Here is a 57671-nt window from a genome sequence, read left to right on the forward strand (position 1 = left end):
GTAAAGAGAATATAAAAGTTATGCCCCCTTCTTTTGTGGTCATTTTGTGAAAATTATAGCAGCTTTTTTAAAAGAAAAAAACTACTTTTAGCCATTATAATATAATACCCAAATAGCCATGCGTAAATTTAGTTTTAAATCTTTTTTCATCTTAGTCTTAGCGATATTGCTTTTCAGTTGTTCTAATAAAGATGAATATACCGTTGAGAAAAATAGGGTGGGAGTGCTTACTTCAGAGACTAAGGTAATGGAAATAGAATCTTTATTTGAAAATGATTCCGTTGTAAAAAGGTTGAGTGAAGGAATACTTGGTTATAAGGGAAGGTACGCTCAAGAAGATGATTATTATTTGATATATTCAAAGGAAGGGAAGCATATGTTAACCTTAACACCAAAAGAATCATTAGATTCTTTATCTACCATAAGAACGGTTGATATTCATGATGCAAAATATATTACAAAGCAAGGTGGCGTTGGATTGGGGTCTAAATTTGAAGAGATAAATTTGGCAATGAATGTGTCTAAAATTGAGTCTACTTTTACTAAAGTGGTCTTGTATTTGGATAAAATGAATGCTACTATGACTTTGGATAAGTTGGATTTGGGAATTAATACAATTCAAACGAATGATGTGCAATTAGAACAAATACCTAATTTAGTGAAGCCAAAGACCTTTGTTGTTTGGTTTGATTAAATAATTAATCTAATATTGTTATTTTCATAGGAATGTCTTTTTCGGGCCATTCGTATCTGTCAATGCTTACTTGTGTTATTTTATCAATAACATCTAGTCCTTTTGTAATTTCGCCAAAAACAGTGTGTTCATAATTTAAATGTGACTGATCTTTGGTTGCTTGAATAAAATAAAATTCGAAAGGTGTAGATTCTTTTGTGGGATTGTTTTCCCAATCTCTAGCAGCTGCCATACAGCCTCTTTTATGAACTCTATTTTTTCTAAACTCAGAAGGGATTCTGTAATCATTTAATTGAGTTTTGTACGCTGGAGTTACTAAGTTATCAGAACTTCCTCCTTGTACAATAAAATCAGGAACAATTCTATAAAAGCAAGTTGTATCGTAATAGCCTTTTTCTACTAAATATAGAAAACTGGCTCTGTGTATTGGTGTGTCTTTGTACAAACGAACATAAATATCTCCTAATCGTGTAGTTATTTTTAATTTTGTTTGTGGATGAGATTTTCCGTATTCAGTAAAAAAAGCAACCGCATTTTCAGTACTGATAGAATCAAAAATATATTGACGATCTTCAGGTGCTAAAAGTCTTTTTTGAGGCGTTTTTTTTACTTTTATTTCGGTTTGTTTGCTTTCTGCATTAGTTTCTTTTTTAGTAGTTTCAGTTTTACATGAAACGACAATAGTTAACATACAACAAATTAATAACGGAATATATTTCGACATTGATTATGCTTCTAGAACTCCGCTATACAAACTTTTAATAATTCCATCTGAAAGACCAATTTTTGGAACATAGATTTTTTTAGCACCACTCCATTTCATGGCAGATAGATAAATTTTTGTTGCTGGAATTATTACATCTGCTCGGTCAGGGTTAAGTCCAAGTTCAGAAATACGTTCATCATAACTCATTTTCTTTAAAAATTGATAATGCGCATTCATATAAATATAAGAAAGTGGCTTGTCAATTTTTTGGCCAGACATTTTAAAAATCTTATTAATGTTTCCACCAGAACCAATCAACACGATTTTTTTCATGTCTTTGGTGTTGGCTTCAATCCATTTTTTTATTTCTTTCCAAGTTTCTTTTTTGTCCACTTCTTTATTTAGCAAACGGACTGTTCCCATTTTAAAAGATTTTGAAGCAATCAATTTTTGCTTTGAAAAGACGGTAAACTCGGTACTACCACCACCTACATCTACATATAAATAAGATTTATGACCTTCAATTAATTGAGATAAATCTGTAGAAGCAATAATTTGAGCTTCCTTTTTTCCATCAATTATTTCAATCGATATGTCCGATTCTTCTTTGATTCTTTGAATCAGTTCCTTACCATTAGAGGAGTCGCGCATTGCAGAAGTAGCACATGCTTTGTATTTTTCTACACCATGCACTTTCATTAAAAGTTTAAATGCTTTCATTGCATCTATCATTCTAATAGAATTTTCTTCAGAAATAGTTCCAGATATAAAAGCATCTGCCCCTAAACGTATTGGAACACGAATCAAAGCTGATTTTTTAAATTTAGGTTCTTCGTCTTTAACAAGAACAATATTTGATATTAATAAGCGCACAGCATTAGATCCTATATCTATGGCTGCATATTTTTTAATTTCTAACAATGTAATTCGTTTTTATTTGTGGTTTTTAGGAAAATCTTGAAACAAAGTTTTTCCCTTTTTTACACTCTTCCAATGATTGTTTTCAAATTGAATAGCAACAACACCACATGTAGGAACATGTGGAATAAAAGTGTCACCAAATTTATTTACAAAATCATTGATTCCATGATCATGACTAAAAATGATTGCAGAATCAAATTCATCATCAAGTGCTTTTATGGTTTTTACCAAATAGCCATCACTAAAATTATACAAAGATTTTTTTATTTGCAAGTTTGAGAGAGGATAGCTAAAAACATTTGAGAAAATTACCGCTGTTGATAGGGCTCTAGATGCACTACTGGTAATAAAAACATCAGGCTTATCAATTTTTTTAACAAGTGCCGAGGCAACTAAATAAGAGTCTTTTATACCTCTTTTTTTTAAGGGTCTATCAATGTCCTCTATGCCCTTGTACTCCCAAGAAGATTTTGCGTGACGTACAATATATACTGTTTTCATGTATACAAATTAATGGTTCAAAGATACTAAAAATGTTTTATGGGGACTGATTAATTTGCTAATTACTCTTGGTTTATCCCTATTAATAACTGGTTTGTATCATTGTTTTTATGGAGCTAGCCGATCAATTTTCCAGCTGTAATCTTTTTGAAGTTGATATCTGATTCTATCATGCATTCTATTGGGTCTACCTTGCCAAAACTCAATTGACTGAGGTTTAATTATATATCCACCCCAGTGATCGGGTCTTGGGATTTCTTTGTCTTTAAATTGATTTTCAAATTTTTCTAAATTAGAAGTTAATACCTTTTTTGAGGTTACCACTTCACTTTGATTAGAGGCCCATGCTCCAAGTTTACTTCCGTTAGGTCTAGACTCAAAATAACCATCAGATAAATTTTCTGCAATTTTTTCAGCTTTTCCTTTGATAATGATTTGTTGTTCCATTCCTTGCCAAAAAAAGGATAGACAAACATTTGGATTCGCAGCAATTGCCTTCCCTTTTTCACTTGTGTAATTTGTATAAAAGATAAAACCTTCCCAAGTAAACTTTTTTAATAGTACAATTCTACTTTTTGGAAAACCATCTGTTCCAATCGTTGAAATAGTCATAGCATTGGCTTCATCAACTGTATTTGATTGTTCTACATCATGAAACCATTTTTGAAATAATTCCATTGGGTTTTCGGGAACATCTTTTTTTAGGAGTTCTTTTTTTACGTAAACTTTTCTATAGTTACTTAGGTCTTTTTCCATGCTGTAAAAATACTTATATTTTGGAATGAAAACGTTGTTTTTACCCTATTTTATTGGTTTTAATCTTCAAAAAAATGAGGCCAACGTAAGTGATCAATCCATTTAAAATTAACAATTCATAGCCAAATTTATAACCTGAAAACCATGTTTCAGCATAAATATCTAATAACGCAGTGATTAATAGTGAAACAATCGCAACAAAAGGTACTCTTTTTTCTTGAATTTTGTGTTTTGAAAATATTCCAAATGCGAATAGTCCTAACAGTGGTCCATAAGTGTAGCTAGCAACTTTTAAGAGACTGCTAATAACATTGTCTTCTAGTATGTGTTTGAATAATGTGATGACAAAGATTAATAAAATTGAAACACCGATATGTACTTTTTTTCTTGTCTTTTTTTTGTCCAGTTCAGGCAGGTTTTCAATAGAAAGAAAATCATAGCAGAATGAAGTTGTTAAGGATGTAAGAGCACTGTCAGCACTTGAATAGGCTGCTGCGATCAAGCCTAAAATAAAAACAAGTGCGATAGGGACTCCTAAGTTTTGGTTTAAGGCAATCTCTGGAAATAATAAATCTGTTTTTGGATTCCCATCTACCATAGGTATTGAAATTCCATGTTTGTCAGCATAGATGTATAATAGAGCTCCTAGAGATAAAAAAATAAAATTGACAAAAATGAGGACAAAACCAAGAGATAAAATATTCCACTGAGCCTCTTTTGTGCTTTTACAAGTGAGGTTTTTTTGCATCATATCTTGATCTAGTCCAGTCATTGCTATGGCAATAAACATTCCTCCAAAAAATGATTTTACAACATGCTTATTATTGTTTAAATCATCATGGAAAAATATTTTTGAATAATTTTTAAATTCATGAGATTGAAATGCTTCAATGATGGTCCAATTAAAACTATCACAAATTATATAAATAGCAACTATTACAGCGGTTAACATAAAAGTTGTTTGCAGTGTGTCTGTCCAAACAATTGTTTTCATTCCTCCTTTATAGGTGTACATCCAGATTAATAAAATCGAGATTACTACCGTGAGTTCAAACGGAATATTCCAAGCGTCAAAAATAAAATACTGAAAAACAGAAGCTACTAGGAAAAGTCTAAATGATGCACCTAATACCCTAGAAACAAAGAAAAATAAAGCCCCTGTTTTGTGGGTAACATTTCCGAATCTATTTTGTAGGTATTCATAAATAGAAGTAATGTTAGTTCTATAATATATTGGGAGTAAAATATAGGCGATCACTATATATCCAGCTAAGTACCCTAGTACTATTTGCATATAGCTAAATTGACTTGCTTGCACCCAACCAGGAACTGATATAAATGTGACGCCAGACAAAGAAGCACCAATCATACCAAAGGCAACAACATACCAAGGAGATTTTTTTTCGGCTTTAAAAAAGGAATCATTGGAGTCGTTTTTACCAGTGAAATAAGAAATTCCTAACAGTACGAAAAAGTAGGCTAAGACAATAAAAACTATTTGATAGGCTTGCATGAAATAAAGTGTTAAAAAAAGTGAAAATACTAAAGATTTATTAGCAGCGGCTTATTTGAGAAGAATTATTCTGGAATTAATACAAATTGATTAGTTTTTATCGTTTTTTGATTTGATGATGTAGCTATTTACTTGTCTAAATTAGTACATTTGTGATATGAATTTTTCATCAAAATTGTTAGAAAAAGCTGTGAATGAAGTTTCACAGTTACCTGGAATAGGAAAAAGAACTGCGTTAAGACTTGTATTACACCTTTTAAAGCAACCTAAATCTCATACGAATCATTTAGCGAACGCTTTGAATGATTTGGTAGAAGAGGTAAAGTTGTGTAAAAAGTGCCATAATATTTCTGATGTGGAGCTTTGTGAAATTTGCTCAAACCATAATCGTAGTGAGAATATTGTTTGTGTAGTTGAAGATATTAGAGATGTAATGGCTATTGAGAATACGGTTCAATATAAGGGGTTGTACCATGTTTTGGGTGGTAGAATTTCACCAATGGAAGGCATAGGTCCTCATAATTTAACTATAGAAAGTCTGATAGATAAGGTGAAAGAGGGCAGTGTTACTGAAGTTGTATTGGCTCTTAGTTCTACTATGGAAGGGGATACAACGAATTTTTATTTGTATAAACAATTACAAAATTATTCTATTACTATTTCTACCATTGCACGAGGTATTTCCGTGGGAGATGAGCTGCAATATACTGATGAAGTCACTTTAGGTAGAAGTATTGCAAATAGAGTGCCTTTTAGTGATTCATTAAATCAATAAATTTTTTATCTTTCAAAATACAATAACCACTCTGTATTTTCGTTATACAGAAACCAATTTAATTAACTTACTTGACTTCTAAACCTAACATTCAACTCTCCGTTGTTATAGTCAATTATAATGTGTATCATTTTTTAGATTTATGTCTAAGAAGTGTTGAAAAAGCATGTTTGCACTTAAATGCGGAAATTATTGTTGTAGACAATGCTTCTACAGATAATAGCTGCGCTTTAATTTCTAAAAACTTTTCATCTGTAAACCTTATTTGTAATAAAGATAATATTGGTTTTTCTAAGGCGAATAATCAAGGAGTAGCTCTTGCAAGAGGAGAGTACGTTTTAATATTGAATCCCGATACAGTTGTTGGTGAATCAACTTTTTTAGAGTTATTGTCTTTTGCAGTTGAACATGAAAATATGGGAGCCGTGGGGGTGCAATTGGTAGACGGTACTGGTGCATATTTACCAGAAAGTAAACGAGGAATCCCTACCCTAAAAGCATCGTTCAATAGATTTTTAGGGAAAGATAAAAATAAAGGAACTTACTATGCTAACAATGTAGAGCAAGATGGAGAAGGCGAGATTGAGATACTTGTAGGGGCGTTTATGTTTCTTAAAACCAAAGTTTACAAGGAGGTTGGTGGTTTCGATGAGGATTACTTTATGTATGGAGAAGACATTGATCTTAGTTATAAGTTACTGCAGGCAGGTTACAAAAACTATTATTTAGGAAGTTTGAAATGCATTCATTTTAAAGGAGAGTCTACTCGGAAGGATGTGAAATATTTAAAATATTTTCATGGAGCTATGGAAATATTTTACAAAAAACATTTTACTTCCAACTTTTTTCAGGATGCAGGAATGAAGATTTGCATCAAATTGTGGTATTTATTTAAGTATTTTCAGCTTTCAGATCAAACAATTCTTATTGAAGACAGAGAAAATGTATTGTATGTTGGAGATAAAAAAGTAGCGATAGATAAAAATATTCGTAGAAAATTAAGTTTTGTCAAGTTTAATTCTATGAAACAATTACAGCGCTACGCTCAGAAAAATAAAATTGAAGAAGTGTGGTTAGATGAATCCTCTTTAAACTATGAAAAGATAATTGATCTGATTTCTACATTACATTCCGATAAACTAATTTATAAAATCCATTCGCAAGATACCCACTATGTAATCGGTAGTAATTCTTCTGATGGACGAGGAGAAATCATTGATTTACTCTAGAGAATCATCTGGATCCCAGCTTCTCTTTTTTCTAGATTTTTTGTAAAGTTTTACAAGTAGCATTAAAATTATTCCAAAAGAAAATATTCCAACAACACCCCATATCCAATCTATGTTGTTTTGTAATTCTACCAAAAAGACTACCGCAAATAAAACCACTGTTGCCACTTCGTTCCATAACCTTAGTTTAGCTGAGCTATATTTAATAATGTCATCTTGAAGTTGTTTGTAGATGACATGACATCCCCATTGATAAAAATATAATAAAATTACAAACGATAGTTTGATCCACATCCATTGCTGTTTTAAAAGAGTAGGGTTTTCATAAAGTAACCAAAACGCAAAAAAACTAGCCAGTACTGCAGAGGGCCAGGTAATAATATACCAAAGCCTTTTGCTCATAATTTTGTATTGCCTTTGTAAAATCCCTTTGTCAGGTTGTTGCTTTTTGTCTGCTTCTACATGATAAATAAATAACCTAACTATGTAAAATAAACCTGCAAACCAGGTAACGATAAAAATTATATGTAAGGCTTTTATATAGTAATAGTTCATTTGTAATTTATTGTAATGTCTAGTGACAAAGATATCAATTAATCTCTCTTAAGTGTTAATAGCTAGTAAACAACTATAAATTTCTAAGGATAGCTAATGAGATTGTCTTATCAGAGTTTTTGTTGAAATGTTTTGAAGCTGTTTTCTTTTGAAATGTAACAACATTATTTTGGTTTATACCATAAGCAAATACCGTTTTGAGACGTGGTCATTGGTACAAAAACAGAGAAGGGTTAAAGTAAATTTAATCGTCGCATTAATTCACTTCGATTTGATCTACTTACAGGAATTATGTCTTGTTTTATCAGAACACTGTTGTCTTCAATATCAACTATTTTGTTAAAGTTAATAATATAAGATCTGTGTACTTTTATAAAAGTCTGAGAAGGTAATTTGTTTTCTATTTTTTTTAAAGTAGAATGTACAATATAGTTTTTACTCTCTGTTTTGATGTTTATATAGTCGCCTTTGGCTTCGATTAAATAAATATCAGGGATATGTATTTTTACTAATCTTCTATCAATGTTTACATAAAGTTTATCTTCTGTAGTATCCTTGTTTTCTTCTTTTTTCTGTTGAATTGGTGCTCCAAATGAAGATATTTTGTCCATAGATTTTTGAAATCTTTCAAATGTCAAAGGTTTTACAAGATAATCTACTACGCAGTTATATTCGAAGGCGTCTAAAGCAAAATTTCTGTCAGAAGTTACAAGAACAATGCTAGGAGGTGTTTTAAGCGTTTTTATAAAATCAAATCCAGAAAAAGTAGGCATATGAATATCAAGAAAAATGAGATCTACCGTTTGGTCATTTAAAAATTTAATGGCATCAATTGCATTTTCAAAATCTCCAACTACCTCTAAATCTTCTACTTTAGAAATCATTTGTTGGGTTATCAATCTTGCAGTAGCATCATCATCAATTAAGATACACTTTTTCATAAATTATTATTTTTTAATAAATAGCACTACGTTTTAAAAATGGTTTACGCCTTTTGGTTTTGTTATCGGCAGACTTAAAAAGTAGTTTGTTCAGGTAGCTATATAAAAACTAAGATACTTATTTTATGTATTATTCAAATAAAAAAGATAAAATATTTCTATACTTAACATCACAATTCTATTATTCTTGGATGAATTTCTTTTTAGATATTTTGGTTTTCAAAGTAGGTTCTGTTATCATAATATTTTACGCTACATCAAATAGAGTTGTTTCATAAAAAGGAATTAAATAAAAAGCTTAAATTTAATTTCTAATAAATGTTATGATATGAAATATTATTTTTTAGGCTTTGTGTTTTTTCTATCTGTAGGCTTTCAAAGTTTTGCGCAAGATCGATTTTTGACAGTAACTTCAAAAGATTCTATTAATGGGAAACCTTATTTTAAAAGTAGTTTTGGAGCCAATATTAAATTGAACGGTTATTATGATGTTTTTGGTGGACTTCAGGATAGTGAGACGTTTAATATAGGTAAGATTAATGTTTTTGGAACAGATGATTCAGGTAGTTTTAAAATGGACATGTATCAAACGCAACTAAAGTTTGAGTCTACAATTATGACCAAAGAAGGAGAACGCATTTATGCGATTGTTGAGTTTGATTTTTGGGGAGGAAATGGAACCATGCGTTTAAGAAAGGCTTATGTTGAGTTTGATCATTGGCAAATAGGTCAGGGCTGGGCATCCTTTGGAGACGAAGCTTTATGGCCGAATATTTTGGAGTGGGAAGGACCACCTTCAGGGGTTTGGGTTCGTAGTCCACATATTAAATATTTCAATAAAATAGGAAACGATCCCGACTGGAGATATATTATTGCCTTAGATGCACCGATTACTGATTATAATAGGTATGATGAAATTGAACCACTAATTGGGAATGCACATCAAACAACTCCAGATCTTATTTTGGGTGTGAAACATGAAAAAAAATGGGGACATTTGAGAATGTCAACAATGTTTCGAAATATCAATTATGAGTATGATGATGTCAAAAGTTCGTTTTTCGGATATGGTGTTTCTTTTTCAGGACGATTATTGAAAGGTAAAAATAGCTTTCAATTTCAAGGAACAGCCGGAAAAGGGATAACCTCTTATATAACAAGTATTGCAGGGTTTGGGTATGATGGATTTCCTACTGTTAACAATGAGCTTGATGCGACACCTTCCTATGGAGGTTGGATGGCCTATGAACATTTTTGGACAGATAAATTACATACAAATTTAGTAGGTGGTTATACAAGATTTTTTACAAATGATATTTCTAGATTTCTGGTTTCTGAAAATGAGAGTCCAGAGCTTGTTGTTCTAAATGGTGATGTAGATCATATTCATTATTATGGGATTGTAAATATTATGTATGACCATTATAGTAGGATGACCTATGGGGTGGAGTTAGATTATGGAGCAAAGATGTTAGTCATGAATGGTCAGGTTAATGGAGCTGAAATGGATGTCAATAAAGCTAGAGATGCCATGCGAATCAGTTTTGGGTTGATGTTTTACTTTTAATCGAGTTCCGTTTTTTTAAGGATTTATTATAATTTCTTGTCTATAATTTTTAAAAAATTAACTTTTAGTTTTCATTTGTTTCTAAGTATCTTTGTCGCTTATGAAGTTTGAAATAAAATCGAAAGATCCACAAAGTAAAGCCAGAGCAGGTGTAATGACAACTGATCATGGTCCTATAGAAACTCCAATTTTTATGCCCGTAGGAACTATGGGAACCGTAAAAGGAGTGCACCAAAAAGAATTAAAGGAAGAAGTAAATCCAGATATTATTCTTGCGAATACTTATCATTTGTATTTACGTCCAAAAATGGATATTCTTGAAAAAGCAGGTGGGATTCATAAATTCATGAACTGGGATAGGCCTGTTTTGACAGATAGTGGTGGATATCAAGTATACTCTTTGTCTGGTAGAAGAAAAATTAAAGAAGAAGGAGTGAAGTTTAAAAGTCATATTGACGGCTCTTATCATTTCTTTTCTCCAGAAAATGTGATGGAAACACAGCGTACCATTGGTGCTGATATTATCATGGCTTTTGATGAATGTACACCTTATCCATGCGATTATAAATATGCAAAGCGATCTATGCATATGACGCATCGTTGGTTGAATAGGTGTATGACGCATTTAGAAAAACTACCTTTTAAATATGGGTATTCACAAACGTTTTTTCCAATTGTTCAAGGAAGTACTTATAAAGATTTGCGTAAACAATCTGCAGAGTTTATTGCAGGTGTAGGAGCGGAAGGAAATGCCATTGGAGGATTGTCTGTTGGGGAACCAGCTGAAGAAATGTACGCAATGACAGATGTTGTTTGTAGTGTATTGCCAGAGGATAAACCAAGATACTTAATGGGGGTTGGAACACCGATTAATATTTTAGAGAATATAGCTCTTGGAGTAGATATGTTTGATTGTGTTATGCCAACACGTAATGCTAGGAATGGAATGTTGTTTACAGCTTATGGTAGTATTAACATAAAAAACAAAAAATGGGAAGATGATTTCTCTCCAATTGATTCTATGGGAATTACTTATGTAGATACTTTTTATTCAAAGGCTTATTTGCGTCATTTGTTTGCTTCTAATGAAATGTTAGGAAAGCAAATTGCAACTATTCATAATTTAGGATTCTATTTATGGCTAACCCGTGAAGCTAGAAAACATATTTTGGCAGGTGATTTTGCTGAGTGGAAAAATAAAATGGTTCGTCAAATGAATAACCGTTTGTAATTCTTATATATTTACGATTCAATTTTTGAACTTGAGAATATTAGATAAATACATATTAAAAAAGTACTTAGGGTCTTTTTTCTTTACCTTATTTATTTTGATACCCATTGCAATAGCGATTGATGTGTCAGAGAAAATTGATAAATTTTTACGTCATACTAATTTATCAGTAGGAGAGATAATAGAAGATTATTACGTCAATTTTATTATTTATTATGCCAATACGTTTATGCCATTGGCTTTGTTTATATCTGTAATATTCTTTACCTCAAAGCTGTCAAATAATACAGAGATTATTGCCATTAATAGTGCAAGTATCTCCTTTACCAGGTTTTTAAAACCTTATTTTATAGGTGCTACCCTTGTAACGGTTTATGCTTTGTTTATGAATCATTATGTGGTGCCAAATAGTAATGAAACGCTTACAAAATTTGATAAAAAGTATTTAGCAAATAGAAATAATGTTAAAGAAAATTATGTAAAAGAATTTAGTATGCGCCTTGGAAAAGGGAGGTATATTTATATTCAGAATTTTGGTATTAGAACTAATAGAGGGTATGATTTTTCATATGAAGAATATGATGGATTAAAAATGAAGTATCGCTTGACTGCAAACGAAATCACATGGTCTAAAAAAGACAGTACATTTTCCTTAAAGAATTTTACCAAAAGAAAGAGGTTTAATGATATGGATAGTATTGAAGTTGGAAGAAAGTTTGATACTATTTTTGATTTTTCTCCTAAAGATCTTTTGTATGTTGATTACTTGTCTAAAGAGATGACTTCTGCAGAACTAAAGAATTTTATAAAAAAATCACAAGATAGAGGTGTGAAAAATTTGAATGCCTATTATGTGGAGCTTTATAAGAGAACTACATTACCTGTATCTTCTTATATCATGACATTACTAGCTGTTTGTTTGTCTTTCCGTAAAAAACGTGGAGGAATGGGAATCAACATGGCTGTAGGAATTGGGTTGATGTTTATATATGTTTTCTTTATGAAAGTGGCAGAAGTGCTAGGTGCAGTTGCGGGTAGCAATACTGTGTTACTCATCTGGATGCCGAATATAGCATTTGGGTCGTTAGCCTTTTACTTGTATTTAAAATCAAAAAAATAAAAAATATGATTTTGATACTTTCATTAAGTTAGTATCTTTGTCATCTTATAACAATAACAATATGGAATATTTAGACTTTGAATTACCAATTAAGGAACTTGAAGAACAATTGGATAAATGCCAAGTGATCGGAGAGGAAAGTGCTGTTGATGTTTCTGAAACATGTAAGAAATTAACAGAGAAATTAGAGGTAACTAAAAAAGAAATCTATAAAAATTTATCTCCTTGGCAAAGAGTTCAGTTGTCAAGACATCCTAACAGACCGTATACTTTGGATTATGTAAAAGCCTTAGCAGGAGATACTTTTATGGAGTTACACGGAGATAGAAGTGTAAAAGACGATAAAGCTATTATTGGTGGTTTAGGTAAAATAGGAGATCAATCTTTTATGTTTATCGGACAGCAAAAAGGTTACAATACAAAAACACGTCAATATAGAAATTTTGGGATGGCAAATCCTGAGGGGTACAGAAAAGCATTGCGTTTAATGCGTATGGCTGAAAAGTTTGATATCCCTGTACTTACTTTTGTTGATACTCCTGGTGCTTATCCTGGTTTAGAAGCAGAGGAAAGAGGACAAGGGGAAGCAATAGCACGTAATATTTTTGAAATGTGTGTGTTGAAAGTGCCTATTATTACTGTAATTATTGGAGAAGGAGCTTCAGGTGGAGCTTTAGGTATAGGTGTTGGTGATAGAGTAATGATGATGGAGAACTCATGGTATTCTGTTATATCTCCTGAAAACTGTTCTACTATTTTGTGGAGAAGTTGGGATTATAAAATTGAAGCTGCTTCTGCTTTGAAATTGACATCTAAAGATATGTCTAGTCTTAACTTAGTTGATGGAGTGATTAGAGAACCTGTTGGAGGAGCACATTTTAATAGGGAAGAGACTTTTGAAACAGTAAGGAAAACAGTAATGGACGAATTGGCTGCGATCAAAAAGTTATCTGTAGAGAAAATGATTGAATCTCGTATTGCTAAATATGAGAACATGGGAGTTTACAAAGAATAGTAAATTGCTGTAAATATTAAAAACCATCTATTTATAGATGGTTTTTTTATACATAAATATGTCAGAGAAAATACATTCACATTTTATCATTCACAAACCTTTTGGTTATATCTCTCAGTTTGTAAATAATAAAACTAGAAAGAAAAAGTTATTGGGAGATTTACATGATTTTCCAGAGGGAACCATGGCTGTTGGTCGACTTGATGTAAAAACGGAAGGTTTATTGTTATTAACTACTGATGGTAAGTTAAGTCATACTATTTGCAGTACGAAAGTTGAAAAGGAGTATTATGTGCAGGTTGATGGCGTGATGAATGCTGAGGCATTACAGAAATTAAACAAGGGTGTTGAGATTGGAATAAAAGGCGTGAAGTATATTACCAAACCAAGTATTTGTGTGTTGTTAGAAAAGGAACCTGATTTTGCAGACCGATCTACAAAAATCCGTGATGATCGGCATGGACCCACTTCATGGATTTCTGTTCGCATCAAGGAAGGAAAGTTTAGGCAGGTTAGAAAAATGACTTCTTCAGTTGGTTTTCCTACATTAAGATTGGTGCGTGTAAGAATTGGGAATATCCTGTTGGGAAGTTTAGAGCCCGGCAAAGTAATGCCTGTTAAAGAACTTAAATATTAGATGTATTTAAAAAATATAAAAATGATAAAAAATGTTTGGGGAATAATGGTATTTGTACTTTTGTTCTCTTGCGAAAAAGAAAAGAAGGTAAACAAAAACAGTCCTAATGTTTTATTTATTTTGGTAGATGATTTTGGGGTGTATGATACCAGTGGTTCAGGAAGTAAGTTTTACGAAACACCTCATATCGATAGTTTAGCGAATCAAAGCACTGTGTTTACACAGGGGTATGCTAGTTGTAGGGTGTGCAGTCCTTCTCGGGCAAGTATTATGACAGGTCAGTCTACCGCAAGACATGGGGTTACGGATTGGATTGGAGCTAAATCAGGAGAGCAATGGAGAGATTTGAATCGATATGATAAAATGTTGCCAGCTAGTTATAAAAAAGAGTTGCCTGCAAAAAACATTGTTTTAGCAGAAGCTTTCCAAAATCAAGGTTACAAAACTTTTTTTGCTGGAAAGTGGCATTTAGGCGGTGTTGGGTCGTTGCCTGAAGATCATGGTTTTGATATCAATAAAGCTGGTTATCATAAAGGAAGTCCAGCAGGAGGATATTTTTCACCTTTTAAAAATCCGAAATTAAAGGACGAAATAGCTGGAGAGAATCTTTCAATGCGTTTAGCTAATGAAACAGTTGAATTTATGAAAGAGCATAAAGAAGAACCATTTTTTGCATTTCTATCTTTTTATGCCGTACATGGTCCTTTGCAAACAACAAAGGAACTTAGAATGAAATACAGGAATAAGGCCGTAGCATTAGGTTTGTCTGATGAAGGATACCAGTTGGAACGTGTTTTACCTGTACGTGTAAGTCAGGATAACCCTATTTATGCTGGTTTGGTTGAGTCGATGGATTCCGCTGTTGGGAAAGTTTTGAATAGTTTAAAGGAATTTGGTTTAGAAGAACATACGATAGTAGTTTTTACCTCCGATAATGGAGGAGTTGCTTCTGGTGATGCTTTTTCTACTTCAAACTTGCCGTTAAGAGGAGGGAAAGGTTATCAATGGGAAGGAGGAATAAGAGAGCCATATTTTATAAAGGTTCCTTGGTTGAATACTAAGATAAACTCTATAGATACACCTGTAACGGGAACTGACTTGTATCCAACTTTATTAGATTTGTCTGGAATGTCACTTATGCCTTCTGAACATAGAGATGGAATAAGTTTAAAACCTTTATTAGAGGGTAAATCTATTAAAGAAAGGCCTTTGTATTGGCATTACCCTCATTATGGGAATCAAGGGGGAGAGCCTTCCTCTATTATTCGATTAGGGAAATGGAAGTTGATTCATTATTATGAGGATTCAAGAAATGAGCTATACGATCTAGAAAATGATATACATGAGGATAATGATTTGTCTTCAGAGTTAAAAGAACGAACAGGAATCATGCATACCATGTTAAAAGCATATCTTAAGGAAGTAGGAGCGAAATATCCTACTGTTGATAGTACTTATAGCAAAGTTATTGCAGGCAAAATGAGGGCTGCAAAACAACAACAATACAAGGTGATTTTAGAAAAATACCGAAAGAAAATGCTGAAGGAGAATTTTGAACCAAATAAGGATTGGTGGGGTAGTCAGTTAACAAAAGATTAAATCTTGTGAGCTGCTAAAAAAAGCAGGAATTGGTGAAGTAATTTATAATTAAATTAATTATATTTGCGTCGTAAAAATAAAACAAATGAATACAAATAAACTACATCATCATCATTCTAAATCTTGTGATCAAACGAGCTAGGAATGTTATGTAGTTTATAAACATATTTTCAAAAAACCCGTTTGAGTAGCTCAAATGGGTTTTTTTAGTAAAAATCAAATCATTGACAGTTGCTTAAACACAATTAAAAATCAAAATGACAAAATTAAAAATCGCCATTCAGAAATCAGGAAGACTTAACCAAGAATCGTTAGGTTTATTAAAAAATTGTGGAATTTCTATAGATAATGGAAAGGATCAATTGAAGGCTTCAGCACGTAATTTTCCTGTAGAAGTTTTGTATTTAAGAAACGGTGACATTCCTCAATATTTGAGAGATGGAGTTGTTGATGTTGCTATTTTAGGTGAAAATACCTTGGTAGAAAAAGGTGAAGATCTTGCGATAATTGAGCGTTTAGGTTTTTCTAAATGTAGAGTGTCTTTAGCGGTGCCTAAGGAAGTTGAGTTTAATACTTTGCAAGATTTAGATGGTAAAAGAATTGCAACTTCATACCCAAATACAGTAAAGAAATTTTTTGCAAAAAATGGAATCTCAGCTGATTTACATATCATTAACGGATCTGTAGAGATTGCACCGAATATTGGATTAGCGGATGCAATTTGTGATATTGTTTCTAGTGGAAGTACTTTGTTCAAAAATGGATTGAAGGAAGTAGTGAAGATGGATGAAAGCGAAGCTGTTTTAACTGCTGGACCAAATTTATCTGCTGAAAAACAAGAAATATTAGATATAATTCAATTTCGTATTCAATCAGTCTTGAGAGGTCAGAACTCTAAATATATCCTATTAAACGCTCCTAATGATAAAATTGATTCAATTTTAGAGTTATTACCAGGAATGAGAAGCCCAACGGTTTTGCCACTTGCTCAAGAGGGGTGGAGTTCTATTCATACTGTGGTTGAAGGAAAAACTAAATTCTGGGATATCATAGATGAGTTGAAAAAACGTGGTGCTGAAGGAATTTTGGTGGTGCCGATTGAGAAAATGGTATTGTAATTTATTCTTAATTAGAAAAGCAATGAATATTATAGAAAACCCAGCAAGAGAAACTTGGAACTCTTTAACGGAACGTCCGGCTAAAGAAGCGAGTGATCTAGGGAAAATTATATCTGAAGTTTTCGATAAAGTAGAAGCGGAAGGAGATAAGGCTTTGAAAGAATATACGCTAAAGTTTGATAAGGCGAATTTAAGAAGTTTGAAGGTTTCTGAGGAAGAAATCAATCAGGGAGTTTCATTAGTTTCGGAGGAACTTAAGGATGCTATTGCTTTAGCAAAACAAAATATTAAAATCTTTCATGCCTCCCAATTCATATCTAAAAAAGTAGTTAAAACTACAGATGGGGTTGAATGTTGGCAAGAAATGAGACCTATTGAAAAAGTTGGTTTGTATATTCCAGGCGGTACAGCTCCGTTGTTCTCTACGATATTAATGTTAGGGATTCCGGCAAAATTAGCTGGTTGTAAAGAGATTGTTCTTTGTACACCTCCTGATGAAAATGGAAAAATCAATCCTGCTATTTTGTACGCTGCAAAATTAGTAGGGGTCACAGATATTTTTAAACTTGGTGGAGTACAGGCAATTGCAGCCATGACGTTAGGAACGGAATCCGTACCAAATGTTTATAAAATATTTGGACCAGGAAATCAATTTGTTACAGGAGCTAAACAATTCGCTCTAACAAAAGGTGTTGCGATTGATATGCCAGCGGGACCCTCAGAATTGATGGTGGTGGCAGATCAAATGGCTTCTCCTGCCTTTGTAGCTTCTGATTTATTGTCGCAAGCTGAACACGGGCATGATAGTCAGGTTATTTGTGTCTCAAATTCTAAGGAGAGTTTAGAGGCAATTCAAGAGGAAGTTGCTTCTCAATTAGCGGTTTTACCAAGAAAAGAAATGGCACAGAGTGCAATTGATAATTCTCAGTTTGTGTTAATTCCAAGTTTGGTAGATCAAATTGATTTTATAAATGAATATGCTCCAGAGCATCTGATTTTAAATGTTCAGAATGAGGATTTATATTTAGATAGAATCGTAAATTCTGGGTCTGTTTTTATTGGTCCTTATACGCCAGAAAGTGCAGGTGACTATGCTTCTGGTACGAATCATACATTACCAACTAATGCCTATGCTCGTATGTATAGCGGTGTCAATATGGATGCTTTTACCAAAAAGATTACCTTTCAGAAGCTTTCAAAAGAAGGGATTCAAAATATAGGACAAGCTATTGAATTAATGGCTGAAGCAGAGGGGTTACAAGCTCATAAAAATGCGGTAACATTGAGGTTGAAAGCTATAGAGAAGGAGTCATAATTTATCCTTGATAAAGTTTAGAGAAAAGAAATGAAATTTGATTTAAATAAAATAGTAAGAGATAATATTGCAAAGTTAAAAGCTTATTCTTCTGCAAGGGATGAATTTGAAGAGGCGACTGCAAATATGATTTTCTTGGATGCAAACGAAAATCCTTTTCAAAATGGGGTAAATCGTTATCCTGATCCCAAACAGCAGAATGTAAAAGAATTGCTTTCTAGGTTGAAAGGGATTCCAACAGAACAGATATTGTTGGGGAATGGAAGTGATGAAGTATTGGATCTTATATTCAGAGCTTTTTGCGAGCCAAAAGAGGATAATGTCGTGTTTTTACCCCCTACCTATGGAATGTATGGGGTTTTAGCGGCTTTAAATAATATTGAGACAAAAGAGGTATTACTTACGGAAGATTTCGATATCCGAGTAGAAGAAACTTTAGCTAGTGTATCGGAGCATTCCAAAATTATCTTTTTATGTTCTCCTAATAATCCATCAGGGAACGCTTTTTCTGAAGAAAAGATAAAGGCAATTGTTGAAGGATTTAATGGTTTAGTAGTGATCGATGAGGCATATATAGATTTTTCTGGTTCAGAGAGTTGGTTAGAAAAATTAAAATTATATCCAAACTTAATTATAACACAAACCTTATCTAAAGCTTTTGGAATGGCTGGAATTCGTTTAGGGATTTGTTATGCTTCAGAGGAAATTATTGAGGTGCTGAATAGGATTAAACCTCCATATAATGTTAATGAGTTAACACAGCAAAGAGCAAAAGAACGCTTGTTGAAATATGATGAGGTTAAAGAAGAAATAGCTAGAATTTTAGAAAGTAGGGGAGATCTAGAAAAAAGACTAGAGACCATCTCTTATGTTTCTAGAATATATCCATCAGATTCAAACTTTGTTTTGGTAAAAGTGGATGATGCGAACAAACGTTATAATCAGTTGATTGAAAAAGGAATTGTAATTCGTAATAGAACAACTCAAGCTTTATGCGAAAATACGTTACGTTTGACCGTTGGTACTAAGGAAGAGAACAAGAAATTGATTGAAGCTTTAGAAAGTATAGAATAGAAATTAAAAGATAGCAAAATCTAATACATCATAATTGTTTGATAAAATTGTATTTAGCTAAATAAAAGACAGAATGAAGAAAGTATTATTTATCGACAGAGACGGAACTTTATGTATTGAGCCTCCTGTAGATTATCAATTAGATAGTTTAGAAAAACTAGAGTTTTATCCTAAAGTATTCCAATACATGGCAAAAATTGCTGCTGAGTTGGATTATGAATTAGTGATGGTAACCAATCAAGATGGACTTGGTACGGATTCATTTCCTGAAGATACGTTTTGGCCTGCTCAAAATAAGGTTATTCAGGCTTTTGAAAATGAAGGTGTAGTTTTTTCTGACATAGCGATTGATAGAACATTTCCTCATGAAAATGCTCCAACACGTAAACCTCGTACAGGATTGTTGACGAAGTATTTAAATACTGAAGCGTACGATTTAGAAAATTCATTTGTGTTAGGCGATAGAATCACAGATATGGAATTGGCAAAAAATCTTGGAGCTAAAGGTATTTATTTATCTGAGAACCCAGAATTAGGAGCTGATGAAATAGAGTCTGATAAGCAAGAAATAATTGATTGCATCGCACTGACAAGTACTGATTGGAAAGCGATATATGAGTTTTTAAAACTGGAAGATAGATCAGCTGAAATTACAAGAAACACGAATGAAACTAAAATTTATATCAAATTAAATTTAGATGGTTCAGGAAAGAATGATATTTCAACAGGAGTGAAGTTTTTTGATCACATGTTAGATCAGATAGGACGTCATGGAGCTATGGATTTGACTGTAAAAGTTGATGGTGATTTAGAAGTTGATGAACATCATACCATAGAGGATACAATGATTGCTTTAGGGGAGTTGTTTAGTAAAGCCTTGGGGAATAAATTAGGTATTGAAAGATACGGTTTCTGTTTACCAATGGACGATTGTTTGGCACAAGCTGCGGTTGATTTTGGAGGTAGACCTTGGATAGAATGGGATGCAGAATTTAAGCGAGAAATGATAGGTGATATGCCAACGGAAATGTTTTTCCATTTATTTAAATCATTTTCAGATGGTGCAAAATGTAATTTAAATATCAAAGCAGAAGGTGTAAACGAACATCATAAAATAGAAGGAATTTTCAAAGCCTTTGCAAAAGCAATGAAAATGGCGGTGAAAAGAGATGCGAATAAAATGTTTTTACCGAGTACAAAGGGAATGTTATAATTGAGTAGTTAAGAATTTTGAAGTTATGATTATGCTAACTTCCTATTTACTTAACTCCTTAACTACTGAAAATATATGAAAATAGTAATAATAAATTACGGAGCAGGAAATATTCAGTCTATTAAATTTGCAGTGCAACGTTTAGGACATGAAGCTGTTTTAAGTAATGATGCTGAAGAGATAAAGGCTGCGGATAAGGTTATTTTTCCTGGAGTTGGTGAAGCTAGTAGTGCAATGAAAATGTTGCGTGCTACAGGTTTAGATGAAATTATTCCTAATTTAAAACAACCGGTATTAGGTATTTGTTTGGGAATGCAACTGATGTGTCATTCAAGTGAAGAAGGGGATACAAAAGGTTTGAGTATTTTTGATGTAGATGTACATCGATTTTCCAATGATGTAAAAGTGCCTCAAATAGGATGGAATCAGATTGCTGAATTAAAAAGTGACTTATTTTCCGGAATTAAGGAGGATGAGTTTATTTATTTAGTTCATAGTTTTTATGCACCGATTTGTTCTGAAACTATTGCAACTACAAACTATGGATTGAAATATTCAACGGCTTTGCAAAAGAATAATTTCTATGGAACACAATTTCACCCAGAAAAAAGTAGCAAAGCAGGAACACAAATATTAAAGAATTTCTTGAACCTATAGGTTCTGAATCAAGTAACAGCTAGCGAGCATCAAGAATTGATTTCGTAATGTTACTTATTTTATAAATAAAAAAGTATCGAGTACTTGATACCTGATATTAAATACGAGTTGAAAAATGAGATTAATACCCGCAATTGATATAATAGACGGACAATGTGTTCGGTTATCGAAAGGAGATTACAATACGAAAAAAGTATACAATGAAAATCCTTTAGAGATCGCAAAACAATACGAAGCTCATGGAATTGAACATCTGCACTTGGTAGATTTAGATGGTGCGAAAGCAAGTCATATTGTAAATCATAAAGTTTTAGAGAAGATTGCAACTAAAACAAGTTTGAAGATTGATTTTGGAGGCGGTTTAAAAACAGATGATGATCTAAGAATTGCTTTTGAGTCAGGTGCTGGTCAAATTACCGGAGGAAGTATCGCTGTAAAACAGCCAGAAGTATTTAGAAATTGGTTGTCTAAGTTTGGAGCAGACAAGATTATTTTAGGTGCAGACGCCAATAATGAAAAAATAGCCATCAGTGGTTGGTTAGAAGAATCTGATAAAGAGTTGATTCCATTTGTAGAAAGTTATATGAAAGATGGTGTATCTTATGTGATTTGTACGGACATTGCTAAAGACGGGATGTTGCAAGGACCTTCTTTTGATTTATATAAAAAAATGTTAGAGCAACTTCCGGGAGTAAAATTGATTGCAAGTGGTGGAATCTCTACGTTTGAGGAATTACCTAGACTAGCGGAGTTAGGTTGTGAAGGAACGATTATTGGTAAAGCTATTTATGAGAATAAAATAAGCTTGAAACAGTTAGAAAACTATATTGTTTCTGCCAGTTAGTAGTTTAAAAAAAGATTAGTGTAAAAATGTATTTTGCATAAAGCTAAAATGGCGGATGTAAAATACTTAATACTCAATAGAATGTTAACAAAGAGAATAGTTCCATGTCTAGATATCAAGAATGGACGAACTGTAAAAGGAGTAAATTTTGTAGATTTAAGAGATGCTGGAGATCCAGTTGAATTGGCAAAGATTTATGCGGACACAGGAGCGGACGAATTGGTGTTTTTGGATATATCGGCCACAGAAGAAAAAAGAAGAACGCTTTTAGATCTAGTAATGCGTGTGGCTGCAGCGGTGGATATTCCATTTACCGTTGGTGGTGGAATTTCTTCTGTTGAAGATATTGACAATCTTTTGCATGCAGGTGCGGATAAGGTTTCTATTAATTCATCAGCAGTCAAAAATCCACAATTAATAAATGATGCTTCCGCTAAATTTGGTTCTCAGTGCATTACAGTTGCTATTGATGCAAAGCAAATTGAAGGAGAGTGGTATGTGCATTTGGTTGGAGGAAAAGTACCTACAGATATTAACTTATTTGAATGGGCTCAGGAAGTTGAAGCACGTGGAGCTGGTGAAATTTTGTTTACCTCAATGGATCATGATGGAACTAAAGATGGATTTGCTAATGAGGCCTTAGAAATTTTATCTGAAATGTTAAACATACCGATAATTGCTTCTGGTGGGGCGGGGAATATGCAGCATTTTGCAGATACTTTTATCAAAGGTAAATCTGATGCGGCATTGGCTGCAAGTGTTTTTCACTTTAAAGAAATTGATATACAAGACCTAAAAAAGGAATTGAAAAAGCAAGGGATTGCTGTTAGAATATAAGGAATAGTTTCGTAGACTTAGTTTTTTCTAAGTTTTCATAATAAAGAGCCGTTTGACTAGTTTAAGGCTTATAAAAAATAGATAATAATGAAAATAGATTTTTCTAAAGACAACGGTTTGGTACCGGCAATTGTTCAAGATGCCACAACAAAAAATGTGTTGATGTTGGGCTATATGAATCAAGATGCTTTTGATAAAACAATGGAAACTGGAAAAGTAACTTTTTTTAGCCGAAGCAAGGAGCGTTTATGGACAAAAGGAGAGGAAAGTGGTAACTTTTTAGAGCTTGTGAGTATTGCAAATGATTGTGATAACGACTCTTTATTAGTAAAAGTAAACCCTGTTGGGCCAACTTGTCATACCGGTACGGATACATGTTGGAAAGAAGAGAACAAACAAACTTATGGTTTCTTTTCAACCTTAGAGGACGTGATAACAGAAAGAGTAGAAAACAAGGATACTAAAAAATCTTATGTAGCAAGTTTGTTTTCTAAAGGTATCAATAAAGTAGCTCAGAAGGTCGGAGAAGAGGCAGTAGAGACTGTTATTGAAGCAATGGATAACAACGATGAGTTGTTTTTATATGAATCAGCAGATTTATTATTTCACTATTTGATGTTACTTCAAGCAAAAGGATTTACTTTAAAGGATATTGAAAACGAATTGAAAGGAAGGCATAAATAGATTTCTTTTTGTTTATAAAAGTAGAGCAAATAAAAAAGTCCCATTAAATTAATAATGGGACTTTTTTATTTTTAATGGTAATTCTATAAACCTAGTTCATCAAAAATAGATGTTAAATTGGGGTCAGAGGGTCTAGGAGCATTTGCTTCAACTATTTTTCCTTGAGGGTCAATTAAGATAAATCTAGGAATTCCAGATATCTGATAAGAATTGGCGAAAGATTGATCAGTACCTGCAAAAAGTTGAACTCCGCCCATGTCTTTATCAGTAATCATTTGTTTCCAAGCATTTTTCGCATTGGGTTTATCAATTGATATACTAACAAACTCGATATTTTTACCGTGGTATTTTTTCTCTAAAGATTGTAAAAATGGAATCTGTTGTTTACAAGGACCACACCAAGTAGCCCAAACATCAATATAAACGTATTTCCCTTTAAAATCGTCTAATGAGCTGGTTCCTCCTTTAAAGTTCTCGTAGTTCTGGAATTTAGGGGAATCACTACCTTTAGCTGTACTTTTTAACAAATTATGTTGTTCCTCGTAGTTTTCAGTTAAAGTAGTATATAATTGCTCGTTATTATCTTTTTCGGCTTTGGCAAAAGCTGGATCTAGATCATTATATTTTATCAATAATTGGTCAAAAGTTGATTTAGCTTCATTTAATTTTGAGTCAAAATCTTTTTTTTCTAAACTAAAGTACTCAGGAATATTCATGAATTTACTTCCTGTTTCTAGCTTTTCTTTAATATAATTAGTGTTTTGAGCTCCTTTTCCGTCAAATGTAAATTCATCACCGCTAATTGTTAATTTTAAATCAAAACCGTTTTGGATGTAAGAAAATGTTCTATTTTGACCGACTGTTATACCATAAAAATTTTCTTCATAAGAAGCTAATTCTGCAACTTTTTTAAGATGTAAAGTATCTTTAAAGTGTCCATTTTCATCAATGCTAATCTGCTTGTTGTAATTTTGATTTTCAATTATCAAAACTTTTTCAGACGTATCTACAACAGTTCCTGATATAGTCAAATAATCTTTTTTTCCATTAGTACATGAAAATAAAAAGACTGATGCTATAACTAATACTATATTTTTCATTTTAGATTATTTTATTGAGTTTCAAATATACAATTTATAGACGAAGACAAATCTTATATTTTACAGACTTTAACATAATATTAGGCTAGAATAGGAGCCAAAAAAAGCCCTTGTATAATTACAAGGGCTTCAAATATGATTAAGTAGAATCTTAAGCTAACATAGTAACTGGATTCTCAATATATTGCTTTACAGTATTCATAAATGCGGCACCAACAGCACCATCAATCGTTCTATGATCACAAGCTAAAGTTAAATTCATAATATTTCCAACTACAATAGCTCCGTCTTTTACAACAGGCTTTTGTTTAATTCCTCCAACTGATAAAATTGCAGAGTTTGGTTGGTTGATGATTGAAGTAAAATTATCAACACCAAACATACCTAGATTAGAAACAGTAAAAGTTGAACCTGACATCTCTGCAGGAGTCAATTTTTTAGTTTTAGCCTTGATTGCTAAATCTTTTACTTCAGCACCAATTTGAGTTAAGCTCTTAGTATCTGTGAAAGGAATAACAGGCACCACTAGTCCGTCTTCAATCGCTACAGCAACACCAATGCTAATATGGTTATTGTAGATAGTTTGTTCATCAGTCCATTGTGTGTTGATTTGTGGATGTGATTTTAATGCCATAGCACATGCCTTTACAACCAAGTCATTGAAAGAAACTTTTGTATCAGGTAAACTGTTGATCTCTTTACGAGATGCAATAGCATTATCCATATTGATATCCATTCCAATAGTGAAATTCACAGCAGTAGTCTGAGAGTTGTCCAAAGCTCTTACAATTGCTTTACGCATTTGAGAGTTTTTAACTTCTGTTTGACTAACTTCTCCAGCAGGAGCAGCAACAACACTTACAGCAGGAGCTTCAGAAATGACAACATCCGTAAAGTTTTCAATATCTGTTTTAACAATACGTCCACCTTCACCAGTACCAACAACTTTCGCAAGGTTGATTCCTTTTTCAGCAGCTAACGCTTTTGCTAAAGGAGAAGCAACGATTCTTCCATTTTCAGATTTTATGTTGCTTACAGTTCTTGTAGCGCTTGCTGTAGAACCTGTAGCTTGTTTCGGAGCCGCAGGAGCAGCTTTTTTTTCTGTTGCAGCAGGAGCGGGAGTAGCCTCAGCTTTCGGTGCTTCCGCAACTGGCTCGTTTGAACCTCCTCCAATTTGAAAAGAAGAAACAACACCAGAAACATCAGTTCCAGCATCACCAATAACAGCTAACAAGCTATCAACTGGTGCAGTTTGTCCTTCCTCAAGACCAATATATAATAAAGTACCTTCGTTAAAAGATTCAAATTCCATGGTAGCCTTGTCCGTTTCAATCTCCGCAAGTATGTCTCCTTCAGAAACTTCATCACCAACTTTTTTAAGCCAAGTAGCAACAGTTCCATCCGTCATTGTATCACTTAAACGAGGCATGGTAACAACTGTAATCCCTTCAGGAATAGCAGCTGCAGCAGGAGCAGCAGCTTCAGCCTTTGGTTCTTCCGGAGCAGGCGCTTCTGATGCAGGTTCAGCTTCGGCAGCTGGAGCAGCGGCAGCATCACCAGAAAGCAAAGCAGAAAAATCTTCTCCTTCTTCTCCTATAATAGCTAATAAGCTATCAACAGGTGCTGTTTCACCTTCTTGCAGACCAATATGTAATAAAGTACCTTCGTTAAAAGACTCAAACTCCATGGTTGCTTTGTCAGTTTCAATTTCAGCAAGAATATCTCCTTCTTCAATTTTATCACCCACAGCTTTCAACCATTTAGCAACGACTCCTTCAGTCATTGTATCACTCAAACGGGGCATTGTAATAATTTGTGCCATACTATTATTTCGTTATGTTTTTAATATAAGTTGTTAGAACAAGTGGTTTAAACACTTTTGATAAATGGGTAGTCTTCTTGTTCGTAAACTACATCGTATAATTGTTGTACTTCTGGATATGGAGATTCTTCAGCGAATTTCTCACATTCAGATACTTTAGCTTTTACGTCTTTTTCAACTTGCTTGATCTCATAAGCAGATAAATAATCATTTTCTTTAATGATATCTAAAACTTGTGTGATTGGATCAATTTTTTTGTATTCTGCAACTTCGTCTTTTGTTCGATAGTGTTGTGCATCAGACATTGAGTGTCCTCTATATCTGTATGTTTTCATTTCTAAGAATGTTGGTCCATCTCCTCTACGAGCTCTTTCCATAGCTTCGTCCATTGCTTCAGCAACTTTAATTGGATTCATGGCATCAACAGGACCAGAAGGCATTTCGTACCCTAATCCTAGTTTCCAGATATCTTCATGGTTTGCAGTTCTTTCTACAGAAGTTCCCATTGCATATCCATTGTTTTCAACAATAAATACTACTGGTAATTTCCATAACATAGCCATATTGAATGTTTCATGTAACGATCCTTGACGAGCAGCACCATCACCAAAACAACAGATTGTTACAGCACCAGTGTTGTGATATTTATCCCCAAATGCCATTCCAGCACCTAAAGGAATTTGACCACCAACAATACCGTGACCACCGTAAAAACCTTTTTCTTTAGAAAAGATATGCATTGACCCTCCCATACCATGAGAAGTTCCAGTTACTTTTCCATACAATTCAGCCATTACTCTTTTAGGATCAACACCCATTCCAATTGGTTGAACGTGATTTCTATAAGCGGTAATCATTTTATCCTTTGAAAGGTCCATCACGTGTAAAGCTCCAGCTAAGATAGCTTCTTGACCATTGTATAAATGTAAGAAACCTCTTACTTTTTGTTGGATGTAAACTGCAGCTAATTTGTCTTCAAATTTTCTCCAGAATAACATGTCCTTGTACCAATTGATGTATGTTTCTTTTGTAATTTCTTTCATGATGAATTTTAATAATTATTCAAAGTATGACCGCAAAAATAATATATTACTGTATCATATTGAAGTATTCTAAGTACTTTTTTTGTTGCTGAACGTCATAACTTTGAATATGGCAATTTTTGGTAGTTAAAAACAAAAAAGCCAAACATTTTAGTTTGGCTTTTTTGCAAATTTACAATTTGTAAACTGTTTTTTAACAGAATTAAGAATGTGGGTATCGTAATTTTATTCTGTTTTTTGGATGATTTTTATGAATCATCTAACAAAATCTAAAATATGTTATTACATATAGTCTTCAATTGGTGTGCAAGAGCAAATTAAATTACGATCGCCAAAGGCATCATCAACACGTCTTACTGAAGGCCAGAATTTATTATCTGCTATCGAGTCCATTGGAAAAGCAGCTTGTTTTCTAGTGTATGAGAAATTCCAAGCATCACTAGTTAGCATTTGTTGCGTATGTGGTGCATTTTTCAAAATAGACTCTTCACCATGCTTTTCAGAAGCTTCAATTTCTTTTTTGATACTTTTTAAAGCTGCAATAAAATTGTCTAATTCCCCTTTTGATTCACTTTCCGTTGGTTCAATCATTAAGGTTCCAGCAACGGGGAATGAAACAGTAGGAGCATGATAACCATAATCCATTAATCGTTTAGCAATATCTACAACTTCTATTCCTTTTTCTTTGAAGGATCGGAAGTCAACGATCATTTCATGAGCACAAAATCCATTTTCTCCTGTGTACAAAATATCATAAGAATCTTCTAAGTTTTTCTTGATGTAGTTTGCATTTAGTATAGCGTTCTCTGTAGCGGTTTTAAGTCCATTAGCACCAAGCATTTTTATATAACCATAGGATATTAAAAGCACTAAAGCAGACCCCCAAGGAGCTGAAGATACAGAAGTAATCGGAGAATCTCCACCAGTAGGGATGACTGGATTCGAAGGTAAATAGGGTGCTAAATGTTCAACAACACATATAGGTCCTACTCCAGGTCCACCACCACCATGTGGTATCGCAAAGGTTTTGTGTAAGTTAAGATGACAAACATCCGCACCAATAGTTGCCGGGTTTGTTAAACCTACTTGTGCGTTCATATTAGCTCCATCCATATAAACTTGTCCACCATTTTCATGAATTAATTGAGTGATTTCCTTGATTCCACTTTCAAAAACACCATGAGTAGATGGATAGGTTACCATTAGAGCAGAAAGGTTGTCTTTATGTAATAGCGCCTTTTCCCTTAGATCATCAAAATCAATATTACCTTCTGCTGTTGCTTTGGTAACAACGACTTTCATTCCCGCCATTACAGCTGAGGCAGGATTCGTACCGTGAGCAGAAGATGGAATCAAGCATATATTTCTATGATGATCTCCTCTAGCTTCATGGTAAGCTTTGATAACAAGTAATCCTGCATATTCACCTTGTGCACCTGAATTGGGTTGAAGGGAAGTAGCATGAAAACCAGTGATTTCATTTAGATCACTTTCAAGTTGTCTAAAAACCTCTTGGTACCCTGCAGCTTGTTCGATTGGGACAAAAGGGTGGATATTAGCCCAGTTTGCCCAACTTAGTGGAAACATCTCAGAAGCGGCATTCAATTTCATAGTACATGAACCTAAAGAGATCATGGAATGGTTGAGAGATAGATCTTTTCTTTCAAGTTTTTTTATGTAACGCATCATTTCTGTTTCTGAATGATAGCTATTAAAGACAGGATTCTGCATAAATTCAGATGTCCTTGAAAGGTTTTGAGGTATCGTTATTTGTGGGTTTATTGAAGTGACCTCCGTAAATATTTTTCCTTCAGATTTCGCAATGATTTTTACAATTTCATTGATATCCTCTAGGGTAGTAGTTTCGTTAAGGGAAATGCTAACTGTATTTTTGTTCGTGTAATAAAAATTTACATTTAACAATTCAGCATTATCTTTAATTGTTTTGATATCATTCACCTCAATATTAAGGGTATCAAAGAACGTTTTGTTGATTTGTAAGATCCCCAATTTTGTTAGTTCATCGTGCAATGTATAGGCAAGTTGATGAATCGTATTCGCGATATACCTTAATCCTTTAGGACCATGATATACACCATACATACCAGCCATAACAGCTAATAGTACCTGAGCGGTACAGATATTAGATGTTGCTTTTTCTCTTTTGATGTGCTGCTCTCTGGTCTGTAACGCCATACGAAGGGCACGATCTCCATTAGCATCTTTTGTTACACCGATAATTCTACCAGGAATATTACGTTTATAAGCTTGTTTGGTAGCAAAGTATGCAGCATGAGGTCCTCCATATCCCATTGGAATTCCAAATCTTTGAGTAGTTCCGATAACGACATCTGCTCCCCATTCTCCAGGTGGAGTTAGTATTGATAAACTTAGTAGGTCCGCGGCCACGGCAACACGAACTTCTTTTTCGTTCGCTGCTTTCGTAAAGTCTGAGTAGTCTAAAACTTGACCGTTTTTCCCAGGATATTGGATTAAGGCACCAAAATAATTTTCTGTAAAAGTAATTGATTCATAATCTCCAATAATTAATTCGATATCCAGTGGAGTAGCTCTTGTTTTTAAAATGTCTATGGTTTGTGGTAACACATTTTCCGAAACGAAAAATTGCATAGAATTATTCTTTTTCTGACTTCTAGAACGTGTATTGTAAAGCATTATCATTGCCTCACCTGCTGCAGTTCCTTCATCTAGTAAAGAAGCATTTGCAAGTTCCATTCCTGTAAGTTCAGAAACCATTGTTTGATAGTTCAGTAACGCCTCAAGCCTACCCTGAGCTATCTCAGCTTGATAGGGAGTGTAAGCAGTGTACCATCCAGGATTTTCTAATATATTTCTTTGAATTACTCCAGGTGTTATTGTTGGGTGATATCCTAAACCGATGTAATTTTTAAACAATTTATTTTGAATAGATAAGTCATGAACATGGGCTAAATATTCATGTTCACTCATTGCTTTGTCTAAATTCAAGCCTTTCGAAATAAATATATCTGAAGGAATTGTTTTTTTTATCAACTCGTCCATTGAATCAACTCCAATGGTTTTTAGCATTTCTTGAACATTTGTACCTCTTGGACCAACGTGTCTCGCAACAAAAGAATCTGTCTTCATTCGTGTTTAATATGAATTATTGTGTCAAATTTGTGCTGCAAAAATAAATATAAATAAAGCAAGTTATGAATAAAGCATCTTAAATTGTTAACGAAAGGAACAGGGTTATGAACAATATTAATTATGGGGTAGGAATTAACTGATGTTCTTGGTGGAAATAATTATTGTTCTGTGAACATTTGTTATTTTCGCAGTATCAACTTTTCACATCTGCAACTATTTATAGGAATATACGTTGCATAAAAGATTGCTTAATGTCATTGATAGCCAAACTGTTTTTGTTTTATGTGCAAAGTAATATTCATGTGTCAATATCTGCTGCTTTATTGGTGATGATTACAGGAAAGTATTTGAATTTAAATACTTTGTTTCCAGCAGTTTTTGTAGGGTTGTCCACTTTTTTTTCCTACAATCTTATTAGGTTCTTGAAGTCCGACAATAAGTTACTCAAGCAAGAAATAAAAATTTGGTTTGATCAAAATTTAAAGTCATTGTTAGCTTTGAATTTTATGGTGTTTATTTTGTTGCTTTTTTGCGCAATGAAATTAACATTACGTGAAGTGATTTTTATCATTCCTTTTGCTCTTTGTACACTTTTCTATATGTTGCCTTCAGTCGTTATTTTTAAAAGAAGTATTTTTTTAAGAAATGTTCCGGGGCTTAAAATATTTTTAATTGCCTTTTCTTGGGCTGGATTGACAACTTTATACCCTGCTTATCATAATTTTTATGAAATCGGTAGTGATGAATTATTGTTATTTATAAACCGGTTATTATTTGTTATTGTATGGACAATTCCTTTTGATATTAGAGATTTGGACTTTGATTCGCATGATTTAAAAACGATTCCTAGAGTGATTGGGCTGAAATATACAAAGGTGCTTTCTATTGTGATTTTACTAGGTTCTTTGTTAATAACAAGAAATATGAATATTCCGTTTGTTTTTTTTCAAGTTGAAGGAGTCGTAAGTATAGTTTTATTATTATTGGTTCTAAAATCGACAAGAAAACAATCTCAATTTTATGCCTCGTTTTGGGTAGAAGGAATTCCTATTTTATGGTGGAGTTTATTAATAATTGCGGATAGGATATAAAAAAAGGTCTTTCATTTATGAAAGACCTTTTTTTTATTTTGTTCGTTTATTAATTAAAAAAAACTGAAATATCTATCGCTACATCGCTCCAAGTTTTACTAATTCCGTCGGCTCCTTTATGTAGTTCAAAACAAGCTTTGTTTATAGATTCGATAGCAGCTTGCGCTTGCCAGCTATTCGTATCCATAATTGATTTAATTTCTAATGAGTTTTCAGTTGTTGTATAAGAAAAAGGAAGTTTTTCAATAATTCCATTCATAGAAAAGTCTACATAACCAGATTGAGGTGTGTCGATATGAATGGTTCCTGAAAGGATTTCTGCATTTTTCATAACCCCAAAGAAAAGTGTTTTTAACTTGTGATCTCTATCTGCATTATTTGAAAATATACTGCTTACTGGGATTGAAAATTCAGTTCCATTTAAAGCTTCTGCGAATGTTTTTCCTGGAGTACTTTTCTTTATATTAAGTTTGGTAAACTTTCCTTTTACGGGTACCTTTTCTGTAGTTTTAAATGCAGTCCAATTAATTTCCGACTTGTTAGTGTTTATCGAGAATTGTTTTTCCTGTGTTTCAACTTTTTTTTCTTTTCCAGCTTTTTGCTTACAAGAAGTTGAAGACATGGAAATTGCAATAACAGCAACGAAGAGAAGAACTTTTTTCATAATTATTTTGAGTATTTATTAACTAAATCTATATATTTTCTTTTTGCCTCATCCGGACTAATTCCCTTTAGTTGCATCCATGCATTAAATTTAAAAGCATTACGAACATCAAAATTTGCATTGAAAGAAAAGTTATCTCCTGCAGTGGCTTGTTTGTAATATGCATAGAACAATAACATAACGTCTTGTGGAAGTGGAGTTTCCATGGCACTAGCTTTTGCATATGCCTTTTCAAACTCTTCATGTAGTTCTTTATCTACACCCATTAATCTTACATTTTATAGAGTAGCAATAATGTTTTCAGCACCTTTTACTACATCATTTAATTCAACTTTAATATTTGAATTTAAAGGTAAGAATAAATCTACTCTTGAACCAAATTTAATAAATCCAGCGTCAGTTCCTTGAACAACTTGCATATCTTTTTTTGCGTAGTTGACAATTCTTCTTGCTAAGGCTCCAGCAATTTGTCGGTATAAAACTTCTCCAAATACAGGGCTTTCTACTACCACCGTCGTTCTTTCATTTTCTTCTGAAGCTTTAGGGTGCCAAGCTACAAGATATTTACCTGGATGGTATTTGCTAAATTTCACGATTCCACTTAAGGCATATCTGGTAACATGTACGTTGATAGGAGACATGAAAATTGAAACTTGTATTCTTTTATCTTTAAAATATTCAGGTTCATAAACTTCCTCAATAACAACCACTTTTCCGTCTACAGGAGACACTACATGGTTTTCCCCAATCGAAGTTTTTCTACTTGGATTTCTGAAAAATTGAAGATTGATTACTAACAAAAACAGTAATGCAAAATAGATTGTGTATTGTAACCAAGCAATACTGATAAAATGATCTGTTAATAAATAACCTCCAGCTACTACAATAGCAGCAATTGCAATACTTGCATTTCCTTCTTTATGAAACATGTTCCGTAATAAATTTTAAATATAAATAGATAAATGGTGCCGCAAAGATAATACTATCTAGGCGATCTATAACTCCTCCATGACCAGGAATAATTTTCCCTGTGTCTTTTACACCTGTTTGACGTTTAAACATAGATGCAATAAGATCTCCAATCACTCCAAATACACTAACAATGACTCCTAAGATGATCCATTGGTGTGGGAGTAGTATAGTAAATTTTAATGAAATTAAATAAGAAATCAACATGGTTGCTATTACACCACCAACGAATCCTTCAATTGTTTTTTTTGGAGAAATCCTTTCTAGTAATTTAGTTTTCCCGATGGTAACACCAGTTAAATAGGCAAAAGTATCGCTAGACCAAATAAGAACAAAAACTCCTAGGATTAAAATTCCATTATATTCAGTGGGGTTGACAGTATATGGTATTTTAACAATAAAAAGGTAGCTTACACATGAGTATACAACACAGAGCATTAGTTTTCCTAATTGTTCAATTGCATTGCTGTTTTCTTTGAAAAGTACTTTTATAAAAACAAAAAGAATGATAAGAATACTTAGTGTGTCGGTATAAAAGGAATCATAACCCCAAAACGGTAGTATGGTTGAGATAAATAACGAAATACTTATGAGATAAGGTTCGAGTCCTTTAAGCTTAAGCATTTTAGAAAATTCGTTGACGCTTACAAGCATCAGTAGGAGGAACAACCCAAGAAAGGTAATAGGGCTGTATAAGATAGAGAATACAAGAACTGATACAAATACAGCACCTGAAATTGCTCTGGTTAGCATGTTGTTCATAGGTTATAGGTCTTCGAACAAAAGTAAATATAAATTTTTTGAATTGCTATTCGGAGTCGAAAGGAAATTATCTTCGTCTTTTTCAGGAGCAAAATTCTTTATAGCACTAATATTTGTGGGTATAGATTCTTTATAATTGTTTTTAATTCCAGTTAGACTTTGCCCCATATCCTTTACTAGTTGACTCGTGTTGGCAAAAACAATAAAGTTATTAGAAAGTTCGTGGATCTTCTTTTCTTTCAATTGATGTGATGAAAATAATACACTTCCTGAATCCGATATAATATGCTCACATGTGGTAAAAATTGGAGCTGTATTATTAATATCAAAACTGATGTCAATAGACAAAGCGTCTGTAAAATTGGATAAATTATTTTCGTCTAAACAGGTAATGCTTTTCCATTTGTTTTCATCAAGTATACCAACAAGGTTGTCTAATACTTCTTGGTTGCTTGTACAGTATAAAAACTTACCACCTTTATTAATGAAATTATGAACAAATAAGTCGTCTAAAGAAAGATGTACCTCTTGTTTCTGGATATTCTTTTCTTTAGGCGACTCTAATTTATTAGAAAATAATTTTTTAAAAAAATTCATTCTCGGGTCTTTGTATTCTAGTTCGTTTAAAATGTAGTAGAGTTATTCTGCTACTTTTTTATCGTCTTCAACAATTTCTGCAGGGATCTCTACAGTCTCTTCTTTTTTTGAAACCAATTCTTCAGTTTCAAAGGGTCTTTCTCCAAAAATATGAACCAAATCATCTTTAAAAATAACCTCTTTTTCAAGTAGTTTTTCTGCTAAAGTGACTAGTTTATCTTTGTTTTCTGTTAAGATAGTAATCGCTCTTTGGTATTGAGTTTCAATAATTGTAGAAATCTCTTCATCAATTGTTTTAGCAGTCTCTTCACTATAAGGTTTAGAGAAACTATATTCACTTTGACCGGAAGAATCGTAATAAGTAATATTTCCAATTTTTTCGTTCAATCCATAGACACTCACAATTGCTTTTGCTTGACGTGTAACTTTTTCTAAATCATTTAATGCCCCTGTTGAAATTTTATCAAACATCACTTTCTCAGCAGCTCTACCTGCCAATGTTGCGCACATTTCATCTAACATTTGTTCTGTTTGAACAATCATTCTTTCTTCAGGTAAATACCAGGCAGCTCCTAAAGATTGTCCTCTAGGAACAATAGTTACTTTTACTAAAGGTGCAGCATGCTCTAACATCCAACTTGCTGTTGCATGTCCTGCTTCATGGTAAGCGATGGTTTTCTTTTCTTTTACAGAAATGATTTTATTTTTCTTTTCTAATCCACCTACAATTCTGTCTACAGCGTCTAAGAAATCTTGATTATGAATTTCATTGTTGCCTTTACGTGCAGCAATCAAAGCAGCTTCATTACAAAGGTTCGCAATATCTGCTCCGGAGAAACCAGGAGTCTGTTGAGATAAGAAATCAGCATTCACATCTTTCCCTAGCTTAAGAGGTTTCATATGTACTTCAAAAATCGCTTTTCTTTCATTTAAGTCAGGAAGATCTACAAATATTTGTCTATCAAAACGACCTGCACGCATTAAAGCTTTGTCTAAAACATCTGCTCGGTTGGTTGCTGCTAATACAATTACATTTGTATCAGTACCAAAACCATCCATCTCAGTTAACAACTGATTAAGTGTATTTTCGCGTTCGTCATTACCACCTGTCATGTTATTTTTACCACGTGCGCGTCCAATAGCATCAATTTCATCAATAAAAATAATTGATGGAGACTTTTGCTGTGCTTGTTTGAATAAATCTCTAACTCTAGAGGCACCTACACCCACAAACATTTCAACAAAATCAGATCCTGATAAAGAGAAAAAAGGTACGCCAGCTTCTCCGGCTACAGCTTTCGCTAGCAAAGTTTTACCAGTTCCTGGTGAACCTACTAATAAGGCACCTTTCGGTATTTTTCCTCCTAACGAGGTGTATTTTTCAGGTGTTTTCAAGAAATCAACAATTTCTTGCACCTCTTCTTTGGCTCCTTGTAAACCAGCCACATCTTTAAAGGTTACTTTAACTTTTTGATTTTCGTCAAATAATTTTGCTTTAGATTTTCCAATATTAAAGATTTGTCCACCGGCACCACCACCAGCTCCACCACCAGACATTCTTCTCATAAAAAAGATCCACAATCCAATTAAAAAGATAAATGGTAAATAAGAAAGTAAAGAATCAAACAGGTCTGTTTGTTCATCATTTTGCTTATCAAAGTCTAAATCGTTTTCTTTTTTCAGTTCTGCTAACTTTTTTTCAAAATTTTGTAGATCACCAAAATTGTATTCAAACATTGGTGCGTTTTTATTGAAAAGGGGACTACCATTAGACAATTTAGAATACTCATCCTTAGAGAGAGCTTCCTCTTTGATATAAAGCTGTGCAATACTTCTGTTAAGAATTACAATTTTAGAAATGTCATTGCTTTCTAAAATGCTCTCAAACTTATTTTGTGAGATTTCTTTTTGAGTTAAATTCTCACTGTTGAAAAATTGAAATACGACAAATAAAACAAATAAAGCTCCATACACCCAGTAAAAATTAAACTTGGGTTTGAAGTTTGAATCTTTGATTATATTTTTTTTGTCTTTTTTGTTATTTGTAGCCATAGCGTGGTAATTCTTTAAGATTTGAATTATTTAGATGTTGAGATTGTAGTGATTTTAGCATCACCCCACAAACCTTCAATATCATAAAATTCTCTAATTGATTTTTGAAAAACATGAACAACTACGTTTACGTAGTCCATTAAAATCCATTCAGCAACAGATTCACCTTCAACGTGCCATGCTTTTTCTTGACCTTCTTTTCCTACAATTTTTTGTACAGAATTGGATATAGCTTTTACTTGAGTGTTTGAGTTTCCTGAACAAACTACAAAATAATCACATACAGTATTGTCTATATCTCTTAGGTCTAATAGTTGGATATCTTCTCCTTTTACCTCTTCAATTCCTTTAATGATGATAGAAATTAATTCGTCGGTACTTATATTTTTTTTAGACATTAAATTTTATTTAATTTGTGGCAAAGTTATCGTTTTTTCCGTAACAAAACACGAAATAAAACCTTGTTTCCATTATATTTTACAAATGCATATAATCAAACTTGATGCCATTGAATCTACCAGTACTTTTTTGAAAGAATTAGTGACAAAACAGGTTATGGAAAATTATACAATTGTTAGTTCTGAAAGCCAATTTGAAGGTAGAGGACAGATGGGAGCAAAGTGGATTTCAGAACCCGGTAAAAACCTTTTATTCAGCATGTATATTAATGACTTAGAGCTAAGTACAAAGAATTCTGTGTTTCTGAATTATGCTGTTTCAATCGCTTTGTATGAGTCACTAAATGAATATGGAATCCCTAATTTAAGAATAAAATGGCCTAACGACATTTTGGCAGGTAACAAAAAGTTATGTGGCATATTAATAGAGAATTCTCTTAACAATCATGTTGTTAAAAACACAATTATTGGAATCGGTTTAAATGTAAATCAACAAATATTCACAGAAGATCTTAGTAATGCAACTTCGATGAAAAATTGTATTGAAAAAACTATTGATAGAGAGAGTTTGTTGATTTCTGTTGTAAAAAAAATAAAAAAGCAGATAGAGAAATGTAACTCAGGAAACTTCTTGAAATTGAAAGAAACCTATCTTTCTTTGCTGTATAAAATGGAGATTCCCGCAATGTTTAGAAATTCTAGAAAGGGAATTTTTATAGGGAAAATCGTAGGTGTAAATTCTAAAGGAGATTTAGAAATAGAGTTAGAAGATGAGTCTGTGGAAAATTTTGGGCTTAAAGAAATTGAATTTTTACGTTAAGCCCAAATAAATTATAATTTTTCAATATTGTCAATTAGCGTTTCCATGAATTTTGATAAAGGTTTTTTAACCATCATGCTAATCATCGGGTTGAACTCACCGTTAAAAAACATCTGTACATCAGAAGAATCTGGAGTAGTTTCATTAATGTTAACTTCAAGGGTAAATGGCATTTTACTACTTGCAGCCCCTAAAACAATTTTAGAATTTGGTGTTTTTTCTTTTAAAACCAATCTAATTTCTGGCATTCCTTTAAGTCCGAAAATGAATGAGTCGTTGTCTATTTCAAATTTTTCAATACTTTCAGGCATTAATCCTTCATAAGAACTCAATTGTTCTAAAGTAGTAAAAAGATATTCAGATGATTTTGATACAGTAATTTTTCGACTTTCTAATTTCATAGGATGCGGTTTAAATATTTGTTATTGGTTCCAAGTGCTTGGAGATTCTCTCCATTCTGATAAAGTATCTAATTCCTTTTTTGAGATATAGCTATCTTTATGAGCTTGTTTTAACATGTTTTCATAATCACTTAAAGTAGTTAAGTCTACGTTTGCTTTTTTAAAGTTTTCAAGTGCTACTTCAAAACCATAAGTAAATATGGCAATCATACCTTTCACATTTACATTTGCAGCATTTAAAGCATCCACAGCAAGTAAACTACTCATTCCAGTGCTTATTAAATCTTCCACCACTACAACGTTACTTCCGGTTTCCAAGAATCCTTCTATTTGATTCTGACGACCGTGCTTTTTTGCTTCAGGGCGCACATATACAAAAGGAACTCCTAGTTCTTGAGCTACCAATACTCCTATAGCAATTGCCCCTGTGGCAACCCCAGCGATTACATCTGGTTTTCCGTATTTTTCTACAATGGCTTTGGCCATGTTTTCCTTTAAGAAATTACGAATAGGAGGATATGATAATGTGATTCTATTGTCACAATAGATTGGTGATTTCCATCCAGAAGCCCATGTAAATGGCTCTTTAGGTTCTAATTTTATTGCTTTAATTTGTAAAAGCAATTTTGCTGTAGCATTTGCTGTATCTTTGTTCAAAATCATGTTGCAAATGTATAAAGTTTTTATGAATGATAAGCCAATTATCATTGCCGATTCTTCACAGAAATTAAAAAATTGTAAAGTATTTGAGTTTGATGAAATTAAATTCACAGAAGTACAAGCACTTATAAATTCAGAGGATGTTTCATGTGTTTTTTTAAAGTCAAGGGATTTAAATAAAGACTGGATTTCTTTTCAAGAGAACTTTAAAGTAATAGAAGCAGCTGGAGGAAAAGTATTGAATGCTGAAAATGAAATACTGTTTATTTACAGGTTTGATACATGGGATTTACCAAAGGGACATATAGAAGTTGGGGAGGATAGGAGAACCGCCGCAATTAGAGAAGTAGAGGAGGAGTGTGGTATTTCAGGATTGTCTATTTTAAAGTCTTTAGAAACTACCTATCATTCGTTTTATTATAAAGAAGAGCTGCGTTTAAAAGTTACCTATTGGTATTTGATGGAAACTACTGATAAAAATAAATTAGTTCCTCAACTAGAAGAAGGAATTACAAAAGTAGCTTTTAAAAATGGAGAAGATTTAGTAAAGGCTTTAGAGAATACATATCCTAATATTAGATTATTATTTTAATAATTTAATAATCTAAAGATTTCATTTTTTTGATAATTAACCTGCTTAAAATCGGGACTTTTGTTTTTTTAGGTTTCATATTGCCAGTGCAAATAATAGCTGTACTTTTGCAATTCAAAAAAAACACGAGAAATGACTGAATTTATTAGAAAAATTGCTCAAAATCCTAAAGATGATATATTAGCTGGGGTTACAGTTTCTTTGGCAATGATTCCTGAAGTGGTAGCATTTGCATTTGTTGCTCAAATAGATCCATTAGTAGCGCTTTCAGGTGCTTTTATGATTGGTTTGATAACGGCAATTTTCGGAGGTAGACCCGGTTTAATTTCTGGTGCTGCAGGTGCTGTAGCCGTGATTTTTGTAAACATGATTGCTGAAGGTCATTCGAAAGGGATGTTGTTCGATGCGCCAGTTGAGAATATGGGGTACTTTTATCTTTTAGCGGCTGTTGTATTGATGGGAATCATTCAAATAGGAGCAGGAGTTTTGAAGCTAGGAAGATTTGTAAGATTGATTCCGCACCCGGTAATGATGGGGTTTGTGAACGGTTTGGCAATTGTAATCTTTATGGCTCAAGTGAGAATGTTTTCACATAAAGAAATGTCTGTTGCAGCTGATGGAGTAAAACAATATCTCAATATTCCAATGGAGGGAGTTGAGTTGTATACGATGCTAGCTTTGGTTGGGTTAACGATGGGGATCATTTGGCTCTTACCAAAAATAACAACCAAAATCCCAGCGGCCTTAACAGCTATTTTAGTAACAACAGCAGTTGTTGTATTTGGTGGTTTGGATGTAAGTACGGTTGGTTCCTATATTGTTGAAGGTGGAGGAGAAGGGTTAAAAGGAGAGTTTCCTACGCCAAATACGGATCTTTGGAAGAATTTACCAATCAATTTAGATACGTTAAAATTTATATTGCCATATGCCTTCTTGGCGGCGTCTGTTGGTCTGATTGAATCATTGATGACCATGAATTTAGTTGATGATTTGACGGAAACACGAGGAAATGGAAATAGAGAATGTGTGGCTCAAGGTGCTGGAAATATTGTAAGTGGTTTGTTTGGTGGAACTGGTGGTTGCGGAATGATTGGGCAAACAGTTATTAATATCAATGCAGGAGGTAGAGGTCGTTTGTCTGGTATTATGATGGCTCTAACTTTATTGACGTTTATTTTGTTTACAGATAAATATATTGAGCAGGTTCCGATTGCCGCATTAGTTGGAGTGATGTTTATGATGGTTATAGAAACTTTTGCTTGGTCTAGTTTTAGAATTATTAGAAAAATTCCTGTTGCGGATGCTGTGGTGTTAGTCATTGTTTCTGCGGTTACTGTTGTTTTTGATTTAGCAATTGCAGTATTTGTTGGTGTAATTATCTCTGCGCTAGTTTTTGCTTGGGAAAATGCCACTAAAATTAGAGCGAGAAAACGTGTAAAAGAGGATGGAACAAAAATTTATGAAATTTGGGGGCCTTTGTTTTTTGGTTCTGTTTCAGGATTTTTAGAAAAGTTTGATATAAAGAATGATCCGGATCACGTAGAAATTGATTTTGTGGAGTCGCGTGTAAGTGATCACTCTGCGATTGAGGCTATTTCTAATATTGTAGCGAAATACGAAGAAGCGGGGAAAACAATTCGTTTGAAACATTTAAGCGAAGAGTGTAAGATTTTGTTAACAAAAGGAGATGATAAATTTGAGCGTTTGATAATTCAGGATATTGATGACCCTCGTTACCATCTTGCTGCCAATCCAGAAAGATTTACTAAAGGACTTTATTCTAAATAAAAAGCTACGATGCAGCGTTACCTAAATTTATATTATCAATACTTGAATAGATCTGGATTATTTCAGTTTTTAGGTAAAAACTTGTTGAAATTAGGTGCTGTTGTAGCTTTGTTTTTTGCAACGGTATTTTTGTTAGAGAAGTTTGTGATTTCTTTGAAAGAGGTTTTCTCTATTATTGTGGATAACGTTGAAGCTTGGATGGTTTTTGTGATATTTATTGTTTCAGAATCATTCCTTGGGTTGTTGCCTCCTGATTTTTTTATTGTATGGACTAAAGAGTTGGGAGGAGATATTGGTATTAATCCTTGGTTGCTTACATTATTCTTGGCTTGTCTTTCCTATGTAGGAGGGTTGATTTCCTATTTTATTGGAGCCAAATTAATTCATGTACCTAAAATACATGATTGGGCGCTTAAGAAGTATGGGGAACTGTTTAAGAACCTGAAAAAATGGGGAGGTTTTTTTGTTGTTATCTCTGCCTTATTGCCTATTCCGTTTTCTATCGTACTTATGATCTGCGGATTGACAGGATACCCATTTAAATGGGTAGTGTATTTAGGCTTGTTTCGATTTTTGAGGTTTGGTCTGTATGCAATTTTTCTTTTTACACTAGTTTAATTCGTTTCCAAAACACTGTTTGGAACAAGAATACTAGCGTCACCATTATTTCTCATGATGTCTCTAACGATACTTGAACTAATATAAGAAGTTTCTGCACTTGTAAGTAAAAAAACAGTTTCAATCCCAGATAATTTTCGATTGGCAATGGCAATTGCTTTTTCAAACTCAAAATCGGCAGGATTTCTTAAGCCTCTTAAAATAAAATCAGCATCAATAGTTTTGCAATAATCAACGGTTAATCCTTTGTAAGTAGTAACTGTTATTTTGGGTTCGTCTTTAAAGGTCTTTTTGATAAAATTCATGCGTTGTTCAAGGGAGAACATATATTTTTTATCTGCATTGATTCCAATTGCGATAACAATTTCATCAAATAAAGGTAAAGCTCTGTTGATAATGTCATAATGACCTAAAGTGATAGGGTCAAAAGATCCTGGAAAAACTGCTTTTTTCATAATACTAAGTGTAATAATATCAAAGATACTATTTATTGTTTAGAGTTTCTGTGGTGGTTTAGATATCCGCTTGTTTGATAAAGTCTTCGAATTCGTAGAACCAAAGTTCAAAAGCAGACATGTTTTTATTAAAAAACTGAAATGCATTACCCCAGGTATTTTGGTTGTAGATACTGAATTTTTGGTCTAGTTTTACGTAGACCCGAGAGATTTTTTTTCCGGTTTCTTCTAAAATATGCTGTTCATCAAATATAACTTCAGGAATATAGTCGTTCTCTGTAACGGTTTTTAAAGCAGCTACTTGTTGGTATAATAAATCTCTTTTGGTTTCGCTATTAGGTTCTATATCCAAAAGGACCATTGCCGTTTTGTTGTCTGCATAAAATTTAAAACTAAAGCCTTTGATTTTTGTATTGTATAAGAGCCATTTTCTTGGAAACGATTTGCCGTAACTTGTCCAGAAATGTTTTCTTAACCTAGCTGCTTCTTCTTTGCTAAACATGATTTTAATTTGATTGCAAATGTAAATTATTAATTACGATAAGTTGTAATTGAATCCGATTCTTTAATTGATATTCCTGCAGTTTACGGCTTGCTTGTTTAAAAAAAATCGTCGCTACCAGAGTAACGACGATTTTTAGTCAGTTTACGTAAAATATATTACTTGATCATTTTATAGCTACGTTTGATAAAATTAGTCAATTCCTCACCATGAAGTAAGTTTTGAGATAATTTTGCTAAATCAAAAGCTTGACCAATCAGTTCTTTTTGGATCGCTTCATCTTTATTATCAAGAATTTCTTTTACTAAATCATTGTTTGTATTTACAACCAAATTGTACATTTCTGGCATGTTTTGCATTCCAAACATTCCACCGCCACCGGTCTGACTCATTTCTTTCATTCTTCTCATGAATTCTGGAACAGTGATGCTAAATGGATTTGCGTTTGAATCTAAAGCTTCCAATTGAACAGTGTAGCTCTCTTTTGGTACATTTGCTTCAATAATAGGTTTTAACGCTTCTTTTTCTTCATCAGAAAGTTTGCTGATTTTCTCTTCATCCTTTTTGATAAGGTTGTCGATATGGTCAGAATCTACACGAGTAAATTTAAGTTTTTCATTACTTGCTTCAATTTTCTGAATTAAGTGAGATACAATAGGAGAATCTAAAAGTAATACTTCGTAACCTTTTTCTTTAGCTTCTTGAATGTATCCGTGTTGTGCTTCTTTGTTGGCTGCATACAATACAATTGTATTTCCATCTTTGTCAGTTTGAGCAGCTTTAATTTTTTCTTGAAGTTCTTCAATAGTAAAGAAAGTATCATCTACCGTTGGGAACAAAGAGAATTTTTTAGCCTTGTCGTAAAATTTATCATCAGACAACATTCCGTACTCAATAATTACCTTGATATCGTTCCATTTTTGTTCGAAATCTGCTCGGTCTTTTTTGAATAATGATGTTAGCTTGTCTGCAATTTTTTTAGTGATATATCCAGAAATCTTTTTTACAGCACCATCAGCCTGTAAGTAAGAACGAGATACGTTTAATGGAATATCTGGTGAGTCAATTACACCTTTTAACATTTGTAAGAAATCAGGAACAATTCCTTCTACGTTATCCGTAATAAATACTTGGTTTTGGTATAATTGAATTTTATCCTTTTGGATATCCATGCTTTGACTTAATTTAGGAAAGTATAAGATTCCTGTTAAGTTAAATGGATAATCAACATTTAAGTGGATGTTGAATAATGGCTCTTCAAATTGAGTAGGATATAATTCTCTGTAAAAAGAATTGTAGTCATCTGCTTCTAAATCAGATGGTTTTTTTGTCCATGCTGGGTTCACATTATTGATGATATTATCAACAGTAATTTGCTTGTGTGGCTCTGTAGTTTCTTTTCCATCAGCATCCGTAGTTGTCTGCGGAGTAAATTCTGGATCATTGATTTCTTTAGTTCCAAACTTAATTGGAATTTGATTGAAACGATTGTATTTGTTTAAAAGCTCATTTATTTTAGAGTCTTCTAAAAAGTCTAATGAGTCTTCTGCAATATGAAGTACAATTTCAGAACCTCTTGTTTCTTTTTCAACAGGTTCAATTTCATAATTAGGAGATCCATCACAAGTCCATTTAACAGCAGCTGGATCTTTGAAAGATTTTGTAATAATTTCAACTTTATCGGCAACCATAAAGGCAGAGTAAAATCCTAAACCAAAATGACCAATAATTCCAGAATCTTCAACTTTGTCTTTGTATTTGTCGATAAATTCTTCAGCTCCAGAGAAAGCAATCTGGTTGATGTATTTTTCAACTTCTTCTTCGTTCATACCAATTCCTTGATCAATAATACGAAGTGTTTTGTTTTCTTTATCAGCAATAACTTCTACTACTGGATTACCATACTCTTCACTTCCAGCTTCACCCATAGTAATAAGGTGTTTCATTTTTGAAGTTGCATCTGTAGCGTTTGAAATTAATTCACGTAAAAATATTTCGTGATCAGAGTACAAGAATTTTTTAATTAACGGAAAGATATTTTCTACCGATACATTAATGTTTCCTTTAGCCATAATTATATGTTTTAATTATTATTTTAATTTAGAATACCATTTACTTGACAAAAAAAATACCAAAAAGAGTTTTCTGACTACAAGACAGTGTTGGCTGACAAGTTGGCATTTGAAGATAAAGTTATAAGCATTGCCTATTGGACTATTAATTTATATGATTTTAAAATATAAATTATCTGTGTTTTGATTGTTAAGTTTGTTAAAACTAAAGCTTTAAGTTTTTTGTAAATTGATGTTGTAAGTGGGGAAGAAAATATTTTTATTTTTTTTGAAAAACATCTTGCTAGACGTAAAAGGTTTTGTATATTTGCCAACGCTTTTAGTGGATGGTTTTTGTACCGAAGCTAGTATAAATAAAATAAGATTTTTAAAAATATAAGTAATGCCGAAAAGAACATTCCAACCATCAAAGAGAAAAAGAAGAAACAAACACGGTTTTAGAGAAAGAATGGCTTCAGCTAATGGACGTAAAGTTTTAGCTAGAAGAAGAGCTAAAGGAAGAAAGAGATTATCTGTTTCATCTTCAGCTAGACCAAAAAAATAATGAATATTTAATTCATATAAAACAGGTGTTACTATTTATTAGTAACACCTTTTTTTTGAATAAACGAATCAGAAGTAAGTTAAAAATTAAAGGTGCTGATTACCTTTTCGTTATAAAATTAATAGGATGCCAAAAAACAAAAACATTAAGTCGGTTTTAATTATAGGTTCTGGTCCAATTGTAATTGGACAAGCATGTGAATTTGATTATTCAGGTTCTCAATCTATACGATCTTTAAAGGAAGAAGGTATTGAGGTGACATTGATCAACTCTAACCCTGCAACAATTATGACAGATCCGTCATTAGCGGATAATGTTTATTTGAAGCCGTTGACTACAAAGTCAATTATTGAAATCTTAAAAAATCATCCAAACATTGATTCGGTTTTACCCACAATGGGTGGTCAAACAGCGTTGAATCTTTGTATTGAAGCTGACGAAAAAGGAATTTGGGAAGATTTTAATGTAAATATGATTGGTGTGGATATTGACGCCATTAATATTACTGAAGATAGAGAACAATTCCGTGAGTTAATGGGGAAAATAGGTGTTGATATGGCGCCTCAAGCAACGGCAACATCTTTCTTACAAGGAAAAACAATTGCTCAAGAGTTTGGTTTCCCATTATGTATTCGTTCTTCCTTTACTTTAGGGGGAGCAGGAGCTGCAATTGTTTATGATGAAGCTGATTTTGATGATTTATTATCACATGGTTTGGAAATTTCTCCAATTCATGAGGTGATGATCGATAAAGCAATGATGGGATGGAAAGAATACGAACTGGAGTTGTTACGTGATCGTAATGATAATGTTGTAATCGTTTGTTCTATTGAAAATATGGATCCGATGGGAATCCATACTGGAGATTCAATCACTGTTGCACCAGCAATGACTTTGAGTGATTCTACTTTCCAAAAAATGCGTGATATGGCAATCCATATGATGCGTTCAATCGGTGATTTCGAAGGAGGATGTAACGTTCAGTTCGCAGTTTCTCCAGATGAGAAAGAAGATATCATTGCTATTGAAATTAATCCACGTGTATCTCGTTCTTCTGCATTGGCATCGAAAGCGACTGGATACCCAATTGCAAAAATTGCAACTAAATTAGCTCTAGGGTATAGTTTAGATGAGTTGAACAATCAAATTACAGGATTTACTTCTGCTTTGTTTGAGCCAACTTTGGATTATGTAATTGTAAAAATTCCTCGTTTTAACTTCGATAAATTTGAAGGGGCTGATAGAACTTTAGGTCTTCAAATGAAAGCAGTAGGAGAGGTAATGGGAATTGGACGTTCTTTCCAAGAAGCATTGCACAAAGCAACACAATCATTAGAAATTAAACGTAACGGTTTAGGAGCGGATGGTAAAGAGGAAACTCATTATGATACGATTATCTCTAAATTAACTTATGCATCTTGGGATAGAGTATTCTCTATTTACGATGCAATCAAAGCTGGAATTTCTTTAAGTAAGATTCATGATATCACTAAAATTGATATGTGGTACTTAAAGCAATATGAAGAGTTATTTACTTTGGAAAAAGAAATTTCTTCTTTCAAATTAGATACTTTGTCTAAAGACTTATTGTTAGAAGCAAAGCAAAAAGGTTACGGTGATAGACAAATTGCACATATGTTAGGTTGTTTAGAATCTGAAGTTTACAAAAAACGTGAGGAGTTAAACATCAACCGTGTATATAAATTAGTAGATACTTGTGCTGCTGAGTTTGCTGCACAGACACCATATTACTATTCAACTTTTGAGAATACCATGACTACTGCAGATGGAAAAACTTTTTCTGCAAATGAGTCAGTTGTTACAGATAAGAAAAAAGTAGTTGTATTAGGTTCTGGACCAAATAGAATTGGTCAAGGGATTGAGTTTGATTACTGTTGTGTACACGGTGTATTAGCTGCAAAAGAAGCAGGTTATGAAACTGTAATGATCAACTGTAACCCAGAAACTGTTTCTACAGATTTTGATACAGCTGATAAATTATATTTTGAGCCTGTGTTCTGGGAGCATATTTATGACATTATTCGTCATGAAAAGCCAGAAGGAGTGATAGTTCAGTTAGGTGGACAAACAGCATTGAAATTGGCTGAGAAATTAGAAGCGTATGGTGTAAAAATCATGGGAACTAGTTTTGAGGCGTTGGATTTAGCTGAAGATAGAGGGCGTTTCTCTGATATGTTAACATCTTTAGAAATTCCTTTCCCACAATTTGGAACGGCTACAAATGCTGATGAAGCATTAGAGATTGCAGATAATTTAGATTTCCCAATATTAGTTCGTCCATCTTATGTATTAGGAGGGCAGGGAATGAAAATTGTAATTAACAAAGAAGAATTAGAAGCTCATGTTGTTGAGTTATTACGTTCTATTCCTGGAAATAAATTATTATTGGATCACTATTTAGAAGGTGCTATTGAAGCTGAAGCTGATGCAATTTGTGATGAGGATGGTAATGTTTACATTATCGGAATTATGGAGCATATTGAGCCTTGTGGAGTACACTCTGGGGATTCAAATGCTACCTTGCCTCCATTTAACTTAGGGGAATTTGTAATGAATCAAATTAAGGAGCATACTAAAAAAATAGCAGTTGCTTTAAAAACTAAAGGATTGATCAATATTCAGTTTGCTGTAAAAGATGATACAGTATACATTATTGAGGCAAACCCAAGAGCATCTCGTACGGTTCCATTTATCGCAAAAGCTTATGGTGAGCCTTATGTGAACTATGCAACAAAAGTGATGTTAGGAGCAAATAAGGTAACTGATTTTGATTTCAAACCTGAATTGGAAGGTTTTGCAATCAAGCAACCAGTTTTCTCTTTCAATAAGTTCCCGAATGTAGATAAGAAATTAGGACCTGAAATGAAATCAACAGGTGAGAGTATCTTGTTTATAGATGATCTTAAAGATGATGCATTTTATGAGTTGTACTCAAGAAGAAAAATGTACTTAAATAAATAAAAGCGAATCGCTTTTGAAAATTAAAAAGGCTTTCCATTTGGAAAGCCTTTTTTATCTATTACAGTGAGTTTGTTTAAGAGTTGTAGTAAAATTGTACGGTTGTTATTGTTGAATGAAACCTGTTTCAATCCAAGTATTTAATAAATCAATATTAGATTGTGCTAATTTTGAGCTGTTTTTAGGCATATTACCGCTTTCAATTCTGCCTATAGAACTGCTTGCCCCTGTTGCTTCAAAAGCTGTTTTTACTAAAGAGTAGCTTGTAAGTGTTGGAGAGGTTGCTCCGCCATGACAGTTAGTTGTAGCGCAACTTTGATTTACCAACGGAGCAATGTCATTAACATAACTAACGGTTACCAATTCTCCAGACGGATATCCGGCATTTATCCATTGTTCTATATTGTTTTTTTCTTCCTGAGTGAGTGCTGGAATAGGGTCTGATGGTCTAAATTTAGGCATTGTTCCATCTAAAATTTCCTGCCATGATCTATCATTTTTAAATCCATCTTTAACTTCCGAGAAATTTGTTAAACTAATGCCATCAGAAGGATTGTTTCCACTATGACATCCGGTGACGGAACAACTTTGTGCCATAATTGGTGCAATGGTATTGTCATAGGTTTTCGCGCTCGTTGAAGCGATACCTGTACCTGCAACACTAATTGTAGCAGCGGTACTGGTTGAATTTGATGTAATAGCCATACTTCCATTATAGTTGGAGATTGTTGTTGGACTAAACCCTACGGTAAAGGTTTTAGAAGTTCCCGTAGCAATACTACCAGAAGTAGGGTTAACTGTAAAACCTTCAGGGGTAGTGATGTTACTGATAGTAATTTCTTCGGTACCTGTATTTGTAACTGTAAAAGTTTTTTCGGTGGTTTGGGTAACTTCTACATTTCCGAAAATTAAAGAGGTTCCAGAGAGTTGAGTTGTAAAAGTCTTTGTTTCGATTTCTTCAGAACTTGAAGAGGAGCAGGCCCCAAATATCAAAACGATAGATAGTAATGCCGCGGCTGTGATTTTTTTCATAAATAAGTTTAGTTTGATTTTTGGTCGATTTAATAGCATCATCTTACAAAAGATGATGTTCTTAAAATTAATGATTTTAATTGATATAGAGAAACCACATAAATTATGAGAGCAAAATTTGATGTCAATTCGATACCTTTGCTTAAAAGAAATTGACAATGAATTATATTTTATTTGATGGTCCAACAAGGGATAATCTATTACCGTTTACATTTACCAAACCTGTTTCTGAGATGAGAATAGGGGTTCTTACAATTAAAGAAAAATGGGAGAAATTGCTTGGTTGTACTGTTACTTATCTGACAGAAGAATATTTGGAATCCAAATATCCTATAGTTGAGTTTGATGAAAATATTTATATTGATGCTTCTGTGATTCCTAATAAAACACTAGCCACTGAGATAAGTTTTCTTGGCGAGAATCAGGCTTTGATGAGTAATGAAGATATGATTGCGTTTTTTGCTTCAAAAGAGCAAGAAGAAATAGATTTTGAATCTTACGAATTGGTAGAGTTTCAAGAGGAATTTTATAAACTAGAAACAAAATCAGATATTTTTTCAAATAATTATAGGGAGATTAACGAGGATTTCAAGTTGTTAAAAGGAGATAGAACTTCTGCAGCAATTTCTAGTACCAATACAATAGTAGGGGCCCGAGATAATGTATTTCTAGAAGAAGGTGTTGTTTTGGAGTGTACTGTGATTAATGTAACGGACGGACCTGTGTACATTGGAAAAAGTGCTGTTGTGATGGAGGGATCCTTACTAAGAGGTCCTATTTCAATAGGAGAGAATGCTGTCGTAAAGATGGGGGCTAAAATATATGGAGGAACAACGGTAGGTCCAAATTGTACGGTTGGAGGAGAAATTAAGAATGTGGTCTTTTTGGGGAATTCTAATAAAGGGCATGATGGATATTTAGGAAATTCTGTAGTAGGAGAGTGGTGTAATTTTGGGGCTGATACCAATGTTTCAAATATGAAAAATAACCATAGTGAAGTAAGTGTATGGGATTATGCAGAAAATGATTTTGTGACTACAGGTTTGCGTTTTTGCGGTCTGTTTTTGGGAGATTACTCAAAGTTAGGAATTAACACAATGATAAATACAGGAACAGTTATTGGCGTTTCATCAAATGTATTTGGATCTGGTTTTCCTTCCAAGTTTGTTCCTTCGTTTAGTTGGGGGGGGAGTGATGCACAACATGAGTACGAAATTGAAAAAGCTATTGTAGATGCACAAAAAATGTGTGAATTGAAAAAAGGAAACTTTGATATTAAAGATAAAGAAATATTAAAACATCTTTTTGAAGCGACTAAAGTTTACAAAAACTAGTCATAAAAAAAGCCTTTCATTTGAAAGGCTTTTTTTTGTTTTATGAATCTTTATTTTTTTTCAGGTAATACTTCCCCTTTTATTCTCAATACTTTTTTAGGCTCTGATGCATTAGAGGTTAACGTTACCGTTTTAGAAAAACGTCCTACTCGGTTTGTTGCATATTTTACTCTTATTTCTCCAGATTCTCCTGGCATGATTGGTTCTTTATCATAGGTAGGAACTGTACATCCACAGCTACCTTTTGCATTCGCAATAATTAGTGGACTTCCTCCTGTATTGGTAAATTTAAAAACTCTATTCCCATCAGAGTCTTTTTCTATGACACCATAGTTAATTACTTCTTCTTCAAATTGAAATACTGCAGCATTTGCATCAAAATCTTCAACGGGTTGTGCTATTGGAGAATTAAGTGAATCTTTTGGTACAGTGGTTTCTTGTGCATTGATAGCAAAAGTCCCTGCAAACAAGGCTATAGCCATTAATATATTTTTCATAATTATAGTTTTACAAAAACAAAAATAAACATATTTATGACCCTACAAAATATAGGTTTGTTAACTTTTTAGTTAAAAGAGATAATTGTACTTTTGCCATCACTTAAAAAGTTAAGAAGACTTTTAGAATAAAAAGAAAAATAATTTCAATTCATTTCAAATGATCCCAAATAAATACAATCCGGAAAAAGTAGAAGATAAATGGTATAGCTATTGGATGGAGAATGGATATTTTCATTCTACACCTAACGAAAAAGAGGCTTACACTATTGTCATCCCTCCACCTAATGTAACGGGTGTATTGCATATGGGACACATGTTGAATAATACCATTCAAGATGTTTTGATTCGTCGTGCTAGATTGAAAGGTTTCAATGCATGTTGGGTACCTGGAACGGATCATGCTTCTATTGCTACAGAGGCAAAAGTAGTAGCAAAGTTGAAAGAAGAGGGGATTCATAAAGACGATTTAACTCGTGATGAGTTCTTAAAACATGCTTGGGAATGGACTGATAAACATGGTGGAATTATTTTAGAACAACTTAAAAAGTTAGGAGCTTCTTGTGATTGGGAGCGTACTGCTTTTACCATGGATGACGATTTAAGTGCTGCGGTGAGTAAGGTTTTTGTTGATTTATATGCCAAAGGATTAATTTACCGAGGATATAGAATGGTAAACTGGGATCCTGAAGCAAAGACAACTTTGTCAGATGAAGAGGTTGAGTTTGTTGAGAAACAAGGTAATTTATATTATATCAATTATCAGATAGAGGGATCTGAAGAAACAGTTACAGTTGCTACCACCAGACCTGAAACATTATTAGGGGATACAGCAATATGCATCAACCCTACAGATGAACGTTTTGCTCATTTGAAAGGGAAAAAAGTGATAGTTCCTATTGCCAATAGAGTGATTCCTATTATAGAAGATGAATATGTTGATTTAGAATTTGGTACAGGATGTTTGAAAATTACTCCTGCTCATGATCAAAACGATAAAGCGATTGGAGAGAAACATAATTTAGAAGTGATTGATATTCTAAATGATGATGGTTCTTTAAATTCTTTAGGATTGCATTATGAAGGGAAAGATCGTTTTGTAGTTCGTAAAGAGATTGCTGAAGAATTACGAGCTCTTGGAGCGTTAGTGAAAACAGAAAAACACATCAATAAAGTTGGTGTTTCTGAAAGAACAAAGGCGGTAATTGAACCTAAAATTTCGGTTCAATGGTTCCTGAAAATGGAAGAAATTGTGAAACCAGCCTTAGACGCAGTTTTAAAAGATGAGGATATCAAGTTTTATCCAAAACACTACAATAGTACCTATAAATATTGGTTAGAAAATATTAGAGATTGGAATATATCTCGTCAATTATGGTGGGGACACCAAATTCCGGCATATTTCTATGGAGAAGGTTTAGAAGACTATGTAGTGGCTGAATCTAAAGAGGAAGCATTGCAAAAGGCTCAAGAGGTAACAGGAAATAAAGAATTGACTTTAGAAGAAATCAAACAAGATCCAGATGCTTTGGATACATGGTTTTCATCTTGGTTATGGCCAATTTCGTTATTTGATGGAATTAAAAATCCGGATAACGAAGAATTTAATTACTATTATCCTACAAATGACTTGGTTACTGGGCCTGATATTATTTTCTTTTGGGTTGCTAGAATGATTTTTGCAGGATATGAGTTTGCAGATGCAAAACCATTTAGCAATGTTTATTTTACGGGAATTGTAAGAGACAAGCAAAGAAGAAAAATGTCTAAATCTTTAGGAAACTCGCCAGATCCTATTGAGTTGATGAAAAAATATGGGGCAGATGGTGTTCGTACAGGGTTGTTGTTAAGTGCAGCAGCTGGAAATGATTTATTATTCGACGAAGAATTATGTGAACAAGGACGTAATTTTTCCAGTAAAATTTGGAATGCCTTCCGTTTGATTAATGGATGGGAAGTTTCAGAAACAATTGAACAACCAGCATCCTCTAAAACAGCGATTGCTTGGTACAACGCAAAGTTCCAAAAGGCATTGTTAAGTATCGAAAAGTCATTTGAAGAATACAGAATATCTGAGGCTTTGATGACAATTTATAAATTGATTTATGATGATTTTTCGTCATGGTTCTTAGAAATGATCAAACCTGGTTACCAACAACCAATTGATGCGGTTACCTATAAAGCTGCTATTTCTTGCTTAGAGGATAATCTTAAGGTTTTACATCCTTACATGCCTTTCTTGACAGAAGAAATTTGGCAACACTTAGAGGAGAGATCAACGGAAGAAGCTTTAATTATTGCAGAATATCCGGAATTGGTTTCTTTTGATGAAAAAATTATCCATGATTTTGAGTTTGCTTCAGAAGTAATCTCTGGAATAAGAAAAATTAGAAAAGATAAAAACATCAGTTTTAAAGACGCCATTGAATTATCTGTTTTAGACAATGAGAAGTCAAGTGCCACTTTTGATGCGGTTATTGAAAAACTAGGGAATACTTCTAAAATTAATAAAGTGGATGCTGCCGTTGAAGGAGCTTTAAGTTTTAGAATCAAATCAAACGAGTACTTTATTCCAATTTCAGGAGCCATTAATGTAGAGGAAGAGATTGCAAAAATTACCGAAGAATTAAAATATATTGAAGGTTTTTTAAAATCGGTTCAAAAGAAGTTAAGCAATGAGCGTTTTGTAAATAACGCCCCTGAAAAAGTGATTACCTTAGAGAGAAATAAGGAAGCAGATGCTTTGGCTAAAATAGAAACGTTAAAGGCGAGCCTTGCTGCACTATAATAATTAAAGTATATTAATTTCAATATTAAAAAACAGAATCATGAGCTCATTTGATACATTTTCAGAAGTAATACAAACTAGTATTGCAGCAGATGATTTTGTTAAAATTACTTTAAGTAAACCGCTTCGTAAAAACGATGGATTAAGAAATATTTATGTTCGACTGGTTTTGATTAAAGAGGAAGTAAAAATGTCTTTCACCTATCATTACAAAACTAATGATCAGGTGAAGAACTTTGGAATTAATGAAGGGATTGAAGAGTTGCAAAACTTTTTATTAACTACCTTTAGAACAGCTGTAGTTTTTACACTGAGAGAGGATTTACAAGTTTTTGTTTCAAAAAAGAAAGTTGTTTCATTTAAAAAAGGGGCACCAAGTTTTACGAATAAGCCACCGATAACACACGATAAACCAAAAGAAAAACGTGCGGAAATGGGGGCATATTTACGTTATTTAGGGGTGACAGATGCTAGTAATACTGTGATTCCTAAAATGGCTGATAAATTCCGTCAAATAAACAAATATTTGGAAATCATGGAAGGTTTGATTTCTAATGCTAAATTACCGAAGCAGATTCAAATTGTGGATATGGGATCAGGTAAAGGATATTTGACTTTCGCTTTGTATGATTATTTGGTAGTTCAAAGAAAAATGAACGTTACAGTTACCGGAATAGAATTACGAAAAGAATTAGTAGATTACTGTAATGATGTTGCTGAAAAGTGTGAGTTTGAGAATTTAAAGTTTGAATGCAAGCCAATTCAAGAATATGAAAATAAAAAAATTGATATTTTAATAGCCTTGCACGCTTGTGATACTGCTACTGATGATGCTATAACGAAAGGAATTATGGCAAAAGCAGGTTTGATAGTTTGTGCTCCTTGTTGTCATAAACAAGTGCGTCAGTCCTTAAAAGGGAAAGAGCAGGAAGATCCTATTTTAAAATACGGAATTTTTAAAGAGCGTCAATTTGAAATGGTAACGGATACTATTCGTGCATTGATATTAGAGAAGAGGCACTACCAGACTAAAATTTTCGAATTTGTATCCAATGAACATACACGTAAAAATGTAATGTTGGTTGCAACAAAATCCAATAAGGAGGTTGATGAAAAGGCTTTGAATCAGAAAATTAAGGGAATCAAAACTACTTATGGTATTGAGGAACATTATTTAGAAACTCAAATAAAATAGACTTATCGTTTTAAGTAATTTTTTTTTATTGCTGTTTAATCTTTTTTTTCTTTTGAGCCAATGTCAAATAATCAAAACGTGAAACCTAATTTTAATATTGTTTTAGTCAATCCACAAATTCCAAATAACACGGGGAATATAGGACGTTTGTGTGTAGGTAGCTTGAGTACATTGCACTTGGTAAAACCTTTGGGCTTTGAAATTACGGACAGTCGTGTGAAAAGAGCAGGTTTAGATTATTGGGGCGATTTGAATCTTTCATATCATGACAATTTTGAAAAATTGATAGAAAGTATACCAGATATCTCTAGAGTTTTCTTTTTTACAACACGTGCGGAGAAAGCTTATTACGATGTGGACTATAGGGAAGGAGATTGGTTGATTTTTGGAAGAGAATCAGATGGTTTATCTCAAGATATTGTAGATACCTATATAAAACAATGTATTAAAATTCCTTTCCCAGGTACTGTGCGAAGTTTTAATTTAGGGAATGCCGTTGCAATGGCTTTAGGAGAAGGTTTGCGTCAGCTTCAAAAACAATAGAAATTACTTTAATTCCTTAAGTATTCTTACATTTTCAGGCATATATCATGCTTTTTATTTATTTTTGCAAAAAAATAAAAAATCATACAATGCTTTCAGTATCAAACTTATCTGTTCAGTTCGGTAAACGTGTTTTATTCGACGAAGTAAATACAAAATTCGTTCAAGGAAACTGTTATGGAATTATTGGGGCCAATGGAGCCGGTAAATCTACTTTTCTAAAAATATTAACGGGTCAATTAGAGCCTACTTCAGGATATGTTTCTTTGGAGAAAGGTAAAAGAATGTCTGTTTTATCTCAGGATCACTTTGCTTTTGACGAATTTCCAGTTTTAGAATCAGTAATGATGGGGAACAAGGAAATGTTTAGTGTAAAGAAAGAAATTGATGATTTGTATGCCAATTATACAGATGAAAATGCTGATAAAATTGGAGAACTTCAAGTTACATTTGAAGAAATGGGAGGTTGGACTGCAGAAAGTGATGCAGCTACGCTTTTGTCGTCTTTGGGAATTAAAGATGATATGCATTATACGCTTATGGGCGATTTGGATGGTAAACAAAAAGTACGTGTATTAATTGCTCAGGCTTTGTTTGGTAATCCAGATGTATTGATTATGGATGAGCCTACCAACGATTTGGATTTTGAAACAATTGCTTGGTTAGAGCATTTTTTGGCAAATTATGAAAATACTGTAATTGTTGTTTCTCATGACCGTCACTTTTTAGATGCTGTATGTACGCATATTTCAGATATTGATTTTGGAAAAGTAAATCAATACTCAGGAAATTATACTTTTTGGTATGAGTCAAGTCAGTTAGCTGCCAAGCAAAGAGCGCAACAAAATAAAAAGGCAGAGGATAAAAAGAAAGAACTAGAAGAGTTTATCCGTCGTTTTTCTGCAAATATGGCGAAGTCTAAACAGGCTACCAGTAGAAAGAAGATGATTGAAAAATTAAATGTAGATGATATCAAGCCTTCAAGTAGAAGATATCCTGCGATCATTTTTGAAAGAGAACGTGAAGCCGGAGATCAGATTTTGAATGTTGAGAATTTATCAAAAGAAATTGATGGAGAAGTTTTGTTTCAGAATGTAAATATCAATTTAGCAAAGGGAGATAAAGTTGCGGTAATATCTAAAAGTTCTAAAGCGGTAACTTCTTTTTATGAAATTTTGAATGGTAATTTGGATGCAGATTCAGGTTCGTTTGATTTTGGTGTGACTACAAATCAATCTTATTTGCCTTTAGAAAATGCAGAGTTCTTTCAGAATGCTGAGTTGGACTTGGTAGATTGGCTACGTCAATATGCTAAAACTGAAGAAGAGCGTGAAGCGGTTCATTTAAGAGGGTTCTTAGGTAAAATGATTTTTAGTGGGGAAGAGGCATTGAAAAAATGTAACGTTCTTTCTGGAGGAGAAAAAGTGAGATGTATGTTGTCTCGTATGATGATGGTAAGAGCAAATGTTTTAATGTTAGATGAGCCAACCAATCACTTAGATTTGGAATCGATTCAGGCATTGAATAATTCTTTGACTAATTTTAAAGGTACTGTATTGTTCTCTACGCATGATCATGAGTTTGCGCAAACTGTTGCCAATAGAATTATTGAAATTACTCCTAAAGGAGTGATTGACAAATATGCTACCTTTGATGAGTATTTGTCTGATCCGAAAGTAAAAGAACAGAGAAAAAAGATGTATAGTTAAAGACCTACAT

General features: G+C 33.2%; 54 protein-coding genes. 29 read left to right on the forward strand and 25 right to left on the reverse strand.

The window, feature by feature from the left end:
• The first annotated feature begins 118 nt into the window (after positions 1-118).
• Entirely contained in the window at positions 119-694 is a 576-nt protein-coding gene (locus AC2DGP_RS01845) for a hypothetical protein (protein ID WP_484491327.1), read from the forward strand.
• Positions 695-698: 4 nt separating this feature from the next.
• Here AC2DGP_RS01845 and AC2DGP_RS01850 read toward each other — a convergent pair whose 3' ends face one another.
• The 5 genes from AC2DGP_RS01850 to AC2DGP_RS01870 all read right to left on the reverse strand — a co-directional run bounded on the left by AC2DGP_RS01850 (position 699) and on the right by AC2DGP_RS01870 (position 5091).
• Positions 699-1418, reverse strand: coding sequence for a peptidylprolyl isomerase (locus tag AC2DGP_RS01850; protein ID WP_484491328.1), 720 nt, complete (start codon positions 1416-1418; stop codon positions 699-701).
• A gap of 3 nt (positions 1419-1421) precedes the next feature.
• Positions 1422-2321 (reverse strand): Ppx/GppA phosphatase family protein, encoded by a 900-nt coding sequence (locus AC2DGP_RS01855; RefSeq protein ID WP_484491329.1) that lies wholly within the window; start codon positions 2319-2321, stop codon positions 1422-1424.
• Positions 2322-2333: 12 nt separating this feature from the next.
• Positions 2334-2822 carry a SixA phosphatase family protein gene (locus AC2DGP_RS01860; RefSeq protein WP_484491330.1) on the reverse strand — a complete coding sequence of 163 codons (489 nt, stop codon included), beginning with the start codon at positions 2820-2822 and terminating at the stop codon, positions 2334-2336.
• 108 nt (positions 2823-2930) lie between these two features.
• Complete coding sequence (pdxH, locus tag AC2DGP_RS01865) at positions 2931-3578, reverse strand: pyridoxamine 5'-phosphate oxidase (RefSeq protein ID WP_484491331.1); 648 nt, start codon at positions 3576-3578, stop codon at positions 2931-2933.
• Between the two features lie 40 nt (positions 3579-3618).
• Positions 3619-5091 (reverse strand): sodium:solute symporter, encoded by a 1473-nt coding sequence (locus tag AC2DGP_RS01870; RefSeq protein ID WP_484491332.1) that lies wholly within the window; start codon positions 5089-5091, stop codon positions 3619-3621.
• A gap of 157 nt (positions 5092-5248) precedes the next feature.
• On the opposite strand from AC2DGP_RS01870, the gene recR reads away from it, so the two are divergent.
• Positions 5249-5866, forward strand: coding sequence for a recombination mediator RecR (recR, locus tag AC2DGP_RS01875; protein ID WP_484491333.1), 618 nt, complete (start codon positions 5249-5251; stop codon positions 5864-5866).
• A gap of 71 nt (positions 5867-5937) precedes the next feature.
• Positions 5938-7095, forward strand: coding sequence for a glycosyltransferase family 2 protein (locus AC2DGP_RS01880; RefSeq protein WP_484491334.1), 1158 nt, complete (start codon positions 5938-5940; stop codon positions 7093-7095).
• On the opposite strand, the gene AC2DGP_RS01885 is transcribed toward AC2DGP_RS01880, so the two are convergent.
• Complete coding sequence (locus AC2DGP_RS01885) at positions 7087-7650, reverse strand: CopD family protein (RefSeq protein WP_484491335.1); 564 nt, start codon at positions 7648-7650, stop codon at positions 7087-7089. The two genes, AC2DGP_RS01880 and AC2DGP_RS01885, sit on opposite strands and share 9 nt — an antisense overlap.
• A gap of 233 nt (positions 7651-7883) precedes the next feature.
• Positions 7884-8591, reverse strand: a complete 708-nt coding sequence (locus AC2DGP_RS01890; RefSeq protein ID WP_484491336.1) for a LytR/AlgR family response regulator transcription factor — start codon at positions 8589-8591, stop codon at positions 7884-7886.
• 328 nt (positions 8592-8919) lie between these two features.
• On the opposite strand from AC2DGP_RS01890, the gene AC2DGP_RS01895 reads away from it, so the two are divergent.
• From AC2DGP_RS01895 to hisIE, 14 genes are all read left to right on the forward strand, one after another.
• Positions 8920-10158 (forward strand): hypothetical protein, encoded by a 1239-nt coding sequence (locus AC2DGP_RS01895; RefSeq protein WP_484491337.1) that lies wholly within the window; start codon positions 8920-8922, stop codon positions 10156-10158.
• Between the two features lie 100 nt (positions 10159-10258).
• Positions 10259-11389 carry a tRNA guanosine(34) transglycosylase Tgt gene (gene tgt / locus AC2DGP_RS01900; RefSeq protein WP_484491338.1) on the forward strand — a complete coding sequence of 377 codons (1131 nt, stop codon included), beginning with the start codon at positions 10259-10261 and terminating at the stop codon, positions 11387-11389.
• Positions 11390-11420: 31 nt separating this feature from the next.
• Entirely contained in the window at positions 11421-12509 is a 1089-nt protein-coding gene (locus tag AC2DGP_RS01905; RefSeq protein WP_484491339.1) for an LptF/LptG family permease, read from the forward strand.
• Positions 12510-12570: 61 nt separating this feature from the next.
• Entirely contained in the window at positions 12571-13524 is a 954-nt protein-coding gene (locus tag AC2DGP_RS01910; RefSeq protein ID WP_484491340.1) for an acetyl-CoA carboxylase carboxyltransferase subunit alpha, read from the forward strand.
• 58 nt (positions 13525-13582) lie between these two features.
• A complete protein-coding gene (locus tag AC2DGP_RS01915) occupies positions 13583-14161 on the forward strand; it encodes a pseudouridine synthase (protein WP_484491341.1) in 579 nt (192 codons plus the stop codon).
• Positions 14162-14182: 21 nt separating this feature from the next.
• Positions 14183-15760, forward strand: a complete 1578-nt coding sequence (locus AC2DGP_RS01920; protein WP_484491342.1) for a sulfatase — start codon at positions 14183-14185, stop codon at positions 15758-15760.
• Positions 15761-16017: 257 nt separating this feature from the next.
• Positions 16018-16878, forward strand: a complete 861-nt coding sequence (hisG, locus tag AC2DGP_RS01925; protein WP_484491343.1) for an ATP phosphoribosyltransferase — start codon at positions 16018-16020, stop codon at positions 16876-16878.
• A 22-nt stretch (positions 16879-16900) separates the two neighbouring features.
• The gene (hisD, locus tag AC2DGP_RS01930) at positions 16901-18193 is read left to right on the forward strand and encodes a histidinol dehydrogenase (protein ID WP_484491344.1); all 1293 of its coding nucleotides are present in this window, start codon (positions 16901-16903) and stop codon (positions 18191-18193) included.
• A 30-nt stretch (positions 18194-18223) separates the two neighbouring features.
• Entirely contained in the window at positions 18224-19267 is a 1044-nt protein-coding gene (gene hisC / locus AC2DGP_RS01935) for a histidinol-phosphate transaminase (RefSeq protein WP_484491345.1), read from the forward strand.
• Positions 19268-19340: 73 nt separating this feature from the next.
• On the forward strand, positions 19341-20480 hold the full coding sequence (hisB, locus tag AC2DGP_RS01940; protein ID WP_484491346.1) for a bifunctional histidinol-phosphatase/imidazoleglycerol-phosphate dehydratase HisB: 1140 nt from the start codon (positions 19341-19343) through the stop codon (positions 20478-20480).
• A gap of 75 nt (positions 20481-20555) precedes the next feature.
• Positions 20556-21137: an imidazole glycerol phosphate synthase subunit HisH gene (hisH, locus tag AC2DGP_RS01945; RefSeq protein WP_484491347.1), complete on the forward strand. Its 582-nt coding sequence runs from the start codon at positions 20556-20558 to the stop codon at positions 21135-21137.
• 115 nt (positions 21138-21252) lie between these two features.
• Positions 21253-21981, forward strand: a complete 729-nt coding sequence (hisA, locus tag AC2DGP_RS01950) for a 1-(5-phosphoribosyl)-5-[(5-phosphoribosylamino)methylideneamino]imidazole-4-carboxamide isomerase (protein WP_484491348.1) — start codon at positions 21253-21255, stop codon at positions 21979-21981.
• A gap of 81 nt (positions 21982-22062) precedes the next feature.
• Positions 22063-22818, forward strand: coding sequence for an imidazole glycerol phosphate synthase subunit HisF (hisF, locus tag AC2DGP_RS01955; RefSeq protein WP_484491349.1), 756 nt, complete (start codon positions 22063-22065; stop codon positions 22816-22818).
• 87 nt (positions 22819-22905) lie between these two features.
• On the forward strand, positions 22906-23502 hold the full coding sequence (hisIE, locus tag AC2DGP_RS01960) for a bifunctional phosphoribosyl-AMP cyclohydrolase/phosphoribosyl-ATP diphosphatase HisIE (RefSeq protein WP_484491350.1): 597 nt from the start codon (positions 22906-22908) through the stop codon (positions 23500-23502).
• A gap of 83 nt (positions 23503-23585) precedes the next feature.
• Here hisIE and AC2DGP_RS01965 read toward each other — a convergent pair whose 3' ends face one another.
• From AC2DGP_RS01965 to gcvP, 4 genes are all read right to left on the reverse strand, one after another.
• On the reverse strand, positions 23586-24602 hold the full coding sequence (locus tag AC2DGP_RS01965) for a TlpA family protein disulfide reductase (protein ID WP_484491351.1): 1017 nt from the start codon (positions 24600-24602) through the stop codon (positions 23586-23588).
• A 151-nt stretch (positions 24603-24753) separates the two neighbouring features.
• The gene (locus AC2DGP_RS01970) at positions 24754-26424 is read right to left on the reverse strand and encodes a 2-oxo acid dehydrogenase subunit E2 (RefSeq protein ID WP_484491352.1); all 1671 of its coding nucleotides are present in this window, start codon (positions 26422-26424) and stop codon (positions 24754-24756) included.
• A 47-nt stretch (positions 26425-26471) separates the two neighbouring features.
• Positions 26472-27467 carry a pyruvate dehydrogenase (acetyl-transferring) E1 component subunit alpha gene (gene pdhA / locus AC2DGP_RS01975; RefSeq protein ID WP_484491353.1) on the reverse strand — a complete coding sequence of 332 codons (996 nt, stop codon included), beginning with the start codon at positions 27465-27467 and terminating at the stop codon, positions 26472-26474.
• Positions 27468-27749: 282 nt separating this feature from the next.
• Positions 27750-30596 (reverse strand): aminomethyl-transferring glycine dehydrogenase, encoded by a 2847-nt coding sequence (gcvP, locus tag AC2DGP_RS01980; protein WP_484491354.1) that lies wholly within the window; start codon positions 30594-30596, stop codon positions 27750-27752.
• Between the two features lie 254 nt (positions 30597-30850).
• Between gcvP and AC2DGP_RS01985 the strand changes: the two genes are divergently transcribed.
• Positions 30851-31690: a UbiA prenyltransferase family protein gene (locus AC2DGP_RS01985; RefSeq protein ID WP_484491355.1), complete on the forward strand. Its 840-nt coding sequence runs from the start codon at positions 30851-30853 to the stop codon at positions 31688-31690.
• Positions 31691-31739: 49 nt separating this feature from the next.
• On the opposite strand, the gene AC2DGP_RS01990 is transcribed toward AC2DGP_RS01985, so the two are convergent.
• Genes AC2DGP_RS01990 through rsfS form a run of 7 tightly spaced genes read right to left on the reverse strand, consistent with a single transcriptional unit; the run spans position 31740 to position 37132 of the window.
• Positions 31740-32354 carry a YceI family protein gene (locus AC2DGP_RS01990; RefSeq protein WP_484491356.1) on the reverse strand — a complete coding sequence of 205 codons (615 nt, stop codon included), beginning with the start codon at positions 32352-32354 and terminating at the stop codon, positions 31740-31742.
• Positions 32355-32356: 2 nt separating this feature from the next.
• On the reverse strand, positions 32357-32620 hold the full coding sequence (locus AC2DGP_RS01995) for an acyl-CoA-binding protein (RefSeq protein ID WP_484491357.1): 264 nt from the start codon (positions 32618-32620) through the stop codon (positions 32357-32359).
• A gap of 12 nt (positions 32621-32632) precedes the next feature.
• Positions 32633-33283 (reverse strand): phosphatidylserine decarboxylase family protein, encoded by a 651-nt coding sequence (locus AC2DGP_RS02000; protein ID WP_484491358.1) that lies wholly within the window; start codon positions 33281-33283, stop codon positions 32633-32635.
• A complete protein-coding gene (locus AC2DGP_RS02005; protein ID WP_484491359.1) occupies positions 33273-34085 on the reverse strand; it encodes a phosphatidate cytidylyltransferase in 813 nt (270 codons plus the stop codon). The genes AC2DGP_RS02000 and AC2DGP_RS02005 overlap by 11 nt, the downstream gene beginning before the upstream one ends.
• 3 nt (positions 34086-34088) lie before the next feature.
• Positions 34089-34682, reverse strand: coding sequence for a hypothetical protein (locus tag AC2DGP_RS02010; protein ID WP_484491360.1), 594 nt, complete (start codon positions 34680-34682; stop codon positions 34089-34091).
• A gap of 42 nt (positions 34683-34724) precedes the next feature.
• Positions 34725-36734 (reverse strand): ATP-dependent zinc metalloprotease FtsH, encoded by a 2010-nt coding sequence (gene ftsH / locus AC2DGP_RS02015; RefSeq protein WP_484491361.1) that lies wholly within the window; start codon positions 36732-36734, stop codon positions 34725-34727.
• A 26-nt stretch (positions 36735-36760) separates the two neighbouring features.
• The gene (gene rsfS / locus AC2DGP_RS02020; RefSeq protein ID WP_484491362.1) at positions 36761-37132 is read right to left on the reverse strand and encodes a ribosome silencing factor; all 372 of its coding nucleotides are present in this window, start codon (positions 37130-37132) and stop codon (positions 36761-36763) included.
• An 85-nt stretch (positions 37133-37217) separates the two neighbouring features.
• On the opposite strand from rsfS, the gene AC2DGP_RS02025 reads away from it, so the two are divergent.
• Positions 37218-37952, forward strand: coding sequence for a biotin--[acetyl-CoA-carboxylase] ligase (locus AC2DGP_RS02025; RefSeq protein WP_484491363.1), 735 nt, complete (start codon positions 37218-37220; stop codon positions 37950-37952).
• An 11-nt stretch (positions 37953-37963) separates the two neighbouring features.
• On the opposite strand, the gene AC2DGP_RS02030 is transcribed toward AC2DGP_RS02025, so the two are convergent.
• Entirely contained in the window at positions 37964-38353 is a 390-nt protein-coding gene (locus tag AC2DGP_RS02030) for an SRPBCC family protein (RefSeq protein WP_484491364.1), read from the reverse strand.
• Positions 38354-38374: 21 nt separating this feature from the next.
• Complete coding sequence (gene pyrE, locus AC2DGP_RS02035; protein ID WP_484491365.1) at positions 38375-39016, reverse strand: orotate phosphoribosyltransferase; 642 nt, start codon at positions 39014-39016, stop codon at positions 38375-38377.
• Between the two features lie 7 nt (positions 39017-39023).
• On the opposite strand from pyrE, the gene AC2DGP_RS02040 reads away from it, so the two are divergent.
• The 3 genes from AC2DGP_RS02040 (at position 39024) to AC2DGP_RS02050 (ending at position 42011) form a co-directional block, all read left to right on the forward strand.
• Complete coding sequence (locus tag AC2DGP_RS02040) at positions 39024-39605, forward strand: NUDIX hydrolase (protein WP_484491366.1); 582 nt, start codon at positions 39024-39026, stop codon at positions 39603-39605.
• Between the two features lie 132 nt (positions 39606-39737).
• Positions 39738-41393 (forward strand): SulP family inorganic anion transporter, encoded by a 1656-nt coding sequence (locus AC2DGP_RS02045; RefSeq protein WP_484491367.1) that lies wholly within the window; start codon positions 39738-39740, stop codon positions 41391-41393.
• A gap of 9 nt (positions 41394-41402) precedes the next feature.
• Complete coding sequence (locus AC2DGP_RS02050) at positions 41403-42011, forward strand: YqaA family protein (protein WP_484491368.1); 609 nt, start codon at positions 41403-41405, stop codon at positions 42009-42011.
• Here the strand turns inward: AC2DGP_RS02050 and coaD are convergent.
• From coaD to htpG, 3 genes are all read right to left on the reverse strand, one after another.
• Complete coding sequence (gene coaD, locus AC2DGP_RS02055; protein ID WP_484491369.1) at positions 42008-42466, reverse strand: pantetheine-phosphate adenylyltransferase; 459 nt, start codon at positions 42464-42466, stop codon at positions 42008-42010. The two genes, AC2DGP_RS02050 and coaD, sit on opposite strands and share 4 nt — an antisense overlap.
• A 58-nt stretch (positions 42467-42524) precedes the next feature.
• On the reverse strand, positions 42525-42968 hold the full coding sequence (locus AC2DGP_RS02060; protein WP_484491370.1) for a DUF4268 domain-containing protein: 444 nt from the start codon (positions 42966-42968) through the stop codon (positions 42525-42527).
• Positions 42969-43126: 158 nt separating this feature from the next.
• A complete protein-coding gene (htpG, locus tag AC2DGP_RS02065; RefSeq protein WP_484491371.1) occupies positions 43127-45040 on the reverse strand; it encodes a molecular chaperone HtpG in 1914 nt (637 codons plus the stop codon).
• Positions 45041-45422: 382 nt separating this feature from the next.
• Here htpG and rpmH point away from each other — a divergent pair, with 382 nt between their 5' ends.
• Together rpmH and carB are read left to right on the forward strand one after the other, a co-directional pair.
• A complete protein-coding gene (rpmH, locus tag AC2DGP_RS02070; protein ID WP_484491372.1) occupies positions 45423-45584 on the forward strand; it encodes a 50S ribosomal protein L34 in 162 nt (53 codons plus the stop codon).
• Positions 45585-45710: 126 nt separating this feature from the next.
• Positions 45711-48566, forward strand: coding sequence for a carbamoyl-phosphate synthase large subunit (carB, locus tag AC2DGP_RS02075; protein ID WP_484491373.1), 2856 nt, complete (start codon positions 45711-45713; stop codon positions 48564-48566).
• Between the two features lie 102 nt (positions 48567-48668).
• Here the strand turns inward: carB and AC2DGP_RS02080 are convergent, their stop codons facing one another.
• Positions 48669-49595 carry a choice-of-anchor D domain-containing protein gene (locus tag AC2DGP_RS02080; RefSeq protein WP_484491374.1) on the reverse strand — a complete coding sequence of 309 codons (927 nt, stop codon included), beginning with the start codon at positions 49593-49595 and terminating at the stop codon, positions 48669-48671.
• A gap of 158 nt (positions 49596-49753) precedes the next feature.
• Here AC2DGP_RS02080 and AC2DGP_RS02085 point away from each other — a divergent pair, with 158 nt between their 5' ends.
• On the forward strand, positions 49754-50929 hold the full coding sequence (locus AC2DGP_RS02085) for a GlmU family protein (protein ID WP_484491375.1): 1176 nt from the start codon (positions 49754-49756) through the stop codon (positions 50927-50929).
• Between the two features lie 50 nt (positions 50930-50979).
• Here AC2DGP_RS02085 and AC2DGP_RS02090 read toward each other — a convergent pair whose 3' ends face one another.
• Positions 50980-51426, reverse strand: coding sequence for a DUF1573 domain-containing protein (locus AC2DGP_RS02090; protein WP_484491376.1), 447 nt, complete (start codon positions 51424-51426; stop codon positions 50980-50982).
• A gap of 160 nt (positions 51427-51586) precedes the next feature.
• Between AC2DGP_RS02090 and AC2DGP_RS02095 the strand changes: the two genes are divergently transcribed.
• The 4 genes from AC2DGP_RS02095 to AC2DGP_RS02110 all read left to right on the forward strand — a co-directional run bounded on the left by AC2DGP_RS02095 (position 51587) and on the right by AC2DGP_RS02110 (position 57661).
• On the forward strand, positions 51587-54214 hold the full coding sequence (locus tag AC2DGP_RS02095) for a valine--tRNA ligase (protein WP_484491377.1): 2628 nt from the start codon (positions 51587-51589) through the stop codon (positions 54212-54214).
• A gap of 40 nt (positions 54215-54254) precedes the next feature.
• Positions 54255-55409 carry a class I SAM-dependent methyltransferase gene (locus tag AC2DGP_RS02100; protein ID WP_484491378.1) on the forward strand — a complete coding sequence of 385 codons (1155 nt, stop codon included), beginning with the start codon at positions 54255-54257 and terminating at the stop codon, positions 55407-55409.
• A 78-nt stretch (positions 55410-55487) separates the two neighbouring features.
• Entirely contained in the window at positions 55488-55952 is a 465-nt protein-coding gene (locus AC2DGP_RS02105) for a tRNA (cytidine(34)-2'-O)-methyltransferase (RefSeq protein WP_484491379.1), read from the forward strand.
• A gap of 89 nt (positions 55953-56041) precedes the next feature.
• A complete protein-coding gene (locus AC2DGP_RS02110) occupies positions 56042-57661 on the forward strand; it encodes an ABC-F family ATP-binding cassette domain-containing protein (protein ID WP_484491380.1) in 1620 nt (539 codons plus the stop codon).
• Positions 57662-57671 lie beyond the last annotated feature (10 nt).

It is taken from the genome of Flavicella sp. IMCC45537, from assembly GCF_057197705.1.

Excerpts from the sequence above, each read along its gene's own strand:
- AC2DGP_RS01845 (WP_484491327.1), top strand. The coding sequence starts at position 119 with ATGCGTAAATTTAGTTTTAAATCTTTTTTCATCTTAGTCTTAGCGATA.
- AC2DGP_RS01850 (WP_484491328.1), bottom strand. The coding sequence starts at position 1,418 with ATGTCGAAATATATTCCGTTATTAATTTGTTGTATGTTAACTATTGTC.
- AC2DGP_RS01860 (WP_484491330.1), bottom strand. The coding sequence starts at position 2,822 with ATGAAAACAGTATATATTGTACGTCACGCAAAATCTTCTTGGGAGTAC.
- pdxH (WP_484491331.1), bottom strand. The coding sequence starts at position 3,578 with ATGGAAAAAGACCTAAGTAACTATAGAAAAGTTTACGTAAAAAAAGAA.
- AC2DGP_RS01870 (WP_484491332.1), bottom strand. The coding sequence starts at position 5,091 with ATGCAAGCCTATCAAATAGTTTTTATTGTCTTAGCCTACTTTTTCGTA.
- recR (WP_484491333.1), top strand. The coding sequence starts at position 5,249 with ATGAATTTTTCATCAAAATTGTTAGAAAAAGCTGTGAATGAAGTTTCA.
- AC2DGP_RS01885 (WP_484491335.1), bottom strand. The coding sequence starts at position 7,650 with ATGAACTATTACTATATAAAAGCCTTACATATAATTTTTATCGTTACC.
- AC2DGP_RS01890 (WP_484491336.1), bottom strand. The coding sequence starts at position 8,591 with ATGAAAAAGTGTATCTTAATTGATGATGATGCTACTGCAAGATTGATA.
- AC2DGP_RS01895 (WP_484491337.1), top strand. The coding sequence starts at position 8,920 with ATGAAATATTATTTTTTAGGCTTTGTGTTTTTTCTATCTGTAGGCTTT.
- tgt (WP_484491338.1), top strand. The coding sequence starts at position 10,259 with ATGAAGTTTGAAATAAAATCGAAAGATCCACAAAGTAAAGCCAGAGCA.
- AC2DGP_RS01910 (WP_484491340.1), top strand. The coding sequence starts at position 12,571 with ATGGAATATTTAGACTTTGAATTACCAATTAAGGAACTTGAAGAACAA.
- AC2DGP_RS01915 (WP_484491341.1), top strand. The coding sequence starts at position 13,583 with ATGTCAGAGAAAATACATTCACATTTTATCATTCACAAACCTTTTGGT.
- AC2DGP_RS01920 (WP_484491342.1), top strand. The coding sequence starts at position 14,183 with ATGATAAAAAATGTTTGGGGAATAATGGTATTTGTACTTTTGTTCTCT.
- hisG (WP_484491343.1), top strand. The coding sequence starts at position 16,018 with ATGACAAAATTAAAAATCGCCATTCAGAAATCAGGAAGACTTAACCAA.
- hisD (WP_484491344.1), top strand. The coding sequence starts at position 16,901 with ATGAATATTATAGAAAACCCAGCAAGAGAAACTTGGAACTCTTTAACG.
- hisC (WP_484491345.1), top strand. The coding sequence starts at position 18,224 with ATGAAATTTGATTTAAATAAAATAGTAAGAGATAATATTGCAAAGTTA.
- hisB (WP_484491346.1), top strand. The coding sequence starts at position 19,341 with ATGAAGAAAGTATTATTTATCGACAGAGACGGAACTTTATGTATTGAG.
- hisH (WP_484491347.1), top strand. The coding sequence starts at position 20,556 with ATGAAAATAGTAATAATAAATTACGGAGCAGGAAATATTCAGTCTATT.
- hisA (WP_484491348.1), top strand. The coding sequence starts at position 21,253 with ATGAGATTAATACCCGCAATTGATATAATAGACGGACAATGTGTTCGG.
- hisF (WP_484491349.1), top strand. The coding sequence starts at position 22,063 with ATGTTAACAAAGAGAATAGTTCCATGTCTAGATATCAAGAATGGACGA.
- hisIE (WP_484491350.1), top strand. The coding sequence starts at position 22,906 with ATGAAAATAGATTTTTCTAAAGACAACGGTTTGGTACCGGCAATTGTT.
- AC2DGP_RS01965 (WP_484491351.1), bottom strand. The coding sequence starts at position 24,602 with ATGAAAAATATAGTATTAGTTATAGCATCAGTCTTTTTATTTTCATGT.
- AC2DGP_RS01970 (WP_484491352.1), bottom strand. The coding sequence starts at position 26,424 with ATGGCACAAATTATTACAATGCCCCGTTTGAGTGATACAATGACTGAA.
- pdhA (WP_484491353.1), bottom strand. The coding sequence starts at position 27,467 with ATGAAAGAAATTACAAAAGAAACATACATCAATTGGTACAAGGACATG.
- gcvP (WP_484491354.1), bottom strand. The coding sequence starts at position 30,596 with ATGAAGACAGATTCTTTTGTTGCGAGACACGTTGGTCCAAGAGGTACA.
- AC2DGP_RS01985 (WP_484491355.1), top strand. The coding sequence starts at position 30,851 with ATGTCATTGATAGCCAAACTGTTTTTGTTTTATGTGCAAAGTAATATT.
- AC2DGP_RS01990 (WP_484491356.1), bottom strand. The coding sequence starts at position 32,354 with ATGAAAAAAGTTCTTCTCTTCGTTGCTGTTATTGCAATTTCCATGTCT.
- AC2DGP_RS01995 (WP_484491357.1), bottom strand. The coding sequence starts at position 32,620 with ATGGGTGTAGATAAAGAACTACATGAAGAGTTTGAAAAGGCATATGCA.
- AC2DGP_RS02000 (WP_484491358.1), bottom strand. The coding sequence starts at position 33,283 with ATGTTTCATAAAGAAGGAAATGCAAGTATTGCAATTGCTGCTATTGTA.
- AC2DGP_RS02005 (WP_484491359.1), bottom strand. The coding sequence starts at position 34,085 with ATGAACAACATGCTAACCAGAGCAATTTCAGGTGCTGTATTTGTATCA.
- AC2DGP_RS02010 (WP_484491360.1), bottom strand. The coding sequence starts at position 34,682 with ATGAATTTTTTTAAAAAATTATTTTCTAATAAATTAGAGTCGCCTAAA.
- ftsH (WP_484491361.1), bottom strand. The coding sequence starts at position 36,734 with ATGGCTACAAATAACAAAAAAGACAAAAAAAATATAATCAAAGATTCA.
- rsfS (WP_484491362.1), bottom strand. The coding sequence starts at position 37,132 with ATGTCTAAAAAAAATATAAGTACCGACGAATTAATTTCTATCATCATT.
- AC2DGP_RS02025 (WP_484491363.1), top strand. The coding sequence starts at position 37,218 with ATGCATATAATCAAACTTGATGCCATTGAATCTACCAGTACTTTTTTG.
- AC2DGP_RS02030 (WP_484491364.1), bottom strand. The coding sequence starts at position 38,353 with ATGAAATTAGAAAGTCGAAAAATTACTGTATCAAAATCATCTGAATAT.
- pyrE (WP_484491365.1), bottom strand. The coding sequence starts at position 39,016 with ATGATTTTGAACAAAGATACAGCAAATGCTACAGCAAAATTGCTTTTA.
- AC2DGP_RS02040 (WP_484491366.1), top strand. The coding sequence starts at position 39,024 with ATGTATAAAGTTTTTATGAATGATAAGCCAATTATCATTGCCGATTCT.
- AC2DGP_RS02045 (WP_484491367.1), top strand. The coding sequence starts at position 39,738 with ATGACTGAATTTATTAGAAAAATTGCTCAAAATCCTAAAGATGATATA.
- AC2DGP_RS02050 (WP_484491368.1), top strand. The coding sequence starts at position 41,403 with ATGCAGCGTTACCTAAATTTATATTATCAATACTTGAATAGATCTGGA.
- coaD (WP_484491369.1), bottom strand. The coding sequence starts at position 42,466 with ATGAAAAAAGCAGTTTTTCCAGGATCTTTTGACCCTATCACTTTAGGT.
- AC2DGP_RS02060 (WP_484491370.1), bottom strand. The coding sequence starts at position 42,968 with ATGTTTAGCAAAGAAGAAGCAGCTAGGTTAAGAAAACATTTCTGGACA.
- htpG (WP_484491371.1), bottom strand. The coding sequence starts at position 45,040 with ATGGCTAAAGGAAACATTAATGTATCGGTAGAAAATATCTTTCCGTTA.
- rpmH (WP_484491372.1), top strand. The coding sequence starts at position 45,423 with ATGCCGAAAAGAACATTCCAACCATCAAAGAGAAAAAGAAGAAACAAA.
- carB (WP_484491373.1), top strand. The coding sequence starts at position 45,711 with ATGCCAAAAAACAAAAACATTAAGTCGGTTTTAATTATAGGTTCTGGT.
- AC2DGP_RS02080 (WP_484491374.1), bottom strand. The coding sequence starts at position 49,595 with ATGAAAAAAATCACAGCCGCGGCATTACTATCTATCGTTTTGATATTT.
- AC2DGP_RS02085 (WP_484491375.1), top strand. The coding sequence starts at position 49,754 with ATGAATTATATTTTATTTGATGGTCCAACAAGGGATAATCTATTACCG.
- AC2DGP_RS02090 (WP_484491376.1), bottom strand. The coding sequence starts at position 51,426 with ATGAAAAATATATTAATGGCTATAGCCTTGTTTGCAGGGACTTTTGCT.
- AC2DGP_RS02095 (WP_484491377.1), top strand. The coding sequence starts at position 51,587 with ATGATCCCAAATAAATACAATCCGGAAAAAGTAGAAGATAAATGGTAT.
- AC2DGP_RS02100 (WP_484491378.1), top strand. The coding sequence starts at position 54,255 with ATGAGCTCATTTGATACATTTTCAGAAGTAATACAAACTAGTATTGCA.
- AC2DGP_RS02110 (WP_484491380.1), top strand. The coding sequence starts at position 56,042 with ATGCTTTCAGTATCAAACTTATCTGTTCAGTTCGGTAAACGTGTTTTA.